This window comes from Acaryochloris marina MBIC11017 (assembly GCF_000018105.1).
In the GTDB taxonomy this organism is placed as follows: Bacteria; Cyanobacteriota; Cyanobacteriia; order Thermosynechococcales; family Thermosynechococcaceae; genus Acaryochloris; species Acaryochloris marina.
Window position 1 is genome coordinate 4,555,351 of record NC_009925.1, and the last position, 57,671, is coordinate 4,613,021.

A 57,671-nucleotide genomic window follows, 5' to 3' on the forward strand; every position below is an offset into this window, starting at 1 on the left:
TTTAAGGCGGTGCCTTGGCGACCATAGCGAAAATTAACCACATAAGCCTCGTCACTCACCTGGCACAGATCCACCTCATACACTTTTTCAGTACGACCCGCTTGATATACCAGGGTGGTTCGCTGAATCAGTTGCATGCAAATATTCCTAACGATTCAATCAACAAAGGGAGAGGAAGCAAAGGGATTAGAATAGTATTTATGTACTAATTCTAGGCTACCTTTATCCCAACAGCAAGTCCGTCCTTCTGGAACATTGCCAGGTCGGGGAATGGACAAACCATCCCCCTAGGTTTCCCAATGCCACGCTCTAGTCCAGCTTTTTAATCGAGCAATTAAGATTCTTGGGCAAACTCTTCAGGATCCGTATCCCAATTCACCCAGCGAATGGCTTCCCGTGCGGACTGAATACTGGGGGGAACCCGAGTGGCGTGAATATAGCCTGTGCTAGGACAGGTCATCTTCAATAAATAAATCGGTTCCACATCAATCGCGGGGGAAATGCGCAACAGTGTATATTCTCGCCATGTATTCAGGGCTTCGGCCTGCAATTCCTGACAAAGGCGGTCATAGCCAATCCCTTGAATCAACACCCGCCGCAGTTCGGCATTCTGTTCATGGATCAGCCAATCGGCCTTCCAGACATGGGGATGGACGGTGCCATATCGCTCTGGGATTTGCACGCCATGAAACTGATAACTACGATAGCCGTCCGCAAACTGGAGGGCTGCCCCCCCTTCGTAGTGAAAGCGCCCTTCGGGGTCCGCATGGCACTGTATAGGCCGATCGAACACGACACACATCTGCTCAAAAGGAAGGATTAAACCGCAATGCGTGGATAGCGATCGCAACTGTGTCCACGCTTCTGGCTCATGATCGCACTCTAGAACCTCAATGCAATAGTCCAAAAGAGCAGGATGTAAGACTTCAGAAGTTTGGGTTAAAGCCTGCCAGCCCATACCAACCAACCCCATGGTCGTGAGCATTTGCTGCATTCCCTGTTCCCAAGCCTGTACCTCAGGCTGTTGGCGAAAAGGGTGAATTACAGCATCTTCCAAGGCCTGTCCTACCGGCTCTCCCCATTGCCACAGGGTCTCTCCCACATGGACCAGCAAGTCTCCGCCAGGCTGACTTTGAATCGCTTGTCGCCACTCCGTTTGTTGCTGCTGCCACAGTTGGTCCCACAGACTGGGGGACCAACCTCCCCAGGGGGCCGTATCTTCTTCTACATGCTGGGTGTTCCACGCAAACAGCTCAGCCAAAGGGGTCCAGGTAATCAGACTCAAATTTTGGGATAGGGTTGCTAATTCGGCAACTTTTAGGCGTTCACTAATTTCTACCAGCAATTCCGCCCGCAGCTGAGATCGAACTTGGTGACTGAGCTGTTTGGCTAAAGGAAGGGTCAACAAAGGGACCCCCCACTGGTTGAGCAGTTGATCAATCCGGCGTTCTTGCAGGTAAGCCTGGGCTTCTAAAGGGCCAGAAAAAAATAGAATTTCAGGTTGCCGCTTCCCCATCAGAGCATAGCTGCGCTGAATGGTTTGCTCCACTTGCTGCGTTTCAATGGGCGTTGTGGCGCAGGAAACCGCTAGCCAACGCTGAAAGAACGCTTCAATTTGTGCATCTTGAATGGGCGTTAAGGTATCAATCGGCCACATAGTGCCAACCTTCTGGCTCATATTCCCGTTGAATACGAACCTGCCAAGTCCCTTGAGGGATGGAGAGGGCGTTATGTTCTTCGTGGGTGAGGGTGGCTTCCGGTGAGAGAACCCGCAAGTAAAGGGTGCCATCCTTTTCATACAGCTCGGCTTGTCCTTCACTGATGCGATGGCTGTGTCCCGTCACTTCACCTTCCGCCAACGTCAAATGGGGAAGTTGCCGACCTAAGCTAGGCGTGGTGTTGGACAAAGGTCTGAGGATTACATCACCTTGACGAATGGGTTGCATCTCTGTCATCTCTCTAATGTCTCCTCCATTGTGGCACATGCATTTAAGAGATCTTCAAGGCTCCATTTCTCCTTTATACGCAAGTGGTTTCGGGGTATATTCCACGGACGAACTTAGCTAAAATACCTGACCCGCATAGCATTCCACCGAAGCAGACTAAAATGGCTTCAGCCTTTAGCTTGACGTTCGATTAGGAGTGCAAATATCTCAAACTCAATCCTGTAAATGGATTCCAATATTCTTAACCCTTGAGCAGTTTGAGACATTTGTCTTGCCCCATTTACACATCGGCAGCCGAGGTCCCCAACCAGAGCTTTCTTGGCATACCATCTTCAACTATAGTCTGAAGTCCCTGCATACGGGATGTCAGTGAAAACAGCTGCCCATTGAAAATAGCCCACACTTTGTTGAGGCGCAATCTGGCAATTTTAAAGAGTTTGGCTAACCATACCTAACACTTTCTTGTTCGACACTTTCTTGCTCGGAGCACCTAAATTGCCCCATATCTCAGCTTTGGTTGTTTTAGACCAAATGAGAGGAGAAAAAAAATGTAAAAAGGAAAATTAGACAAGTGTAACGTGAGTATTTATGTTGAAGCCCACTTGATTGGTAAGAATAGCCAACGTATCACTGTAAGCCCCCCCCACAAACAGCTCACCTGTAGCTGCATTGAACGTAATATCACTGAGGCTCGTCACCCCAAAAGAAGCTTGGGAAATCTCGATAATATCTCCCTGGTTAGCGTTGAAGTCTGTAATGCGGTCAATTCCTCCTGTAGCAGCGAGCCCAGCAAAAGCGAAAGTATCCGCATCGGCTCCGCCAGTGAGGATATCGTTACCTGCTCCCCCCACAAGTCGGTCGTTTCCAGTTCCGCCAATTAAGATATCGTCAACGCTGTTAGAAAGCGATACTATGACTTGACTTTCTCCAAAACCGATCACATCGGCTTGACCATCTCCATTTACATCAGCTAATTGTCGAGGATAACGGTCGTCGCTTGTCCAGCCGCCTTTTGTATGGGTAAATACATCAGTGGCAGTAAAAGCAGTCCCAAAGGTGCCATCACTTTGTCCTAACGACACGACGACGGAGCGATAGCCAAAGCCAACAATGTCCGCGCGACCATCTCCATTCATATCGGCCAACTGTCGTGGGAAGCGGTCGTTGCTGGTCCAACCACCACCTGTATTTGAAAATAAATCGGTAGCCGTAAAAGCAGTCCCAAAGGTGCCATCACTTTGTCCTAACGACACGACGACGGAGCGATAGCCAAAGCCAACAATGTCCGCACGACCATCTCCATTCACATCGGCCAACTGTCGTGGGAGGCGGTCGTTGCTAGTCCAACCACCACCTACACTAGAAAATAAATCGGTAGCCGTAAATGCAGTGCCAAAGGTGCCATCACTTTGTCCTAACGACACGGCGACGGAGCGATAGCCAAAGCCAACAATGTCCGCGCGACCATCTCCATTCACATCGGCTAACTGTCGTGGGAAGCGGTCGTTGCTAGTCCAACCACCACCTGTATTTGAAAATAAATCGGTAGCCGTAAATGCAGTGCCAAAGGTGCCATCACTTTGTCCTAACGATACGATGACGGAGCGATAGCCAAAGCCAACAATGTCCGCACGACCATCTCCATTCACATCGGCTAACTGTCGTGGGAAGCGGTCGTTGCTAGTCCAACCACCACCTGTATTTGAAAATAAATCGGTAGCCGTAAATGCAGTGCCAAAGGTGCCATCACTTTGTCCTAACGACACGACGACGGAGCGATAGCCAAAGCCAACAATGTCTGCGCGACCATCTCCATTCACATCGGCCAGCTGTCTTGGGAAGCGATCGTTGCTGGTCCACCCCCCATTCGCAAGAGTAAAGGCAGTAGTAGCAGAAATTATTCTGCCGAAGGCTATAGCATCAGAGTTGATTGCTCCGTTACTTACTCCATCGATAAGAACATCATCACCTGCACCGCCTTCTAGGATATCTGCTCCCAGTCCACCGATGAGGGTGTCATTACCGTCATTACCGATGAGACTATCATTCCCCTCCCCTGCATCGATGTTTTCTGCTTGGCTGCTTCCAGAAATGGTATCGTTGCCACCGTTAGTCTTGATAAGAATTGGCGGACTCGTGATTAAACTGGTAGGGACGGTAATTGTGTTGGTTCCATCCCCTGTTGCACCAGCTATGGTGTGACCCAGTAGATTATTGGGGTCATGAATGGTGACATTGGTTCCATCTGAAGAAATTGACAAATTATCGTTGTCGGTAATGAAGGCATCGGTGATAATCAGATTGCCAGAGCTGTCTAAAGAGACCAACGTGTCATAAACGCCATTGATCGTGACGGTTGCAGTTTGTGGGGTATTGCCACCATTGCCATCAGAGACAACGTAACTGTATGTGATAACTTCACTTTCGCCTACTGCCAATGAGTTGTAGGCATTCGGGTTAACTTCTAGACGATTGCCATTGACCGTCACTCCAGATGCATCACCACTGGTTACGGTGAGGCTACTGACATTGATCGTGTCAGTCGTATCTGGATCTGAGGCTCTTGCTAGAAGGTCTACGTTGAAGGTGCCATCATCTTCAGTGGCTGTGGCTGTAACGGCGGAGGCTACGATAGGTGCATCATTGGCACCTGTAATAGTGACGGTTGCAGTTTGTGGGATATTGCCACCATTGCCATCAGAGACAACGTAGCTATAGACGATAACTTCACTTTCACCTACCGCTAGGGCATTGTAGGCACTGGGGTTAACTTCTAGACGATTGCCATTAACCGTCACCCCAGACGCATCACCACTGGTTACGGTCAAATTAATCGCATTGAGTGTGTCAGTCGTATCTGGATCTGAGGCTCCTGCTAGAAGGTCTACGTTGAAGGTGCCATCATCTTCAGTGGCTGTGGCTGTAACGGCGGAGGCTACGATAGGTGCATCATTGGCACCTGTAATAGTGACGGTTGCAGTTTGTGGGATATTGCCACCATTGCCATCAGAGACAACGTAGCTATAGACGATAACTTCACTTTCACCTACCGCTAGGGCATTGTAGGCACTGGGGTTAACTTCTAGACGATTGCCATTAACCGTCACCCCAGACGCATCACCACTGGTTACGGTCAAATTAATCGCATTGAGTGTGTCAGTCGTATCTGGATCTGAGGCTCCTGCTAGAAGGTCTACGTTGAAGGTGGCAGCATCTTCCGAGGCTGTGGCTGTGACAGCGGCTGCTACGACAGGTGCATCATTAGCACCTGTAATCGTGATGGTTGCAGTTTGTGGGGTATTGCCACCATTGCCATCCGAGACAACGTAGCTATAGACAATAACTTCGCTTTCGCCTACTGCCAGTGAGTTGTAGGCAGTGGGATTAATCTGAAGGCTGTTGCCATTGACCGTCACTCCAGATGCATTTCCACTGGTTACGGTGAGGCTACTGACATTGATCGTGTCAGTCGTATCTGGATCTGAGGTTCCTGCTAGAAGGTCTACGTTGAAGGTGGCAGCATCTTCAGAGGCTGTGGCTGTAACGGCGGAGGCTACGATAGGTGCATCATTGGCACCTGTAATAGTGACGGTTGCAGTTTGTGGGATATTGCCACCATTGCCATCAGAGACAACGTAGCTATAGACGATAACTTCACTTTCACCTACCGCTAGGGCATTGTAGGCACTGGGGTTAACTTCTAGACGATTGCCATTAACCGTCACCCCAGACGCATCACCACTGGTTACGGTCAAATTAATCGCATTGAGTGTGTCAGTCGTATCTGGATCTGAGGCTCCTGCTAGAAGGTCTACGTTGAAGGTGGCAGCATCTTCCGAGGCTGTGGCTGTGACAGCGGCTGCTACGACAGGCGCATCATTAGCACCTGTAATCGTGATGGTTGCAGTTTGTGGGGTATTGCCATCATTGCCATCCGAGACAACGTAGCTATAGACGATAACTTCGCTTTCGCCTACTGCTAGGGAGTTATAAGCACTGGGGTTCACCTGCAGACTGTTGCCATTGACCGTCACTCCAGACGCATCACCACTGGTAACAGTGAGGTTACTGACATTGATCGTGTCAGTCGTATCAGGATCTGTAGCGCCCGCTAAAAGGCTTACGTTGAAGGTGGCAGTATCTTCAGTGGCTGTGGCTGTGACAGCGGCTGCTACGACAGGTGCATCATTGGCACCTGTGATCGTGACCGTAGCGGTTTGAGGGACAGACCCCCCATTCCCATCAGTGATGTTGTAGCTATAGACGATAACTTCACTTTCGCCTTCTGCCAGTGAGTTGTAGGCAGTGGGATTAATCTGAAGGCTGTTGCCATTAACCGTCACCCCAGACGCATCACCACTGGTTACGGTCAAATTAATCGCATTGAGTGTGTCAGTCGTATCTGGATCGGTGGCTCCCTGTAGAAGGTCTACGTTGAAGGTGGCAGCATCTTCAGAGGCTGTGGCTGTGACAGCGGCTGCTACAACAGGTGCATCATTGACACCCGAGACAGTGACGGTGACGGTTGCTGAGGCACTGGTGGCATTGGACTCACCACTGTTATCAGTGGCAGTGTAGGTAAAGCTAACATCTCGCATTTCGCCCGCGGCCAAGTTTTGGAAGGCACTGCCGGGGTTAAAGGTGAAGGTACCATTGTTGTTGTTAACGACACTGCCTTCGCTGAGACTACTTGTGATGTTAAAGGTATGGGTATCAAGGGTGTTGGTATCACTAACACTGAATGCTCCGTTCACCGTTGCCCCATCTTCAGTAGCAGCGATGGCGACATTACTTGCCACAGGGGTGATGTTGGGGAATTGGAGGACGACATCGTTCCCATCACCACCGGTGTAGCTGAGTTGGAATTGCTGTCCGCCTACCGTGACCATCGCACCTTCAGTCAAACCGTTGAAGGTTCCCACCACGCTGTCACTGCCGTCGTTGTCAACCAACACTAATGTCTCGTTGCCATTCGGGGTGAAGCCCATGTCATCAATATTCAGAGTTGCACCGTTGAGATTCACCCCGCCGATGACCACTAGCTGGCCTTGATTAGTCCCTGGCGTTTCACCCATGATGTCAACGCCGAAGGTCGATCCACCATTCAGAGTGAATGATGGGGCCGTGACCGTGTATATTGTCGAGCCCAGCACCAAGTTAGCGGTGTTCACACTAGCAGTGGTAGTCACGTTCAGTGATTCCACGTTGGAGAAATTTAGGGTGGTGCCGTTGGCGGAGATGGTGCCATTGCCGAGCGTTACTGCTGAAGTCTGACCGTCAAAGTTGAGCGTGTTGCTGCCGGAACCACCGATAAAGTTCTCAAAACCTGCAAAGCTGCCCACTACGCTGGCAATGTTGCCACCGGCGCTATTTAGATTAAAGGTCAGATTGCTGGTGTAGGCACTGAGGTCCAACGTATTGTTGCCGGCCCCACCGTCTAAGGTCCCGCTGATGGTCGCGCCGTTGCTAAAGACAAAGTTGTCCGTTGAATTGCCACCAGTGATGTTTTCGATGTTGCCAAAGCTGATACCTGCGTAGGTGCCGGCATTGTTGCCATTAATCGCCCAGGTATTAGCCGTGTTCTGGCCAACTATCGTATTGCTACCGGCTCCCCCCTGCAAAGTCGTCGCATTATTAAAAGCCAGTGAACTATTGCCGCTAAAAGTGATGCCGCCATTAGTGATGCTACCTGCTTCGGTTCCGGTCACAGTGAAGGTGGTTGCTGTGTCGGAGCCTTGCAAAGTGTAGCCGTTTGTCGCATCACCAGTGATCGTGGTGGGATCGTTGAGGGTGAATCCACTTCCTAAAGTCACCGTCCCCGTGCTGTTGCTCGCACCGAAGGTGATGCTGGAAAATCCGTCAGTTAGGCGACTCAGTTCCGCCGCATCGATATTCAAAGTTCCTGCGCCGCCACCGATACCAATCGACTCGCTAGCCGTGACCTGCTGAATGACTAAGGCACCGCTGGATTGAATCGATCCACCCTGAATATTGATGCCATCGGTCGTCAAGGTAATCGCCCCACTGGCGGAAGCGCCACCCACAATCCCCCCCTGGACGTCAATACCGTCGCCATTCCCAGCGCCAACACCAGTAATATCGATCGCACCACTGCCGGTAGCCACAATCCCGACCGCGTCGTTTCTAAGCCTCACACCGTCAGCGTTGCCTGTGGTTCCCGTGCCGTTGATGGTGACCCTGCCATCAACCGTTGAGATTTGACCCGATACACCTGACGTACTATCTATCTCAACCCCAGGGTTGGAACCGCTACTACCGGTACCAATAATCGTAATATTGGCTGCATTGGCACCGGTCCCAGTGGAGGCAACTTCGCCATTCAAGATTTGCACCCCTGGGCTGTTACCACCGGCACCCCCCTGACCCGTGATGAGGATATCCCCCTCCACACTGGTTACTCTTCCGGTCGTACCTTCAATGCGGACACCGGAGTTGTCGCTGGAGCCTCCCCCACTGGTACCGTTAATCGTAATTGTGGCCGCGTTGGCACCAGTGCCTGTCGAGCTAACTTGGGCACTCTGCACCTTAACGCCGAAGTTGAGAAAACTGGTACTGTTGGGGCTACCTTGACCCGTGATTTGGATGTCGCCATCTACACTGGTGACCGAGTTTCGAATTTGGACACCGTCATTCAGAAGCGTGCCATCTCCAGCTGTTCCATTGATGGTAATGGTCCCTGCAGAGGCACCGCTGGCCGTCGATGATATACTGCCGAAGTTTTGGAAACCAGCGTGTTGGCCCGTCCCAGCATCGTCACCACCGAATCCGGTCAATGAGATATTGCCCGTTCCTGATGTGGTAATGAGACTCCCGCTGTTAGTGAAGAGGCCTGCAAAATTGCCAGCTGCGCCACCGCCGTTGTTGGCTAGCATGGTCAGGTTGCCGTTGACAACCGAGACCGTGACGTTATTATCGAGAACAATATTGGTACTGGATGTTACGTTGATCGGGTTTGAACCGGTCGCGGTCATGTCGCTGGAGATTGTAACGGTGGATGCTTCTACCTGAACCGGCTGTCCATCCAGCATCAGTGTGTAATGATCCACTTCTGCCCGTAGCCCCTGCAGTTCGGATGCGCTGAGTTCTTGACCGCGCACCAGATGTGAGAAAATATTCCCCTCATCCCCTAAGCTATCTACTGCATTAATCCGAGCATCCACCCCATGGCCAATCTCCTCTAAAAGCACTGCCACGATTTGATCCAATGTCCCTGTATTCAGAAAAGATTCCGATAGGTAAATGGTATCCGTGGCTGTGGCATAAGCCCCTAAGAGCCCCGCTAACTCTCCACTGGTGCGAATCTCAATCTTGGGCAGTTCAAAGTCTCCCGCCGACAATTGTGCCTGCAATTGAGTCGCAGCGGTCAGATCAATGCCATCTCCAAAGGCAACCGTAAGCTGTTCCAAAAAGTTCGCCTCTGCCGCAAAGCTGGCGAGTAGCTCTTTTGCAGCTACGATTGATGCATTTAAAACATCATTCGTATCCGAATTCCTAGCAAGGCTACTTTCCGGCTCGACAGTAGGTTCAACATTAAGGCTTGCAGGGTAAGTGGCAAGTGTTGAGGTTGTAAATGGGAGAAGAGTAGATAAACGTTGAGATAACGCCGGGGACAGCCCAGCGGAAAGATCCCAATTTCCCCCTAGGGCAGCATTGCCAGTCATACTTTTATTAGCAGTAACCGTTGCCCCTATCCGTTGCCTTAGTCGTTGGATAAATTGCTGTCCCAATTCCCCAGCAGCCACCTGACACCCATAAACAAAGACCGTTGCTCTTGCCCCTAACAGATCACGCCAGTTCTGAAGTTCAACCGCATACTGTCCTAGGTTTTCTAGGGTTAGCCAACCATTCCCCCACTGGATTTGTCCGGGTGCCCCGTGACTCACCAAATGCAATTCTGTAACGGGCACATCAGTCCGCAACGCTTGCGTAACTTGAGGGATACTCTCCCGCTTGGAGTCCAGTACGACTACTCTTGTTTCGGATACCACCCCATTGATTAGATGTTGGGGTTTTTCAATGGTCGGGTCAATGATGACAAGGCGCTGAGACGTCAAATCGTTTAAGGACGTGAGAACGGGGGATTGAGAGGGCATATTGTGGGCGATGTTTTGGATGTGCAGAAGCAAAATTCTACCCATAGCAAAAGGGACTCATGAACTGCCTTAGCCCGTTTTCAAGGGAGCTTTGGCAAGTCATCAGCCTACGAGTTGTTATGGTTCAAACGCTATTAAGAGCGGATACCGATCCAGTGTTTGAATATTGTTCAGCCCATCGTCATCAATGATGAAGAAGAGCTAGGGCTATGGCCGATGCTAGGTGAACAAGAATCCCCAAGCATTAGAGGGAATATACTTAGTATGGACAACTAGATATGTATATCTTTCACGGAGAGTATAATTTCTAATCAATTGAAAGATATACACTTACGGTGCTTAACTCATTTTTTGAGCAATCTGAAGTTCATTATTCCAGGATTTATCGAACTTTTCGACGCTTTGAAACCCATAGGTTTTTTGAAGATCTTTTTAAGAAGGCAGTCGCTTTACTTCATAAGAAAGAGCATTTAGACATCAGTCTTATCCGTGAAGCTGGCACAACAACTGTAGTCAAGACAGGCGATGATAATCTAGGATTCAATGGATATAAATACAAGACGAGAGGTAAGGTTGTTGCCTTCTGCGATCGCAATTGTAATGTGATCTTCCCCTTTGTGTCTGCCCCTGGCAACAGAAATGAGTCACCGCTGTTTAAGGCCGCACTTTCACAAGTAATGAGCACAGCCCGAATCCTACGCATAGACCTAGCTCAGACAATCATTAGTTTGGATGGCATGTACGATAGTCATGAGAATCGCAAGGCCATTTGTAATCGATGGATGGTGCTGAATATCCACAAAAATCTACGAGAGAAAAAGATACCCAAGCGAGGTCGAAAGTGTTTATTCGATTCGTCAATTTTCCAAGAGAGATTCAATGCCATTGAGCGGGCTTTTGCTTGAGAGAATAAATTCAAGCGCTTGTTGCTTCGATTTGAGTGGATTAGCAAGTTGCATTACGCCTTGAAAATCTTGGCTTACTTGATGATCAATCTTCAGAATTTTTGCCAGGGTTAGTCTCAACTTGAATGCCATAAATTCCAGATATCCCTGGTTTAGGGATTTAGCTTGTCCTGCTAAGAAAATAGAATTATGGAGAGAGTTCTCAGGATTGAGTAGTGAAATCGTCTATCTCTTCTTTATTTAGTTATTTATATTAGGGTTTATAGCCAAAATTTTTGGTCAGCTAGATAAAAACCTGAAACCAGTTGAGGGGGCAAGATATTCCTTTAGGTTTATTCATTTATCCCATCAAAAACTGGCATCACTCATCAGATGGATGCTTTCTGGGGTAATGGTTGACATTATTGAAGGTGTACTTTTGGCCCACAGTTAAGCAACAAACACCTGTTTAGGGCCAAACAGCTGAGCTTCTAGGTCTGCTCGGATAGGAGGAGAAACGTAGCAATCCCCAAACAAACATTCCACTAGGGTTTGTAAAACCCCATAGTATTCTTTGAGTTTTCCGTGGGTATCTAAGCCATTAAACCATTGAGGTTGAAATTCCCGATATTTCACCATCACCGCTTGTAGATCTTCTTGCCATTGTAGTCCCTGCTGTTGGTACCAAGCCTGCAAGGTTTCTACATTCGCTGATTCTTCTGGCAGCTGAACTTTCAGATCTTGCAAAGATTGCCAGAGGTGTGGATCTGCACAAATACTTTCATCAATCGCTAAGAACGTGGGCAGGAAGTTAAACGCTGGGTAATCTTGGGTGCCTTTCCGCTGCAAAGCCCTCACCGTTAAGAACAAGGCATAGTCAATGGCTAGATCAGCCGGTAAATTTTGGGTGAAGTTAGGGGCAATACAATTGGCCAAACTTGGATCGTCGCGGAGGATGAGGCTGATATAAAAGGCCGTAATCGGTAAGTGCTGGTCTGATGTCTCCAGGGTACTCACTTTCGTATGAATCTCCCCTAAAAAGTCCTGTACTTCAGGATGAGAACTCGACACATCGTTGAACGTGGTCAGGAGCTGCTGAACAAATGTATTGGCATTGGGCAACAAGCTCGCCGTCAGCAAAATCACTTCTCGCCATCGGGAATCGGTGATCTGAGTAGCGAGCTGACGGAGGGATTCATCGATGGTTTCAGGGGTGGCGATAATCTTCCGTGCCGTTAAATATTCTTGGAAGGTGAGATGGGAAAAGGAATAGACTTCCTTCGCCCGCTGGACTAAAAGGCCCGACTGTAGCTCAATACTCTTGAGAATGGCTGCACTGCGAGACCAGAGGGTCTCAAAATCCTGGGGCTCTGGAGCAATGGACTGGAGATATTCAGCAATTAAGTTGAGGACTTGTCGTTGCTCAAAGTAATAATTGCCCTCAGCAAACGTTGTGGCGGCAATCTGACAAAGTAATGTAATCGTTTCTGGTTTGGTTAGGGAGAATTCATCCGCTTCTCGCTTAATACCCCGAGCTTGATCCCATCGCTCTAGGAGAATTTCTAAACCGGCCTGATAGAGCTTGGCACGCTTGGTGGGGAAGGCCATGCGTTGTTGAAAGATGGAACAAATCAACCCTAACAACAACGGTGAAGCCGTTAAATTCTGGAGGGCTTGATTTTCCGGCTGTCGCAGCTGCTCTAGAAATTGGGCGGCCTGAGTTAGTCCCCCAGTTTTGGAGTTGCGGGCAGTGGCTACAAAATAGCGGCGGGCAAACACTTCCACCTGACTTTTCTGAAAGTCTGCCAATTCAATATAGTTAAAGCCCTGAAAATGGTAATGCTGGGCTTCAATCCGGCAGGTAATTAAGATTTGATTTTGGTAGTACTCTTCTGAGAATTGCTGAATTTGGGTCAAGATACTTTGGTTAAGGGAAGCCGGGACTTCATCCAAGCCATCCAAAAGTAAGAGCACTCGTCCTCGATCTAATAAGCCCTTGACTTGCTTAGTATCTAAACCACATCTCTGCCAAAGCTGATGGAGGTAAGTGAGTAAACTGCTATCGGCGGCATCTTGCGTTTGGGTCGCAAAAGTTCGCAAAGACAGAAACACAGGAATACATTCAGGTTTATAGCGGCCTTCATTACATTCCAAGGCCATGTGGCGCAGAAAAGTGGTTTTTCCAGCCCCGGGTTTACCTAGAATCACCACCTTATCCTGGTTCTGCAGGATATCGATGCTAGTCAGGGTAGAGCCGTAAAGGGGAACCTCTTCTTCATTGCTATAGGATTGCCGTTGCTGCAGGTCAGACACTTCTAGCCATTGTTGATGGCTAAGGTTAGACAGGAAGTTGACCCCCGTATAGACTTGGTTCAGTTGAACGGGCTGGGTGATATCCAGGGAGGATTGCAATGCTCCACACTGGGCTTGGATTTGGCCTCGCAGTTGCGATCGCACCTTCTGTACCCAGGTATCAACCGCTAGATCTGTTTGCTCTTCCGAAATCGTCGTACTGGGAATCGGCAACTGAGGCAAAATCGCGATTTCTTGCCATTCCAGATCGAGCTGAAAGCATAGATCTATAAAGATATGCCGCTCAATGGGGCGGCCCGTGAAAAACTTCCAGACAGACTGTCGGGTTTCCAAGCCAACTTGCTCAGCCAAATAGGCTTGAGTCCAGCCTGTTCGCTGAAAGGCTTGTTTTGCAATAACTTGACCCCGTTCTGAGGCATTGAGCGATCGCTTTGCCATCGATTTCGCTGCCTATTCTTTACCTATTACAACAATGCCCACGGGAGTGGGCTGAGGAGACAAACTGAATTCAAATTACCCCCAGTTCAGATGAAAATGCCTATAATTTTCGCCAATATTGTTAGCTGAATCCCTTTTCCGTTTTGCATTTACATCATGGGATGCATTTAAATATTCGACTCGACAATTTCCAACTCTTGATAAAGGGCTGATCCCTCAGGAGTCAGCACATTCTCAACATCAGGAATTTGATTCAACAAAGAAATCTCGTCGTTACAAGCTTCTTTGAGAATTTGTAGACAACAATCTCGGCGCGCACCAGGTTCTAACTTGGAGAGCATTTGAATCGCTAGATTAAGCTTAGGGATAGACTTTTCTAAGTCTTGTTGCAATTGCTCAATCACATGATCTTTGCCTTCTGTATTCGCCTGGATTTTGGAAATTTTTGCCTGTAAATCTTCTGCTCGTTCTCGTTCGCGCTTATATTGGCTTTGAACAATTTCTCGCTTAGAAAGCCGGGTATTCACCGCTTCTAACAATTCAGATCGGGAAAAGGGCTTAGTGAGATAATCATCAGCACCAGAGGTCATCCCTTGGCGGATCTCAGCCTTATCGGCCATCGCCGTCAAGAAGATGAAAGGAATCATGGCGGTATCTGAGTTTTCACTCAGGGTTTCCAGCACCTCATAGCCGTTGAGTTCTGGCATCATCACATCACAAATGATCAGTTCAGGTAGGTGCTCTTGAGCCCAAAGCGCTCCTAAGAAGCCATTCTCGGCTGTCACAACATCATGCTCTTCAGCATCCAGAAGTTCAGCGATATTGGCTCTCACTAACTCTTCATCTTCAATTACTAAGATCTTAGCCATCTTGCTCTACCCTTTGGTTAATTGGAAGTTGCACAGTAAAGGTTGTGCCGACCTTTTCTTGACTGGTAAGTGAGATTTCACCCCCATGCAAGTCAACGGAACGTTTGACGATGGCCAAACCTAATCCTGTCCCCGAAATATTGCCAACGTTGCTGGCTCGATTAAAGGAATTAAAAACGCGATCGCATTCCGATTGCGGAATACCTAAGCCATGATCTTGAACATTGAAAATGGCGTAATTATCTTCGAAGACCAAATCGAAATCTACTGTTCCCCCCTGGGGAGAGTATTTGATCGCATTGGACAGTAAATTAGTGAAAATATGACGCAGCAACTTTTCATCCATCCGCGTTTCTGCCGGTTGGTCTTGTAAACGGCAAACGATCTCATGGGTTTTGGTGGTAATCTGCAGCTCTTCCGCCAGCCCCTTACAAAACTCAGTCAGCTGCATGGGAATTGGCTTAAAAGCCAAGTTGCCAGATTCTGCTTTGCCCAGTAAGAGGACATCATTGAGCAAACCAGTCATATGTTCGACAGATTGCTGAATCTGATTCAAGTGCTTAAGCTTACGGGTGTCATCCCACTTATGGCCATAGTGCTCAAGCAGTTCTGCAGAGGAAAGGATTGTTGCCAAAGGGGTTCTAAATTCATGGGATGTCATCGCCACAAACCGAGACTTCAATTCGTTAAGCTCTCGCTCTTTGTTAAGCGCTGTCCGAATGTCGTCCTCATAACGTTTTCGCTCAGTAATATCCCGAATAACGGCCATGACCTCATTTTCAGCACTGACGGCAATCCGAGCTTCAAACATCAGGGGATTGCCGTCATGGTCCAGCTCATATTCAAACAGCTGCATCTCGTGACTTCCTAATGCATTTTTAATGCAGTTCATCAAGGAAGTTGCCGTGTCCTGGGGAAAGACCTGGTCCAGAGGTTTCCCTAAGAATTCTTCGGTGGGTAAGGGTAAGGTTGTATTCGGCGCATCCTTATAGTTCACAAAAATGCCGTCAGCACTAAATCGGAACATCCAGTCGGGCATCGCATTAATCAAAGCCCGATTTGTCGCCACGCTAGATTGCAACGCCGCTTCGGCACGCTGGCGTTCGACAATTTCGCTTCTCAGTTGTTCGTTACTTTGTTTAAGTTCTGCGGTTCGCTGTTGCACGCGCACCTCCAATTCGCTGTGGGCTTGCTGTAAGGCTGCTTCTACTTGTTTGCGGTCGCTAATATCACGACCCTCGAAAATGAGTAGGACGACATCTCCGTTGTCATCTCGGACAGGTTTTAGGGAAAAATCAATGGTCGCCACCACATCTCTTGCCCCTAGTACTGCCACTTCATAACGAATAAATTGGCCTCTGGCGGCTTCCAGGACTGCTGCTTTTAGTCTTTTTTGGGTGTCAGTGGATGTCGTCCACCAGCGCGCTAACCACACTGGCCGATCAATCACATCCTCTAATTGCAGGCCGCCAAAGTCCAAAGCAGTTTGATTCGCTTCTAGTAAAGTGCCATCGGGCTTTAATAGACCTGAGAACTGAAAGGTTTGATTGAAAATGGCTCGAAAACGCCGTTCACTATCTTGAAGGGCCGCTTCCGTGAGTTTTCGCTCTGTAATATCAACGATATAGCTACGAATTAAATCGCTTTCTGCGATGAAGTGAACGGATTGTTCAAAAACTTGATTGCCAATCTCCACTTCGCGGACAAAAAATTTGTCATTGTCATTGCAAATTAAGGCCACCAACCCTGTCAAGATGGGATGCTTTGACTGCTCATCTCGTAGCTTAGGGAATTGTGCCTGAGCTGCCGGGTTCAAGTAGGTGATTCTGCCGGTTAGATTGACCTCAATAATAGGATTTGAAAAAAGTTCAGGAAAAGAGGCTAAGCGAACAATGGCCGCTTCGTTGGAGCTGGTGAGCATCTCATCCGCTGTCGTCAGCGTCTGCATCGGATTATGAAGATTGGACAAAAATCCTGTCACATCTTCAGAGGCACAAGATTCAAGATAATGGACATCCGAAATATTATTCGTCATGTAATATCTGGCCCGAACGTCATGGCCAAAGATGACTTCATCTCCATGCTTCAAGTCATGAGATGTGCAAGCTTGTCCATTTACAGTTAGACCGTTTTTGCTTCGTTTACCCTGGAGATTGCCATCAATCAGGCGAAACATATGGCTGTCTGTATCGGGCATGGTCACCCGCATCAACAGGGCGTGTTGCCGAGATGAGGATGGGGAATGAATGACAATGGAATTACTAAGATCTCGACCGATGGAACAAGTTGAATCCATTAAGGGAATCGTTCGCTTTCCCTGTTCATCTTCAACCACTAAAAAGTGCTGAACTTTTGTAGAAGGACTTGTCAAAACCATTGAATTTAATTCACGTTGCACGCACTCTCATTTCTAATATGCCCATCACTCAGGTGAACTAAAGCAAGAGGAAATTATTCCTGAAAATTAAGCTATTCGAGTTAGATAAATTTTTCTATATTCTAAATAATCTTGCTTGTTTTTTAAACACAAAAATAATTTAATTTTCTGTAAATCTAGGTGTTAAATGAACTGTTTTGCAGATTTTTAAGCTAAGAAAATAATGATTTTTTTGAATTAAGGCTGTTTAAACTATGTTGAGATTAGTCTTTTTGTATCTTGTGTATTATAAAATCTGTCTTTGTTAATCCTCTCTGGTATTGAATTTCAGCTCAATTCTGTGCTCAAAATAGAAAAAGATAAACCCGTCAGTATTATAAAAATATAGATTTACCGCAAAATTTGATTTTATGGAATAGTTTATTGACGAGAAATATAAATATTATAAAAATAATCTTTCTCTTGTGCTGTAAAAAATAAACTAGAAAAGTATGCGGCTCTTAAACAAGAAAATATTTTCTATTTAGACTGACTATAAATAATTTTCCTCTAGCTGATATTCTTGAGCATTTATTATATTTATTTCAAGCAAAATAAAGACGCTGAAATCTGTGACTTTACATCCTTAAAAGAAAAATCTAGTAGATGGAGATTTTATTTAATTATTCTTCAAGAAAAAGGTGAATAGATTAATAGAAATGTGTATGTCTCCATGAGAAAGCTACCATCAACTCTACGTTGCGAACAGCGTGGATATGAGCGAGCGGTCTCTAGCTGCTTCCTGACGCAATGGATATAAAGATCTCCGGGCAATAAGAGGTGCTTCGAGCATAGGCCTGTTTATTTAGTGTGACGTATTGAGGTTTGCGATCGCATCCCCAATCCTGTCTAATTTGTAGAACTTAGGTGTGACTTTACATCCGCTCCAGCACTTCAATCCCCAATAGGGATAGCCCCAACTTCAGCGTGCGGGCCGTGAGATCAGACAATACCAGACGAGAGGTTCGGGCCGGTTCTTCTGCATTGAGGACCGGACATTGATCATAAAACTGATTGAACTTTTGGCTCAGCTCGAATAGATACTGGCACAGTCGGTTGGGTAATAGGTCTGCAGCTACTTCAGATAAGATGTCCTGCATTTGCAACAGGTGTTTTGCTAAAGCCAACTCAGAAGGCTCAGCAATGATGAGGGAAACATCATCTAACTGGGAAAAATCAATCTTTCCTTTGCGACTAATCCCCTGTACTCGAACATAGGCATAGAGCATGTAGGGAGCCGTGTTTCCCTGTAGAGCGAGCATTTTGTCATAGCTAAACACATAATTGCTCGTTCGGTTTTGACTGAGATCAGCATACTTTACTGCTCCCAATCCGATGACCTGGGCAGCATTGGCAATAAAATCTGGGGACTCAGTTCGATCTTCTTCAGCAAGTCGAGTTTCGATATCCGTTTGAGCGCGAGTAACGGCTTCATCTAATAGATCTCGTAAGCGAATCGTTTTGCCTGACCGAGTTTTTAATTTCTTACCGTCTTCGCCCTGAACCAACCCGAAGGGCATATGTACCACTTGAATGGTTTCAGGCATCCACTGGGCTCGCCGAGCGACTTGAAAAACCTGGGCAAAATGATTGGCCTGCCCTGCATCCGTGATATAGATCAATCGTTGTGCTGACTCGGCAGTGATCCGGTGGCGTAGAGCCGCTAAATCTGTGGTGGCATAGTTAAATCCACCGTCAGACTTTTGGACAATCAACGGTTGCGGATCCCCTTGTTTATTGGTGAAGCCTTCCAAAAAGACGCATTGTGCCCCTTGATCTGTTTCTAGAAGCCCTGCTTTATCCAAGTCTGTCAGAACGTCAGCTAGAAAGGGATTATAAAAAGACTCTCCTCGCTCCGTCAGCTCAATATCCAAATCTCGATAAATCTTCTCGAACTCACGCCGTGATTGATCGCAGAGGAGTTGCCAAGCTTGAGTGGCTTCTGAATCGCCTTGCTGCAGCTTGACGACTGCATTCCGGGACTGCACCTGAAAGTCTTCATCTTCATCAAAGCGCTGCTTGGCTTTTTTATAAAACGCGACTAAGTCCCCTAAATCTAGAGCATCCGAGGTGGTTAACGCTGCGGGGTGCACCTCAGACAGGTAAGTAATCAGCATGCCAAACTGGGTGCCCCAATCTCCGACATGATTGAGCCGCAGCACATCATTCCCTTGAAATTCGAGAATCCGGGCAATACAGTCGCCGATAATCGTAGACCGCAAATGGCCCACATGCATTTCTTTGGCGATATTGGGGCTAGAAAAATCAACAATCACCCGCTGTGGATCAGCAATCGGCTCAATCCCTAAGCGAGGATCGGCTTGCATTTGCTGAAGTTGCTCTGCCAAAAAGGTGGGCTTGAGGGTTAAGTTGATAAATCCTGGCCCAGCAATGGTAGGCGGTTCGCACAGATCATCGACCTCTAAATGTTGGAGAATCTGATCTGCAATTCCACGAGGAGATTGCCCCAAAGGCTTTGCCAAAGCTAGGGAGACATTCGATTGGTAGTCACCAAACTTGGGATTACTGGCGACGCCAACAACCGGAACAGAAATCACTAACTCAGCTCCAAAGGCAGCGTTTAACGCTCGATCAAATCGAGTCTCTAAGGTTTTGAGGATGGACTTCATGAGCTTAACTGCGTTTTTTCCTAGCGGCACGCTGTTCGCGCTCGCGTCGTCTGCGATCACGCCACTCTGAGACAGTGAGATACACAATGCCGCCGGAGACGATTACTAACATACCTAAAGCCGCTAAGGCCAAGATATTGGTAATTGAGAAGTCCACAATATTTAGCGAATGACGAATCGGTTAACAAAGGCAAATTACATGCCGTGGCGGCCCCATACCACCATGGCGATGGAGTATGTGAAGAGAGTAAGAACTGAAACCCAACCCAAGGTCAAGATATCCATTATGCTGTTTGTGAACCAATTACGACGTTTAGCTATTCTATCCTGAAACCCCGTCACCACCGCAAGCATCTGCATCTCACTCGCATCTAATTTGATCTTCTCCCAACTATGCCCGCTACTCTTTCCCAACAAATTCAGCAGTTCTATGACACCTCTTCAGGCTTGTGGGAGCAAGTTTGGGGCGAGCATATGCACCATGGCTACTACGGCCCCACCGGCCAGCAAGCCAAACCCCGCCGCCAAGCCCAAATTGATCTGATCGAAGAACTCCTGGCCTGGGGAGAGGTTCAACAGCCCCAAAAGATTCTAGATGTGGGCTGTGGCATTGGTGGTAGTTCCCTTTACTTGGCTCAAAAATATAAGGCCCAGGTCACCGGAATTACCCTCAGCCCTGTCCAGGCCGATCGGGCTCAAGCTCGCGCTAGGGAAGCTGAGCTATCCGCCCAATCAGACTTTAGAGTGGCCGATGCCCAACACATGCCCTTTCCAGATGCGTCCTTTGATCTCGTTTGGTCCTTGGAAAGTGGCGAACATATGCCCGATAAGACCCAATTCTTGCAGGAATGTTGTCGAGTGCTTAAACCAGGGGGACTCCTGTTAGTCGCCACTTGGTGCCATCGCCCCACCCCACCCGCCCTAAGCTGGGGCGAACAGCGACTGCTCAACGATATTTATCGCGTCTATTATTTGCCCTACGTGATTTCCTTGCCCGGCTATGCAGACATTGCTCAGACTCTCCCCTTATCTGGACTACAGACTGCAGATTGGTCCACCGCCGTTGCCCCCTTTTGGGATGAAGTGATTACATCTGCCCTGGACCTCCAGGTCCTAATCGGCATCCTAAAAGCGGGACTGCAAACCTTACAAGGGGCCTTGGCCCTGAGCTTTATGTCCCGAGGCTATCGGCAAGGTCTGATTCGCTATGGACTATTAAAGGGAACGAAAACGTGACCTCCAGCGTTAACGCCAGCCCCATCCAACAGTGGCTGCAGGCTTTATGGAAGTTCTCGCGCCCCCATACGATTATCGGCACTAGCCTCAGCGTCATCGGTTTGGCCTTGATTGCTCTGTCTACCCAATATCGTGGCAGCGCTTTATTAACCGATCTCCCCATGCCCACCTCAGTCTTTTATCTGCAGTTTTTGCGCTGGCTCGGTGCTGCCCTTGTACCGAGCTTAGGAGCTAATGTCTATATCGTCGGCCTCAATCAACTCACCGATATCGATATTGATCGCATCAATAAACCTCAGCTTCCCTTAGCGTCCGGCGAGTTCTCCCCCCGGCAAGGTCGATGGATTGTGGCGAGTGCTGGACTGTTGGCCCTAGGACTCTCTGCGATCCAAGGCTATCGATTACTCTGGACGGTTGGGCTGAGTATGCTGATGGGTACGGTCTATTCCATTCCCCCCATTCGTCTCAAACGGTTTCCCTTTTGGGCCGCCCTCTGTATTTTTGGTGTGCGAGGAGTTGTAGTTAATGTCGGATTTTTTCTCCACTTTCGTCATTTACTAGGCGGAAGTGGGGCCATCCCGTTGAAAGTATGGGTATTGACGGGATTTGTGATTTTGTTTGCCTTTGCGATCGCAATCTTCAAAGACATTCCCGATCGGGAAGGGGACTTGAAATTTGACATCCACACCTTAACCGTACGCCTCGGCGGCGAATGGGTCTTCAAGCTATCTTGCTGGGTTCTGAGTATGGCCTACTTAGGGATTGTCGGCATGGCCCTCTGGGGATTACCCCAGACGCATCAAGGTCTATTGCTATCCACTCATCTGGGGCTGCTCTTCCTGTTTTGGTACCGCAGTCAGCGGGTCAACCTTCAGCATCACCAGCAGGTCACCCAGTTCTATCAGTGGATTTGGAAGCTCTTCTTTTTGGAATATGTGATATTTCCGGTTGCCTGCCTGTGGCGATAATCCAACTAGATCCAGCCATTCAAATCAAGATGATGGATTAGCAGCGCCCTTTCTTGCCCCGCTTACCGTTAGGGTAAACCGTCAACCAGTTGGTCTGGGCAAACGATAATTGAGACTCACTCAATTTGGCACCCGATAAATCTGCCCCACAGAGATTAGCTCCCCGTAAATTGGCATGGCTAAGATAGGCATCACTCAGATTAGCGCCTCGCAAATCTGCATTGGCCAAATCAGCATGGCTCATATAGGCTTGCATCAAATTCGCGTTGCGTAAATTCGCCCCGGTAAAGTTAGCTCGACCAAAGTTCGCATTGATCAGGATGGCATCCCGCAAATCCGTATTTTGGAACTTCCCTTCATGGAAGTTGGCGCTCGGCAGTTGAAACTTACGGAGATTTAGATTGCGTAAATCTTGTCCACTAAAGTCTCGCTGACCCCGTCCATAGGCATGTTGGACTGCATTAGGGGTTAAGCGTGCTTTCTTCGGACCCCGCGAACTCAGGCTAGAAGAAGAGTCCAACCCCGTATAGCTGGAACGAGGGGTTGAAAGTTGTCCTGAAACTTTAGAAAGGGCACCTGAAAGCGGGGATTGGGCACGGGAGTTATACCGCCGAATTCCAGATGCAGCTCGAGAAGACGGTGAGTTGGAACGAGGTCTTGTAGGCGAATAGGACCGTGACGATGATGAAGAACGGCGGGGAGGTTGAGAGGCAGAAATTCCAGAAGACGGGCCAGATGCATTCTTCGCTAGAGCCTGGAGTACCTCTTTAGCAGACCGATAGCGATCCCGAAGGGAGATCTCCAACATCTTGCCCAGGATCTCTTGTAGCTCAGGACCAACCCGCACATGCTCTCGCCAGCTTAACTCGCCTGACACGGGGTTATAGCTTAAGTCTTTGGGAGATTTCCCCGTTAACAAGTAAATGCAAGTCACCCCTAGGCTATATACGTCACTGGCATAGACCGGGCGCATGGCCATCTGTTCGGGTGGGGCAAAGCCAGGGGTACCAACAGCAAAAGAGGTCAGGGTACTGTTTTCATCCGGGTTTGCAATCGCCGTCTGACTCACTTGGTCTTTAACAGCACCAAAGTCAATCACAACTAGCTTGTCATCAATTTCTCGACGAATAATGTTGGCAGGCTTAAGGTCACGATGAATGACTTCTACACTGTGCAAGTGCTCCATCAAGGGTAGAACTTCTTCTAGCACGTTATAGACCATCGATTCGTCAAACGGACCAGATCGCCGAACCTCTTGTTGCAAGGTTGCGCCTTTGACATACTCTTGAACCAGGAAAAATTCCTGACCGAGTTCAAAATAATCTAATAGTCTCGGTAATTGAGGATGATTACCGATTTTACCGAGAGTTTCAGCTTCTCGTTGAAACAGTTCTCGGGACATTTCCAAAATGTGGGGAGCGGTGACGACTGGACGAAGCTGCTTAATCACGCAGGTGGGTTTTCCAGGTAACCCTTCATCTTCAGCCAAAAATGTCGTTGCAAACCCTCCTCGGCCCAAAATTCGAGTCGAACGATAGCGATCACGTAATACCAGGTTACTACCACAAGCCTGACAAACCATTTGCCGTGGTGCGTTACTGGGATTCGTACAAGCTGGATTTAAGCAATAGCTCATTCAGCGTCTCTCAGGTGATTGTGAATCAGGTGTGCTTTTAGAAGGTGCAAACTCTCCTATAGTCATTCTGCCCGCTTTTGTTCCTCGTGGGAGCATGCCCTGCTAATTCGATAAACAAGGTCAGGATAACAACGATAGTTGTCAACACTAGAGATAGATAGTTTTTGATGCTGAAAGGTTTTTTCTACCTATGAAAGTTATAGAGCATACCCCTGCTTTGCTAGTCTTGCAAGAACGGCTACTTGGAATTCGACTCTTTGGGGGAGCCACTGCTCTATTAGGCTTTATGATTTTCATCATATTTGAATTCCCCTTCGACCTATTTGGCTGTTTCTGTATTGCGATCGCAGCCCTGATCAGCACATTAAGCCCCCTTGAAATCTGCACCTTCGATAAATCAGATAATGTCGTAGTTCTGGAAAAACGCCGCTGGTTCAGCTCTCAAATTCGACGATATTGTATGACCCAGATTGAAACCATTCATGTCGAAGAAAAGGCTTGGTTGGGGACCAATTTTTATCAAGTCAGGCTGAACTTTGTGTCAGGCCATCGCTCCACACTTACCCAGTTTGCAACCACCGATCGAATTGCCCAGCATAGCCTAGCAGAACGCATCCGCGACTTTCTAGAAGTTGGATGTTTAACCACCATCTCCTAAATCTAAATCCATAGGAAAACTTTGCTTGCTCCAGGTGTTGAGTTAGTGAAGTTACTCTATTGTGGATAACAGATATGGGCTCGTCCTTCCCCCTCTAAATGCGAGTAAAGAATGAGCGATTACCATAGACTTTCTCAGGGTTTGGTGTTGCTCAAAAACTCGAATTGCTGGAAAGCAAAAGTATTCGGGATTAATTGGCTAGGCGATTTTTAATGTGATCGCTAAGTCGTAGTGCTAATGCTCCCAATGTTAGGGATGGATTGGCAGTGGGAATATAGGGAAAAACTGAGACATCTGCAATATAAAGATTGTCATAGCTATGACTTTTGAGATTCTCATCCACTACCCCTTGGGTTGGATCGGCACTGATCCTTAAAGTGCCGCCTGCGTGATTTACCGTGCCGCCATGGGCAGCAACTCCCATGCCCTCATTGGGATTATGAGGAATCTCTAAAGCTGTGAGAATCCGGTTGCGGAACTGACGAGCTTGGTCAATGAATGTATCGCTCAGTGTTAGGTTTGCCACCCGAATTGCTGCCTTTTGACTTGGCCCTTGGGATTCGACGCTATTACTGTCTATGAGCTCCTTAGAAAAGCCGAACTTCATCGTGATTTCAGTCCGGCGGTTTTCTGGCGGTTGACGCTGCCAGAGATCATCATCTGCTCGGCGCACGTGCCAATACCAAGGGTTGATCAACAGCTCAGCATAGAACGGATAGTGATCTGCTCGTGCATCTCCGGCCCATAGCAGGACCTTGGCATGATTTAAATCTCCTGCAAAAGAATTGCTCTCAGGTATCAGATAGTTACTAGAGAACAGATAGGGATGATCAGTTAACCCTACACCAGCCTTACCAGACTGATCGTTAAGATTGCTTTGCAAAAAGATTTTAGGACTTTCAATCGATCCAGCGGCCAAGACAATCACCTTGCCACGATAGATTCGTTCCTGATGGCCAACAAGGTCTTGGCAAACGACCTCACTGACACGCCCAGGATTATTGGGATCAGGACGGATATGGGTGACTAGGTGGTTGAGATTTACAGTTAGGTTGCGAGAGCCCACATCTGCCACAAATGCTTTCGAGTCAGATAGTAAATCTGCTGTTGAAAAAACCCCTGTTGATGCAAACAGAACGCTATTGGTCATCTCTTGCGCATTGAGATTTGGCTGGTGTCGAGATCGCGGCAAGTCTGTAATGTTCATATCAGGAAGCTTCTGCTTTAGATGAGTAACAACACGATCTTGAAAGTTGCCCAGCGTTTTACGTTTACGCATAAGGGTTTCTGCTCGGATATATCCGTCACTCCCCCCCTGTTGTTCATCCCGCAAAAAATTGCGAATGGCAGTTGGCCAATAGTTATATTCCCATTCCTGCATCCGCAAGATAATGCCGGACCAATACAGTGAGCGCCCTCCAAGGGCCATCTGGGCCCCAAAGAGGAAGTTGGTATTATCCTTGCGATCGTAGTGTCCCACTTGATGCTCAGAGACAATCTCATCCCAATCAGCATAGGCATTACCCACATGGGTTGGGGATTGTAGTCCGCCAATTTCAAGCACAAGGGTATCTAACCCTGCATCCGAAACGGCATCCGCCACAATGCCACCCCCCATTCCCGAGCCAATCACAATCACGTCATATTCTTTGATCGATTGACGGTTACCAGGGAATCGCCGCTGCTGCTGGAGGCTTTCGTGGGTGCGTAGGTTGTCATAACTATGGAGAAAGTGTAGTTCAGCATCTGAGGAAAAATGAATCACTCCCGCATTGGGATGCGTAATGGGATCATCGGTGAAGCGATGCTCACCACTGTTATTAACCGTGAGATCATGACCGTCCATCCAATATTGGCCATTAAGGAAAAACTTAAAACTTAAGCTAACAGGGTGGCTGGAACGCTCCAACTCAAAAATCCAGGCTCCAAAGGAATACACACCATAAATATCCTTAGTCCAGCCATCAATCCCATTGCGGAGTGTGACTAAATTACTAGGGGCATAGCGATCCGTAAGCAGCAGAATCTTAAATGTTTCTCCCCGCTGGATACCTGCAAACGTAACAGAGGTATCGGTACTCAGCAGTTGACGGGTCTCGGCCTCTGAAACTTCTTGAAAAGCATAGGTGGCGTCATCAAAAATAACGCTGCCGCTTACGTCAACTGACTCGCCGTTCTCAACGGTCGGATTATCAATAATCTGCATGGTGGGCTCCAGAAATACTGTCCGGTCTATCTTGACTTTCTAGATTTCTAAGATTGCAGAACCCGTTATGCTACTTTTCGCAAAACTTAATGCCACCAAGTCTAGATTTACACTTAATGGGCTGCCCTAAAATATTAAATGCCACAGACCATCGCTGCAGTCTTCCATATAACTCACTCACGAAGTGGAGCAATGCGAAGTTATAGAGAACGGATATCAATTTAAAAACTCCCCAGGTAGGATTCGAACCTACGACCAATCGATTAACAGTCGACCGCTCTACCACTGAGCTACTGAGGATAGCGAATCTCATACTAGCGATAAACGGATAACTTTGGCAAGGTTAATTTTCAGATTAAGAATCCGAAGGGCTAGATGGTCGGTTACGTAACCAGTCTTGACCTACTCGAATGGTTAAATCCGAGCCCAAGTCACCGGTGGAATTAGCTAGCAGTTGACTATCTTTGAGCAATGCCTGCAGATATTCGGCCGATTCAAGATCTCCCCATTGGGGGATAATTTGGGTTTTGGCAATGGATTCAGGCCAGTCTTCATCTGCATAATGGATATTGTAGAATCCTTGCTCCTGCAGATACTCAACCATTGTCAGATCCCCATCAGGATCATCTGTAGCATTTTGAACAACGATTCTGATGTCTTTAAATTGAGCCGGATCCCGAGTTGCAATCTCATATCCTTCTGGCGGAGGAACCTCGAAATAGGTTTGCATTACCCTGTCCATCCCAGCGAGGTCCATGAGCCAAAAACTAAATTCATACTCATCAGGACCACTGAAACGACCGGGTAGCAGAACCATCTGGAGCTGATCAGAATTCACTTGTAGTCCGAACTGCATCAAAGCCAGCATTTCTCCAACACTTAAATTAGAGTCAATATGCTTTTGCAAAACGGACAAAATTTGAGGCAGACGCGTCAACATCGCCGGATTAGCCATTTTCTTCTGCAATGCCTTTAGCAGAATTTGTTGCCGCTGGGCACGGCCAATATCGCCTAAATTATTATTTCGAAACCGAACAAAACCCTCAGCTTCCACGCCATTGAGTTTTTGTAGCCCAGGTTCTAAATCAATCTTCAGTTTTTGGGTTTGATCCTCATACTGCATCGCGAATGGGACATACACCTCAACCCCGTCGACAACATCTACAAGTTCTCTAAAAGCACCTGTACTCACCCGCACATAGCGATCAATTTGGACATCGTTTAAGGTTTTGCTGACGACTTCGGTGACTAAATCTGGCCCACCCCACCAATTGGCAGAATTAATTTTGGTAACCCCCACATCTGGAATGGACACACGGGTATCGCGGGGAATCGATAAAATGCTGACTCGATCATTACCTGGATTTAGGCGAACCAGCAGCATGGTGTCACTACGACTTTTGAACGGATCGCGTTCTTCACCTTCCTCAGGTTCTTCAAGATTAAGATCAACGCCCAAAACAATGATGTTAACGGGGCGAGAAATGCCGTAACGCAAACCGCCCTGGAGTAGTTCAGGCAAAGACACTGGGCCATCTGTGTCTCCGAGCAGACGGAAAGGCGTGACCAATGCCAGGGTTGCGCCCAAACCAGCCGAGAGGGTCATCGTGAAGGAAAACGTGACCCCCCAAGTTACCCATCTAAATAGCGTCCCAACACGGCTCGCCCTTACGGGCTTTGCAGTTATTTTTTGGTGTTTGTGAGAAGGTCTCGGCCCACTTGCAGCTCGATGCTTAGATTGGCGTTTCGTAGGAAATGCTCCTTTTTTTACGTTGGCACTCTTGAAGGTATTATCGGCCACGGTAATTTTGTGTGAAGGGTTAACAAAAGGCGACGATTCTAGGCTTTCGACGGTTCCCTTTGCACATAACGCTACGATTCTACACAATTAGATTGGAATGGCAAGGGGATTGGTTATATTGACTGACAGTTTACCCAAATTCTTCTTAGAACTTAAGGTTGTTAACTATGCAAGCCGTAATCATTGCTGGTGGAAAAGGAACAAGGCTATCCCCTCTAACATTACGTAGTCCTAAACCCATGCTGCCCCTTTTCGAGCGCCCTTTTCTCAGTTGGATGGTTGAGCGGTGTAAAGCAGTCGGATTAACCGATATTTTGATGAATATTCGGTACCAGGCTACTCAAATCCAAGAGTATTTCGGAGATGGCCAAAAGTTTGGCGTCAAGATTCGCTATGTCATTGAGAAAGAAGCCCTGGATACAGCAGGAGCGATGAAGCTAGCAGAGCCTTTTTATACGGGAGAGCCTTTGGTCGTCTTTAATGCGGATATTCTCACAAATCTGAATCTGCAGGCTTTGATGCAAGCCCATGAACAGACTCAAGCCCAAGCCACCATTGCTTTAGCCAGAGTTGCAGATCCCACCGCATTTGGCCTAGTCGAATTGACAGATATTACGGCCAGTGAGCACTCATCCACAGGTACCATCCAATCCTTCCGGGAGAAACCCACCCCCGAAGAAGCCGCAACATTAGGCATTGATACAGTTAACGCAGGAACCTATGTTCTCAATCCCGAGATTTTCGCGCAGTATCCAGCCGATCAGCCCCTCAGCTTTGAACGCACGGTTTTTCCCAATCTTTTATCAAACCAACAGAAAATTTCTGGGTTTGTCTGGGAGGGGTATTGGATGGATCTAGGAACACCGGCTAAATTCTACGGGGCTCACTTAGATATTTTGCAGGGAAAGATGCCGTTCCCTTTACCTGAAGCCATGGAAGAGCGTCAACCTCAAGTCTGGGTTGCAAATAATGCCATTATTGATCCTCAAGCGAAGATATCTGGACCTTGCTTTTTGGGTGAGAACGCTAAGCTTGGTCCCCAGGCAGAGATCTCTAGTGGGGTCATCTTAGGGGCTAGCGGGTTAATCGACCGCCCCTTGTCACCCGGTATCTATCCTCCAGGGACGGTCGCAGTATAGGGCGTTAGGTATGAGGTAGGATGACCGCTTTGATGGTTTTGCGATCTCGCATATCAGCAAACACCTGCCCTAGATGATTGAGGGGTTGGGTATCGTTCAGGAGTTGTTCAAACGGCAGCTCCTGACTGGCTAACAGGGCTAAGGATTCTCGAACAAATGTAGGGGTATTGTGGAAGACTCCTTTCAGGGTGAGTTCGCTGTAGTGCAATAAATCAGTATTGACGGTGATACTTGTATCCCGAGGACATCCCCCAAATAAATTGATAGTTGCCCCTGGTCGTCCGCAGGCGATAGCGGTTTCCCAAACACTAGGCACTCCTGTTGCTTCAATCACAACATCTGCCCCATAGTTCTCTGTCAGTCCCAACGTGGTCGCGGCTAGGTCTGTATGGTGGTGATTAAAAATATGGGTAGCGCCGAGTTCCTGTCCCAATTTCAATCGCTGATCGGACCCACCGAATAAAATGACCTCTGCACCACGATGGGCTAAAACGCCCACAAACATCAGGCCAATGGCTCCATCCCCAATCACAACCACTCTTTGGGCAGGACCATCCTTTTGTTCAGGCTTAAAACCTGAGCGGGCAATGCCATGCAAAACGCAGGCCAAGGGCTCAGTCAGAGAGGCGGTCGCCATGGATAAATGTTCTGGAATAGGGAGCAAGTTTTGCTCAACAATGGCGGCAGGAATTCTCAAATATTGGGCAAAGGTGCCGTTATTAAAGGTTAAATCCGTGCAAAGGGAATATTCCTGCCGCTGGCAAAAAAAGCAGTGTCCGCAGGGTGCTGAATTGTTGGCAACGACGCGATCGCCAAGGGACCAACCCTGAACCCCCGAGCCTATGGCTACAATCTGACCAGCTGCTTCATGGCCAAACAGAGTGGGTGGCTTCAGCATTTTGGCATGGCCCCCGCGTCGCCACACTTTCAAGTCCGTGCCACAGGTCGTCGCGACATCCACTTGAATCACCACTTCACCGGTTTCAGGGGCAGGGTCAGGAACCGTTTCTAGGCGGAGATCGGTCTGGCCATGTAATACCGCTGCTAGCACGTTAATTCAGTCCTCTATTCAGCTTCATCATCTTAACGGGAATCGCTGGAGTCATATAAAAGGCGGATAGGTTTTGCACTAGCTTATTCTGATTGAGATCAGAGTTGTATATCTAGCTGGCGTAGGGCAAAGGGTAAGAGAGCTAGACTGAAAATATGGCATCTTGGGCAATCATACAGAACGCTTCCTACATCCTTCTCATTCAAAGAAGTCGGCAAACGACCAGAGCTGATCAATGGTGTTTCCCGGGAGGTGGCATTAAAAAGAGCGAAACGCCAGAACAAGCATGTATTCGAGAAGCCTTGGAAGAGACACAACTTGCCATCAAAATTGTTGATACTGTGGCCAAGATTCGTGATGACTACTACTTCCTGTGCAAACTTGAGAATCCGCTTCAATCAGTTATCTTGAAACCCAATGAGTGCCAGAACTATGTTTGGGTTAATCCGACACATCTGATTGATCTGGGCATCATCATGAATCTGAAAGTTGTTGTGCCACTTTTACGTTCCATTGGATATGACGTTCATTTATCTAATGAATTAGAACGCTATATCGCATAAGCTACGGTTTATCGATAGTGATCAGGCATTTTTAGGTAACTGAGTTTCAAGGTGGTGTTTAAGAGTAAAAGATAGCCATACTAAAGACTCAACATTGTTTTATTGTAAAGACCCTCTCCCAATATCTGGGGATTCGTTAAGGTTTAAGGGGTAAACTTCTCAACATGTTGCTGTGCATCTCAGTCTAGAGGGGCCAGCAGCCTCCCAAATTACGTTTTCAACGTCAATTCAAGATCGGTATTTGTGATCTATGGATTTTGATCATATTCATTTTTATGTTCATGATTCCAAGCAATGCCAGCGTTGGTTTACTAACGTTTTAGGATTTCAATATCTTGGGAGCAATACTACGGCTGATCGGCAGATTGAAGTTGTCTCTTCTGGGGCGATTGTCTGTATATTTTCCAGCCCTCTAAACCGAACCAGCCCAGTTGCCCAGTATCTACAACAACACCCTCCTGGTGTCGTTGATTTGGCTTTCTTGGTCCCGGACGTTCAGGCTACGCTTACCTGCGCTGTCCAGTCAGGAGCAACCCTTTTACAACCTTTGACCGAAGAAAAAAACGACCAAGGAACGTTAACTTGGGGAAAAGTACGAGGGTGGGGAGCGTTAGAACATACCTTGGTAGAGCGAAGAGGGCAAACCTCCACTCTGCCATCCAGCATTTTTCCCATCTCAATTCATGGGCATGATGCCCATCAGAGTCTATTTACCCAGATTGATCATGGGGTTTTGAATGTGGGTAAGCATCAGCTGCAAGCTGCTGTGAGTTGGTATCAGCGCATATTTGGATTTAAAACTCACCGATATTTTGATATTCAAACGCGTCGTTCAGGTCTGCGCAGTGAAGTGTTGACCCATCCCCAAGGCCAAATCAAGTTTCCGATCAATGAACCCACCTCAGCGAATTCCCAAATCCAAGAATTTCTAGAGGTCAATCGGGGGGCAGGTATTCAACATATCGCATTGGGAACTTCTAATATTGTTGAAACGGTTACTCAGCTTAAGCATCGAGGGCTATCCATCCTAGATATTCCACCCAGCTACTATCAACGCTTACGACACCAGTTTGAGCAAGTCTATTCCCACCTCGATTGGCATGCCCTGGAAACACAACATATTCTGGCTGATTTTGAGGAAGATGCTGGAGCCGGAATTCTATTGCAAACCTTCACAAAGCCTATCTTTCCACAACCCACTTTTTTCTTTGAAATTATTGAGCGCCAACGGCAGGCCCAAGGGTTCGGACAACGAAACTTTTTGGCCCTTTTTCAAGCCATGGAGCGGGAACAACAGAAACGGGGAGTATTGCTATAGGCTCATCTCAGTTTGCTGCATCCTGCAAAAAATATGCATGAAACATCACCTCTGCAATCCCTTCCGTCTGACTATTATGCCCGGTGGACATTGCTCGATACACTGATACAACGCTGGTATCCGCATCAGCAAAAAGATTTACCGGGGTAATCACTCGACGAATTAAAGAGGGCACAGAATATTCGTGGCTTTCCCATCCCAAATGCCTTGTCGGATTGGTACTTTGCGAACGGGAAACGGCATGATGTCTGGTGCCATCAGGATCACTTTCTTCCGCCTGACCAACTCTACATACATAACAACGCATTGATCTTTTATGTAGAGAATCAGGGTGTCGTGAAATGGGGCATTCCAGAAGCCGAACTTAACGTCAACGATCCCTCTGTTGTAGTCGAATCTGTTGATGATTCCAATATATGGGTTCCACAAACGAACCATGTATCACTGTTTGCGATATATATGTTGGCTTACACATTGGCCTTTGCTGATGGCAATGCCTAGATCTACGGTTTTGCAGAATCACCGCTGCTCGCGTTAATCGCTAACACATTTCCAATGCTGGATTTCCCAAACAAGTGGTGGACGAAAACTCGTGTGTACGGCTACGAAGATTTGGTCATAGCAATTGACGGTTGTGATTTTGTTCACGCATGTGCAACCTCAACCATTGCACTCGAAACGTTTGTCCAACTCACTACGCTGGATAACTTTGATTGTTCTGCATCATCTGACAGCTAAATGCAGCACAAAATATTGGGTTGAACTGAGGTCTGCAAAAATACATGTATTGGACAACGCTGTTCTCCATTCACATTTGGCTAACCGGAACGTTGGCGAACTAGGTTGGCGGCCAATTGAATCGCAGCAATCATACTGGTGGGATCGGCAATCCCTTTTCCTGCGATATCAAAGGCTGTACCGTGGTCTGGAGATGTGCGGACAAAGGGTAAACCAATGGTGGTATTGACGGCCCGGTCAAAAGCCATCAGCTTAACGGGAATTAAGCCTTGGTCGTGATAGAGGGCTAAGTAGGCGTCGTAGGTGGTGGGTTGTGCTGTTTTATCGCGGGGACCATACCAAGCTTGCCCTGGTCCCACCCAAAGGGTGTCCGGGGGAATGGGGTCTGATAAGGTCAGATCAGGGTGTTGCGATCGCATCTCCCGTATCCACGGAATTAGCCAGTCGATTTCTTCGCGCCCCAACTGCCCTTGCTCACCGCTGTGAGGATTCAGACCTGAGATCGCAACCCTCGGATGCTCTATACCAAACTCATGCTGCAGGGTCTTCTTCAGCAGTCTCACCTTCATCGTCAACAACTCAGGAGAAAGCTGACGAGGGACCTCCGACAGTGGAATATGGGTGGTTGCCAATAAGGTCCGGAGTTGCCACCCGGTATAGGGGGAAGAACCCACAAAGAACATGCCATATTCTGAGGTTTGAGATCGCTCCGCCAAATATTCGGTTTGCCCAGGATAGTGATGACCGGCAGCCTTCCAAGCTGACTTAGCAATGGGGCCAGTGACGATGCCACCAAATCGTCCTTCCAGGGCACCTGTAATCGCAGTAGACAAACACTGAAAACTGGCTGCCCCCGTCGCTGCTGAAGGCTTTCCCCATGGAATAGGAGATAGTTTCAATCCTACCTCCAAAAAATCAAGATTCTTTGGATTTGCTAGGGTCTGATCTACATCCAAACCTGTCTGCTTTTGGAGATGTTCATAAACGGCCTCAAATAAAGACCGCTCCCCAATGACGCAAACATGAGCTACGTCTTTGAGAAGCGGAAAACTTAAAGCTTTGAGAATGACCTCAGGACCAATCCCTGCAGAATCGCCCATGGGAATGGCAAGCTGGGGTAGCGGATGAGAGTCAGCCATTGTGATTCATCATCCAAACATATGCATCGAGTGAAGAACAGTCCTTATGCAGGAGAGGTGACTTCTTCGGGTTCCGAAGCTGCTTCCTCAGCAGAAGCATCTGAATCGCCTTGCCCACCTTCTTGTTGAGCCATCATCTGCTGACGATACCGTTCTGCCATTTCTTCAGCTTTGTCATATACCAGCTGAGGATTCTTGACCATATCACCAGGTTCGGGCTCTAACTGCTTAGTAGAGAGGGATATACGACCTCGTTCAGCATCCAAGTCGATGATCATGACCTTCAGATCATCATTAACGTTGAAAACGCTATGAGGTGTGTCGATGTGGTCGTGAGAGATTTCGGAAATGTGAAGCAGGCCGCTGACGCCACCGATATCGATAAAGGCACCGTAGGGCTTGATACCACGAACAGTTCCAATCACCACTTCGCCCACTTCTAAGCGGTTCATCTTCCGCTCAACCAAGGCTCTCCGATGACTGAGAACCAGGCGGTTGCGTTCTTCATCGACTTCTAAGAACTTGAGCGGTAATTCTTCGCCGATTAAATCTTCTTTTGTTGCTCGGGTACTGATGTGAGAGCCGGGAATAAATCCGCGCAACCCTTCAATTCTGACTAGGGCACCCCCCCGGTTGGTCGCAAATACAGAAGAACGGACCGTTGCATCTTCTGTTTGCAATTGGCGAACCCGTTCCCAAGCGCGCATATACTCGATACGGCGAATGGATAAGGTGAGCTGCCCATCTTCATTCTCGTCTGCCAGAATGAAGAACTCACGGGTTTCGTTGGATTGCAACACCTCATCAGGGTTCTCAATCCGATTGATGGACATTTCCTGGATGGGAATGTAGGCAGCTGTCTTAGCGCCAATGTCAATCAAAGCCCCTCTGGGTTCCAGACTGAAGACTGTACCCGCCACGACGTCACCTGGATTGAAGTGATAATCATACTTGTCAAGTAACGCGGCGAAATCTTCGTGAGTAAAGCCAATGTCTGGCAGTGTGGTTTCCCGATTGACCATTCTCTAATGTTCCTAGGTTTTTTCTTACTAAAAGTGAATAATGACGCCTCCTTTGTCCGTAAGGACTCAAATAATAGGAGCGCTGGTCGATGCAAAGAGTCATCTTTTACATCTATCTAGATTTGGCACTAGATCTACCATCGTAGCGCAATATCCGAAACCTTAACTATATATTTTTTTGTTGGTGGTCTGACGATGAAGATGCTAACAGTTCAAGTTAATAACTGATATTAAATGACTGATATTCACTGGGGAGAAATCATAATGGTAGGCTGTGCCGTATCTTCGTAGGGTTCGTCCAGCACACTTGGCAAAGGACCGTCCCCAGACTCTTTAAGCTGATCAAGGGCCTCTACAAAATCTCGAATTCCCCGGAACTGTCGATAGACAGATGCAAACCTGACATAAGCTACTTCACTGAGGGATTGTAGCTTTGTCAAAACAGATTCACCGAGCTCTGTACTCGTCACCTCTCTCACAGCTTGCTGCTGAAGTTCCGCTTCAACATCATCCACCAAAGACTCTAACTGCAATGCAGTCAGTCCTGTTTTCTCACAAGCGGTTGCGACTCCCTTGAGCAACTTGGAACGATCAAAAAGCTCCCTATCCTGATTGCGTTTGATCACGGTGATCGGTACAAACTCAATCCGCTCATAGGTTGTAAATCGGCGATTACATTGCAGACATTCCCGACGGCGGCGCACACTCTGTCCCGCTTCTGCTGAGCGCGATTCTAAAACTCGGCTATCGGTATGCTGGCAAAAAGGGCATTGCATACTGGCTTGTTCAAAGGGGGTAACAGAGTAGTTCTAATTCCAGAAAAACGATTGTAAGATCGATGTTCCCAATCTGTAGCGTTTTTTAAATCACTGTGATTAGATACTGTGCCCATTCTACTGCCATTGTTATATCCGTAAATGGAATCAGAACAGGATTTTCATCACTTTGACGTTCCAGTACCAATTGGATGGTCTTACCTTTATCAGGGGGATTTTTCAAATCAATGCCTTGGCCGTCTATTTGGACCAAAACACTTGTAATGGTGTCGATTGAACAATGTTGAAGATTGATGGGGCCTTTCGAGGTTGGCTTGCCCCAAGTCAGAGTTTGGCCTTTCTGTCCCAACACCGTATAGATATCATATTTAGCCCGTTCAAAAGACTGGGCCCAAACCCGATAGGCTTCAACTTTTCGATATTCGATCCACCCAAAACTGGCTAATCCGATAAACACAAACAGCAATGCCAACCATACGAGCCCTTCTGTCATAACTGATGTTGTATTGGCATTTCATGACTGAGATGGGGAGAGAAGGAAAGGTGCTAAATGACAAGGTTGGAATGATGGAAGTACACAACACCTTTCCTATCGTCGGAGGACTATTTAATCAATCCAGACGGATTGATAGTAAGGGTCGCCAAAGAAGGGGACCACTCCAGTTGCAGGATAGTGATCATCACTAGGAGCAAAAATGCGCCCTACTGCCTCTGATAAATATTTGATCCCTTGGGCGAATAAATTCATAAGTTTCATACGTAGACTCCCATATACAAAATGAATGGGAACGAGCATTCCCATCCTTATTTGGATTAACGGTTGCAATCTCGTACTTTGATCATAACGTGAATGATTAGCAAAATTAATAAGTCTGACAACTCTAAATATATATTTTTATGCAAAACCTAAACAAACACTGAGATGAGTGAAGACTTACTCAAGTTTTATGAGGTGTGTGTCTCTTTTGTAACGAGGATTTGAAGAAAGTTCTTGACGTTCGAATGCTTTTCAAGGCATGATAATAGTCGCATTTGGGGCTATAGCTCAGTTGGTAGAGCACCTGCATGGCATGCAGGGGGTCAGCGGTTCGAATCCGCTTAGCTCCATTTTTTATATCGTTTTGTGTGGTTCCGTTAAGCTGGGCCTAACCGGTGTTTCTCATGCCTGCGGCAATCCCGTTAATGGTCAGCAAAGCGCCCCGCAAAAGGTCTTTCTCGCTAACATTTCCAGCGCCTAAGGCAACCCGATCTTGCCGCTGATGCTGTCTCAACCGTTTAAGCAGAGACACCTGCAGAAATCCTAAGGGGACAATCGTACCGTTCCGCAGATGGACCGAACGCTTCAGGTTAGGATCGCCATCCAAGAGCTGCTGATTCCCTGTAATCTTGGAGACCATCTCTCGGGTGAGATAATATTCCTGGGCAATTTGCTCGAACAAACGCTCAAACCGATCCACATCTTCAGAAGACGTCAATTCCTGAAGATAGTGATGAGCAATTTGCAGATCTACTTTGGCTAAGGTCATTTCTACCTTAGAAATCACCATCTTAAAGAACGGCCATTTGCCATAGAAATATTGCAGCAACGTCAGATGTTCAGCAGACTTCTCATCTAGAAAATCTTGGAGTGCGGTCCCTACTCCGTACCATGCAGGCAACAGAAATCGGCTTTGCGTCCAGCTAAACACCCAAGGAATGGCGCGTAACCCTTCTAAGGTCCGGCGATTATCGGCTCGTCGTCGAGCAGGTCGAGCCGCATGTTGTAATTGACTAATTTCATTGATGGGGGTGACTTCGTAGAAAAAGTCCACTAAGTCTTCTTGTTCATGAATCAGCGCTCGGTATCGTTTGCGCGATCGCGCCGATAAATCCTCCATAATTTCATGCCAGGGTTCAATACTGTCCATGGTGGAGCGCAATAAACTGGACTGAATAACAGCCGTAGAAATCGTTTCTAGGTTGTATAAAGCCAGCTCCGGCAAGGAATATTTTGAGGCAACCACCTCACCCTGCTCTGTAATTTTGATCCGACCATTGACGCTATAACCTGGCTGCGCCAAAATCGCTTCATAGGCAGGCCCGCCGCCTCGGCCCACGGACCCGCCCCGACCATGAAAAATCCGCAAAGACACCCCATAGGGTTCAGCAGTTTCCTGTAATCGTTGTTGGGCCTTATAGATCTCCCAATTACTGCTGAGGAAGCCAGAGTCCTTGTTGCTATCGGAATATCCCAGCATAATCTCTTGTAAGGAGAGAGGAGGGTTTGAAGACGGCTCCTGAGAGGCCTGGGCATCCACCAAATAATTGCGATAAAAGGTTAGATCAAATAGCTGGGTCATGACCCCCGGTGCTCGCTGTAAATCATCCACCGTTTCAAATAGAGGGATAACGTGCAGTGTTCCACTGGCCGTTGTGGGATCAAATAGGCCGGACTCCTTCGCTAACAGCAGCACCTCCAGCAAATCACTGGCATCATGACTCATGCTGATGATGTAGGTGCGGCAAATTTCGACCCCAAACTCTTCTTGCAGCCGGCGAATCATTCGGAACGTATTGATGAGCTCTTGGGTTTTGTCGGAGAAAGGCAGATCGTGGGGAATCAAGGGCCTGCGGGTCTGCAGTTCTTGGGTTAGCCACTCCAAGCGTTCGGACTCTGACAACTCGTTATAGGGTTTGGGCAGAATCTGCAGGTAATTAACAATTTCAGTGAGGGCATCTGAATGGCAGGAGCTTTCTTGTCGAATATCCAACTGAGTTAAGTTAAACCCAAAGATCTCCACTTGACCAATCAGGGTATCTAGCTCCTGACAATTGATGCCGGTTGCTTGCAGGTTCTCTTGAACCACTCGAAGTTCAGCCAAGAAGTTCTGAGCAGCAGGGTAATAGATCTGTTCATTCATCCCTTGGGGATGAATTGGATGGGAGAAATCAATCAGTTGCGCTTGCTGTTGATTGCGATCGCGGGTGTTTTCCAGACGCTTCAAAATATATGACAACTTGAATCGAAAGGGTTCTCCCAAGAACCGAATCGAGAGCCTGTCATACACCTCCGGCATTTGGAGTTGATCTTGACCCAGAGATTTCTCTAACCCTGGCGGCACTTCAGACCAATATTGGGACAAAGTCAGTAGGTTAATTAGCTTATTGACAGATTGAATATATTTCTCAAGGACCAAATTGCGTTGGTAACAGGAGGTTTGCCAAGTAATATCTGGCGTCACCGCTGGATTGCCATCGCGATCGGACCCAACCCAAGACCCAAACTTACAAAAGTTATAGCGAGGGGGTTGCAGCTTAGGAAAGGCTTGCTTCAGGTTTAGGGATAAACGGTGATAGAGCTGGGGAATCGCATCAAACAGGACTTCGCGGAAATAGTGCAGGCTATACTCTACTTCGTCTAACACGGTTGGTCTAAATTGATGAAGTTCATCGGTGCGCCACCAAAAACGGACTTCTTCTGTCAGTTGGGCCTGTAAGGCATCGACCTCCCAATTTGAGCGGGTATTATTGGCCAGCCCAGCCTCCGCCTCATCTAACTTGCCGAGAATTTTGGCAATCCGACGCTGCTTGGCCCGAATTGTCTGCCGTACAATTTCTGTCGGATGAGCCGTAAATACTAGCTGAATATCTAAGTTTTGAATAATATTTTGAATATGGCGGGGCGGAACATTTAACTGTTTCAGCTTAGGGAATAACCAGGTAAAGGTCCCTGCATTCGGTTCCCGCAGAATGGCATCAAAGATGCTGTGCTCAGGTAGCTCGGTCTGACCGTTCGCATGATTTTCAGCCCTCTCCGCGGATCCACCAACATTGGGCAGCGCCACTGGGGAGGATGTGATTGCCCCTCGGGTGCGCACAATACTTTCCTCTTGCTCATAATGTTGTTCCACAATATTGATGAGCTGAAAGTAGAGGGCAAAGGCTCTGGCGGCCCGAATGGCTTCATCTAGCTCTAGCTTTTCTACTACCTTAAGAACTTCCGTTTCCGGAACCGTTGGGGCTTGTCCTTCCGGGGAACACATCGATCGCAATTGCCGCAGTAAATCGACTAACTCCTGCCCGCATTCATCTCTGAGGACACCCTCCAGTAGGTCTTCAATAACTTTAATACGATGTAGAAGCAATGACTCTAACCGGTTGGGCTGCACTAATTGGGGATGGTTACGGTTGAGGGTAGAACGCATAGAGTATTAACTCAAATAAATAAGATCGATGGGATAGAAAAACTTGAAGACAATCCTCAAGCTTTTGGGAACTTCGCCATTAAAAGCATCAACCTCTGTTGAGAACGGGGTAACGTGACATCAAAATAACTCCATCACAATTCTAGGGGGTAAACCTCGATTTACTATCTTTCTCTAAAAGCTAATGCCCTTAGTAGGGTTAGGTTCCCTCTATCAGCCTTACTTGTTGGGGATACATCATGCTGGATAGATTGGGCTTAAGCCGCATTCATCAGCCAATGTCAGACTATCGGGCTGATTCATCTGCATATGGCTTTTCTGGGCTCTCTCAAGGCTATTTTGAGGATAGTGGCCAAGTAGTTAACACCCTAACGGGAGAAAAACTCACTCTATTCTGGCAAGTCTAAAAAAGGTAAGGCAACCCCTTGCAATAGGCTTTCGCTCCAAGTTCCAAGGGTCGTCAAACACCGAAATAGCTGTTGTTGCCCCAGCAAGGCAACGAGAATCGGCAAAATGGCCAGGCTGACTAAAAGCTCCAATTGCTCAGGCTTGAAGAGAATGGGGGGGACTTTAGAGAACGGATGAGTGGGGGAAAACATGATGAGACCTTTGATAGTGTTTTAACGAAGTGCCCAATCTTTGGCCCAAGCTAGGATTTTGGACACTCGATCGGGATGATGGGATTCACAATAGAGACGCAGAACAGGCTCTGTCCCACTAAATCGAACCAATAGCCAGCTCTGATCCGCCAAGCTAAACTTAAAACCATCGATGGATAAAACATCCACAACCTTTTGGTCTAAGACCTGGCTGAAAGGGGCTGTTTGCAATTGATCGATCAGCTTTTGTTTATCAGCTTCCGAAGATAAAGGTAGATCTATCCGATCATAAAAACTGGTAAACCCCGTTTGCGTTTGTAGCTGCTGATACAAGTGAGAGAGATCCTGCCCCGTTTGGGCTGCAGCTTCCAGCAAGTATAGGGCCGAGAGTAAGCCATCCCGTTCAGGAATATGGTTGCCATAGCCTATTCCACCCGATTCTTCGCCGCCAATGAGAACCGACTCTGCAGCCAACATATAGTCGGCAATGTACTTATAGCCAATGGGAGTTTCGTGGAGGGGCAGTTGATACAAGTCAGCCACTTGCGGGATCAATTCTGAGCCACTAATGGTTTTGATGACTTCTCCCTGGAACTTTCGGCGAGCGGCGAGGTGCTCAATCAAAATCGGAATCAAAATTTGAGAGCTAAGAAAATTGCCCTGACCATCCATCGCCGCGATGCGATCCCCATCCCCATCAAAGACAAAACCGACAATCGCTTCTTCTTGGGGGGCCTGTTGGCGATGGCTTTGAATGGCTTGAATCGATTTCCCTAGATATTTGGGAAGCGGTTCTGGGGCACCGCCTTCAAATAACGGATCGCGATCGCAATTCAGTTCTGTAATTTCAGCGGATAGTAGCCGTTGGAGCCCCGTCGCGGTGGCGCCATGCATAGTATCGACAAAAACCGTGAGCCGTTTTTGATGGATCGCTTGGTTAATCACCTCCATATCCACCTTCGATTGCAGAACCTGGCAATAATCGGGCCAGGGGTCGAAGGTGTCTAGGGTCCCGGCGGTGGCAGCTTTCACGGGGGCTGTTACCAGCCGATCTTGAATCGCTTGGGTGACGGCAGGCGGAACTGAGCCGCCAAAAGCTCCTTTGACTTTGAGACCAGAATAGATCCCAGGGTTATGACTGGCCGTAATCACTAGGGCTCCCAGGGCCTGACGGTGATAGGCCGCCCAACTAAATGCAGGGGTGGGCGCAAAGGTATCGGACAATAGCACATCAAATCCGGCTTGTTGAACCGTTTCGGCAGTCGCTTGGGCAAATTCTTCAGACAGGAATCTGCGATCGTATCCCACGATCACTAAATGCTTTTTGTCAGGGCTGCCGTAGGTCTTTTCTAGGATTTGGGCAGCGATGGGGGCGACATAGACCAATCGCTCGAAAGTAAAGTCTTTGGCAATAATGCCTCGCCAACCGTCGGTTCCAAATTTGATTGAAGATGCAAAATCGTTAGGCATAGGGAATCCGCTAGGATACTGTCTCTACATCCTACACACCAAAAGTTAACCCGTAATTACTAACAAAACTTAATCTTTAGTTTATGATTTGGAGTGATACGCAGTTTAGGGAGGTTTATTTTGACTCAACACCAAGACGCCATTGCGCCACACGGTGGTTCACTCATCAACAGGGTTGCTTCTGAAACCCAAAAACAAGACTTGCTGGCCAAGGGCGATAGCTTACCCCGTGTACAGCTAGATAAGCGAGCCACCTCAGATTTGGAAATGATTGCTATTGGTGGCTTCAGTCCCCTTTCAGGCTTTATGGGGCAGGCGGACTATGAACAGGTCGTCCATCACATGCATCTAGATAATGGGTTACCCTGGTCAATTCCAGTGACTTTATCCGTCGATGAAGGCGTCGCTGATTCCCTCAATGTGGGTGACTTGGTTCGTTTAGATGACCCAACAGGTGCTTTTGTGGGTGTGCTCGAACTGACTGAGAAATATACCTACGACAAAACTCAGGAGGCGGTTCAAGTCTACAAAACAGACGAGATGAAGCATCCCGGCGTTAAGGTGGTGTTTGAGCAGGGGGCAGTGAACCTTGCGGGGCCAGTCTGGCTCCTAGAACGACAAGCACATCCTCAATTTCCCTCCTATCAAATTGATCCGGCTGCTTCTCGCCAACTCTTCCGTGAACGGGGTTGGAACACCATTGTTGGCTTTCAAACCCGAAATCCCATTCACCGTGCCCATGAGTACATTCAAAAATGTGCGTTAGAAACCGTAGATGGATTATTCTTGCATCCCCTGGTGGGCGCAACTAAGAGTGATGATATTCCGGCAGATGTGCGGATGCGTTGCTACGAGATTATGATGGAGCATTATTTCCCGGAGGATCGGGTGATTCTGGCCATCAATCCTGCGGCTATGCGGTATGCCGGTCCTCGTGAGGCTATCTTCCATGCCCTAGTCCGTAAGAACTATGGCTGTACGCACTTTATTGTTGGTCGCGACCATGCGGGTGTGGGGGATTACTATGGCACCTATGATGCCCAACATATTTTCGATACTTTAGATGCACAAGCTCTGGGCATTACCCCCATGAAATTTGAGCACGCCTTTTATTGTAAGAAGACCCTATCCATGGCTACGACGAAGACGAGTCCCAGTGGGCCTGAGGATCGAGTCCATTTGTCTGGAACAAAGGTGAGAGAAATGTTGCGACGAGGAGAGCTACCCCCACCTGAGTTTTCTCGCCCTGAAGTGGCTTCTGAATTGGCAGCAGCAATGAAAGCTTAAGCCTTGCTTTCGCAATCGGCGATATAGTGAAAACAGGAACCCATTATCTAGTAGTGGGTTCTACCCTTTTGCCCATCCGTAGGCCCTCTCCATAGACATCACATCATGGCACTGACCCGACGCGCTTTATTGCGAAAAACTAGCTTAGTGCTAGCTGGCCTAGGTTTAAGTGATTTATCTCTATGGAAGTTTGCAAATCAATATCAACAGGTATTAGCGCAACCCACTTCCCGGAAGCTAGCCTTGCTGGTGGGCATTAATCAGTATCGAGATTTGGGTAAGCAAGCTAAGCTGAAGGGCTGTTTGACCGATTTAGAATTGCAGCGAGAGCTTTTAGTCCATCGGTTTGGTTTTCACCCCGATGATATTGTCATTCTCAAAAACAAACAGGCTACCTATAAAAATATTGAAACGGCGTTTACCACCCATTTAATTGAACAGTCTCGGCCTCAAGATTGTGTCATCTTTCATTTCAGTGGGTATGGATGCTTATTGAGCCCCTATGTCGACACAGCCTCAGAGGTAAAAACGCCTCTCCCGTCCCAAGTGTTGCTTCCTTTCGATAGCAATATTCAATCGTCTGACAATAGCCAACAAGCCCTTGAAAATGTTCTGTTGCAAGAGCAGTTAGCCCTTTGGTTTAGGTCTCTCAATACCCAACAAAGTCTCTGTGTGTTGGATGCGGGTTTCACCTATCCCGGCAAGGCCTTGTTGGGGAATTTGCGGGTGCGATCGCAACCTAGTATTCAGCAAAAAACAGATTTGCCGGACGATCGAGAGCAGCAAGAAAAATTACTCAACCAATCCCAGCGACGTCAATCCCCCTCTGAGCTCATTCTTTGGGCCTCTCAGCAAGCTCAAACGGCCGTTGAAGCTCAATGGCATGACTTCTCGTCAGGGCTATTCACCTATGCCTTAACCGAACATCTATGGCAATCCTCTCCCACTCAAAAATTTTCAGCCAGCTTTAATCGGATCGTGTCTGATGTTGAGCGTCAGGTTGGTCGAGTCCAACAGCCTAGCTTAAGTGGGCAGTCAGGCTCCAGTGTTTTGGCAGGGTTAGCTCTCGGGGCCAATGCCGATGGTGTGGTTACTGATGTTGAAGACAACGGGGAAGAAGTTACGGTTTGGCTTGGGGGCGTTTTACCCCAAATTGTGGAGTATTACGCAACCACGACTTGCTTTAAAGTCACATCGAAGGAAGGCAGCCTATCTAGTAGCCCAGCTGTCGCTGCTTCATCTGCTGGAAGCGAATCCGATCCTAACCCAGTTCCACAAGAACCCTTGATTCAATTGGAGTCTAGCCGAGGCTGTGTCGGGACTGGACGGTGTGAGCAAGAAGGCCAAATTAACTCAGGCCAGAAAATTCGAGAGGCCTTTCGAGTTATCTCCCGCTCCATCAATTTAAATGTTGCCCTAGGGTCACAACTGAATCGGATTGAACGGGTAGATGCCACTAGTGCATTTTCCGACATGCCCAATATCAATCCCGTTATTGCTGGTACTCAAAACGCGGACTTTTTGTTTACCCAAGCCTCTTCTTCCTCTCAAGTGATTGTTAATTCCGTACCGACGGACCTATCGGAAGAAGAAGAAGACCCTCCGGCTCCACCCCCCCAAACCCAATATGGACTCTTTTCCCAAGGTGGTGAGGAATTAGCAGATACCCGAGGAGAATCGGGGGAGGCCATTAAAACGGCGGTTAATCAACTACACGATACGTTGAAATTACTGCTGGCCCGCAAAACCCTCGATCTGACGGTTAACGATTTTTCGTCGAGAGTGGGGGCCATGGTGACTTTGGAATCTACCGATGATGAAAAGCCCCAGATCCTAGCCCAACAGTCTACGACCAGAGCGCCTTGGCTTCGAAAAGAAAACTCATCCTTATCTTCCTTTGAGAAGCAAGGGCAAGTTGTTCAGATTGCCAAAGGTCAACATATCCAATATCGGGTGTATAACTACAGTGATGCTCCTCTCTATTGGTTAGTATTGGGCGTTGATACTCGCACCCAATTCTTCTCAATTTATGCGCCGGAAGCGCTGCTAGATACGTCAACCAACCAAGACGCTATTGCCCCTAAAGACTCGCTCACAGTGCCATTCCCAACGAATGAATATGTCGTTCGTGGACCAGAAGGGATCGCAACAACCTACATCATTCTGAGCCGCACTCCGTTTGAGAAAGGATTAGAGGCCATCTCCAGCAAAATCCGCCCGTCTTCTAGTAATACATCTCCTGTCGTAGCCCGCTTGGTCAATCCACTAGAGGTGACCCAGCAAGTACTACAAGATTTGCATAACAGCAGCGTGCCAACAGCAGAGAAAATGGGGATTGCATCTGATAGTAACTGGGTTTGGGATGTCGAGCAGTGGGCAACGTTTCAGTTTACCCATGAGGTGATTTGAAAGCATGAGGAGTATGAGTGGTGAGGCCAGCTCACCGATTTTTTAAAGCAACTGGCCAGCAAGTTTAAAGAACAGCTTTAGCAGAAAAGAGTCCTTTTTCCGTACAAATCGCTTTCAAAGGTTGGTCCCAAGACTCTGTTGGCAGCTGTTCTAAAAGATCCCGTTCGAAGACAATACCAACCGTTGGGATACTGGCCCAGCCGGGAGAAGAGAGTAAGCGATCGTAATATCCTCCTCCATAGCCGAGGCGATACCCCTTGCGATCGCACGCCACTGCCGGGACCAAAATCAAATCCACCTCATCAGCCGATAACTCAGGACAATCTGGGTAAGGCTCCAAAATTCCATACTTACCCTTTTTCAGTATTTGGGGGTCTAGGGGGTTGCAGCGATGCCACATCAAATGTTGCCCCACGCAGCGAGAGAGCCCCCAGCCTCGATCTTGTCCTTGTAAAAACAACCAGCTCAAATCCGGTTCTTGTCGAAACGTCATATACGCCAAAACCGTCTGTGCCTGTTGCCAGAGGGACGAATCAAGTAGCTGTTGGCAGAGGGTCTGGCTAAAAAGACGCCATTGCTCCACAGGCATCGATTGACGCTGCGTCAACAATTGACGTCTCAAGGTATTTTTATCGAGTTGTGGATTAGAGCCAGAAGACTGCACTAAAACTGGGTTGCCACCAATAAGAACAAGCTATCCACTAACAGCGTACCCAATACAGATCCGGAAAAAGCCCACCAGCAAAGCTGATCTTTTTGCCCTGTCCAGGTATCTGGGGGCAGCAAGGGGCGAATACTAATCACACAGAGTCCAACCACCAAAACCATCGCCCAAAACCTTCCCCAAGGGGTTTGGGTATGCTCTAAAGCTTGGGGCAATAATGCCATTGCTTCCGTTTGATCCGTTTGAATCAAGACTCGCCAAGTGGGCATTAAATCCACCAGGAAGAAATACACATCCGTAACGGTGGAGCCAATCAAAGATCCAAGAAAGAACAAAGAGCCAATTTTAAAGCGGGAATTGAGTAATGCCCAAATGGCGACAGGTAAGCCAATGGCTTCCATGGGAACGTGCCATAATGGTTCTGCTCGAAACCATCCCCAATAAATAGAGCCAGAGAACCAGGCTAAAGCAAAGCCAAACAGCAAATCACCCCAGATATGCGTTTTGTCTTGGCGCATTAGCCCGTAACTTCCCAAAAGCCACCCTCCTGTAGCCACCAGACTTAGCCATGGCCAAGTCCTCACCAAAGGTGCCTGAATCAGCACAGGTAAGGACACCAAAAACATCGCTGCGCCAAATAGCAGCCAGCTCTGAAACGTCCCCATGCTTTGAATAGTTTGCCTGAGGGAGCTTTGAAAAGTTTGTTTCAAGGATTATTCTCCAGATTTTTCAAAGTTATAAAAATGCTAATAATTCAATATGATTGATTAGGCAATATTCGTTAATATTCGTTAATATTTTGCGTTTATTGAATCATCCTTGAGTTGGGGTGCAATCCAGATTAGTGTATCACGGGAAGGTCTGAGGGCTGTGCCTTCCACAACCTAGCTGTAACTAGCTCTCCTGCTTGAATTACTGCAAATTAACTACATATATCTCCTTAAATCTGATGCGTATTATTTTGCAAAGAGTTAATGAATCACGAGTCGAAGTTGCAGGTCAAATTATTGGCAGAATTGAAAAAGGCCTCAATTTATTAGTAGGAATTACCCCCTCGGATACAGACCAAGAAGTGGCTTGGATGGCTCGTAAATGCTTGGAACTGAGAATCTTTCCGGATCAGTCTGGAAAGCTGTCCCAGTCCGTCCAGGATATAGAGGGGGGATTATTAGTGATCAGCCAATTTACCTTGTATGGAGATTGTCGAAAAGGACGGCGACCTTCCTTTGATAAAGCGGCACCTGGTGCTATGGCAGAACAGATTTATGAGCAATTCGTGACCAAACTGAGAGCCAGCGGCTTACAGGTGGAAACGGGACAGTTTGGTGCCATGATGAACGTTTATATCGAAAATGATGGTCCTGTGACGTTAATCTTAGAACGAGAGGCTGAGAGCGAAAGATAGGAATAACCTTCTTGACTTTGATTTGAATTCTGGTTCGATGGCGCTCTCAAACCAACAGATACCAAAGATAGATACCGTTAGGGATTGCCATTTCTAGCAGAGTTGAGTCAAACTGCCTTTGTGTTGATCAATAGCGAGTCTCTCCAGAATTATGTGCGGTATTGTCGGTTATATTGGCCCTCAAACGGCCAGCGGAATTCTGCTTTCGGGTCTACAAAAACTGGAATATCGGGGGTACGATTCAGCGGGGATTGCTACGGTATCCGAGGCTCAACTCCAATGCATTCGGGCTAAAGGCAAACTGCACCATCTGCAAGAGAAGTTAGCCAGCTGGGAAAATTCGGCGGTTCTGGGCATTGGCCACACACGCTGGGCAACTCACGGCAAACCGGAAGAACATAACGCCCATCCCCACCGAGATGCTCGCGATCGTTTGGCAGTCGTGCAAAACGGCATTATCGAAAATTATCGGGAACTGCGAGAAGAACTGAAAGAACGGGGCTGTACGTTTCGCTCTGAAACTGATACGGAAGTTATTCCCCATTTAATCTCTGAAAAGCTGGACGGTCTAAAGGCAAAAGGAGAGCCTTCTCTGCTGGAAGCAGTTCGACAGGCCGTCAATCATTTAGAAGGGGCCTTTGCGATCGCAGTCGTGTCTGCCGATTTCCCGGATGAACTGATCGTAGCTCGTCAACAGGCTCCCTTAGTGGTCGGTTTTGGCGATGGCGAATATTTCTGTGCCTCTGATCCCCCCGCCTTGATTCACCACACCCGCACCGTCTTAACCCTAGAGAACCAAGAACTGGCTCGCCTGACCACTCAAGGGGTGGAGCTTTACCACTTTGAGGGAAACCGCGTGCGTCGTCCGCCCCGCACCCTGAACTGGAACCCCGTGATGGTGGAGAAACAGGGCTTTAAGCACTTTATGCTTAAGGAAATCTATGAGCAGCCTGGGGTGGTGCGAACATGCCTGGAAAAGTATGTAGATAGCACCTGGCAACCGGGGCAAGCCACCAGTCCCATTCGCCTCAATTTGGCCCCAGAGTTAACCGCGAACTTGGAAAATATCCAAATTATGGCCTGCGGGACGAGTTGGCACGCCAGCTTAGTCGGTAAGCATTTACTGGAGCAGTTAGCAGGTATCCCAACGGTGGTGCAGTACGCCTCTGAATTTCGGTACGCCCCTTCACCCATGACGGCCAATACCCTCACCATTGGCGTCACCCAGTCGGGGGAAACCGCTGATACACTTGCTGCCCTGGAAACGGAGCAGCAACGTCGTTCTCAGCAACCCGCTCATCTCCAGGCCCGCCTGTTGGGCATTACCAATCGCCCCGAAAGCTCTTTGGCCCGTTTAGTTCCTGCCATTATTGATACCCATGCTGGGATTGAGATTGGCGTGGCCGCCACCAAAACCTTTATGGCTCAACTGATGGCCTTTTACTTTTTGGCGATTGAGGTGGCTTATCAGCGTAAAACTGTTGCCCCTCAGCGCTTGGGGGAAATCATTGATGGTTTGCAACAGCTTCCCGCTCAGCTAGAGCAGGTGTTGGAAAGCCAGGAGCGGTATGTGGAAACCTTGGCCCATGATTTTGTCGAAACCCAGGACTTTATCTATATTGGTCGAGGTATCAATTTTCCCATTGCTCTGGAAGGGGCGCTGAAGCTGAAAGAGATTAGCTATATCCATGCGGAGGGATATCCGGCAGGGGAGATGAAGCATGGCCCCATCGCATTGCTGGATGCCAAGGTTCCTGTGGTGGCCATTGCAATGCCGGGAACGGTGTTTGAAAAGGTGCTCTCCAACGCCCAAGAAGCCCGAGCCCGAGATGCTCGCCTGATTGGGGTTACCCCAATGAATGAGCAGGAAGCCAAAGAGACCTTCGATACGTTGCTGCCTGTACCTGCAGTGGATGAGATTATTTCACCACTGCTAACGGTGGTGCCGTTGCAGTTGCTGTCCTACCATATTGCAGCTCTACGTGGACTGGATGTGGATCAGCCTCGTAATTTGGCGAAATCCGTGACGGTTGAGTAGACCCAAACCCTAGGACGCTGTGGGGCGAGTGTAGCGATGCTTCACTCCTATAGGGAAATAGGCCGGATCACCATTGGGCCGTAAATAAATCTGCGGCATTTGGTAATTCACTGGAACATAGTTTGCAAATTCACTGTTTAGCCTGCGAAGCTGATGTAAAACTGGTGCGGCTATCGCGTCTGTCCTGGCTGGACTAGCAGCCTCACCCGGTGCAAGTTCCACATCAATTACTAAATGGGAGTTCTGATCCGCATCGGTTTGTACCTGCATCACAAATTTGCCGGTGACCCAATCGCAAATCTCTGGTTGTTCCAAACCCACCGTTACATTTTCTGGATAGATATTGGCCCCAAAGAACGACACTGTGAAATGGGAGCGGCCAAATACATAGACAAACGGTAGGGGGCGAACCGGAGTGTGACCTTGCTGTTGTAAGGTTGAGATCGCATCAAATCCACGGGCTTTCAAAAACGCCAACATCTGGTCGTAGGGGATAATGCCGCCGCGATCGCAAATGTGATACCGAATAAGGGGAATTCCATTATCACCAGAGAATAATAGTGTTCCCTCGTCGGTGACCTCAAAATATCGACTCTTGGGATCATACTGAACCAGAGTGGGCAAGCGAGATTCCCCCAATAGCTCAGCAGCAATCGTGGGATGATCAGCTAAAAATCGTCGGATACAGATGCTTAATGGAGTTTCATTTCCCAATACACCTGCATCAGCAGTGCCATATAAAGAAGCCGAGTCAAAGCAGGGGCTTGTTGAACCCACCCGAGTCCCGACTAAATCTCGCCACGCTTCGCTAAATACTTCCCCTGCCATCACCCATTTGAGATGATATTGAGGCCATGGGATGCCCGCTGCCAGTCCCGTATCAATAACATCCTTAAGAAAGGGTGGATATCCCAACAGTACAACCTGGTCAAACATGGGGCCCAGAGTTTGCACCACCCGCAAAATTTCAGTTGTATTATTGCCAGGTGTAATCACTGTGAGGGGATAGCCTTTACTGGCTAAGTGGCGACAACAGTTGGCGGTGTACATCCCTCCCACCCAAGTCCCGAGGGCAAAGCAAACAACAGCAAGGGTCCGCTTTTGATCTGCAGCAAAGCTATCCACAAAAATTTGTTCAAAACGGGTCGAGATTTGATACTCATCCGAGATGAAACGTGGCCAAAAGGTTGGTTCTCCCGTCGATCCAGAAGACACTGCGATCATGTCACAGGTCTCCAACTTGCCATCACGACAGAGATGAGGCAGGGGAAACTGCCGTAAATAATTGTCTTTGGTCGTTAAAGGTAGGGTAGCAAAGTCTTCTAACGTCTGAATTTGCTTAGGGTCGACGCCCTGTTGCTGAAGGAAGTCGTGGTAAGCCGGAACGGTCTGGGCAACCCGGTGAAACAGGGATAGGACATGTGCTGATGTCGAAGCAGATGAATCAATCAGTTCCTCTAAGGGCGTATCAAGGAACGTCTGTAAAGCCTTAAGAGTATGTTGGAGAGGGCCTGTCATAGGGGAAAATGAGCGTACTCCCCTTATCTTGGCAAACCACTCGCTTTTGAGTCGATATTATTGGGACTGAAATTGTAACTCTTGAGATGCTGGGTCAGATGGCACCAAGGTATCGGCAAAGGAAGGGATATGAATAAAGGCATGCTGATTGCGCCCAGCATCCTTCGCTTGTAATAAGGCTTGCGTGGCTTTCTCCACTAACTTAGTCATGGGTGTATCATGAGCTGGTCGTACAAACCCAACCCCAATACTGACGGTGACATATTCACTAATGGGGGAGTAAATATGTTTGATCTTCAAAGCTTCTATGGATTCGATACAGCGCTGAGCAAGGGGTTCCGCATTTGCGGTATTCGGTAGCAGTAGTGCAAAGGTTTCCCCTTCAAATCTGGCCACTAGGTCTGCAGGACGCTTGAGCAGAGATTCCAGTTGAGACGCGATTTTTTTTAGGCACTCATCGCCAGCGACAAACCCATATCCCTCATTAAACTGTCGGAAAAAATCTAGATTGATCAGAAATAACGTCATGGGGGTTTGCTCACGGATCGCCCGCTTCCACTCTTTATCCAAACAATCGTTAAAGTGTCGGCGATTGGCAATATGGGTTAATTCATCTGTGGTAGAGATTAGAGAGAGTTTTTTGTTCGCTTCTTCTAATTCCTTCGTGCGATCGCGGACAACGGTCTCCACAAGCTTTGACTGCCGAAGGATAAAGAATACATAGGCTTCAGTCAGAACCGTAAAAACTAAACCCACCCAGAACACTGCCCAGGGCAGGCCACTTCGCTTCTCGTTGAAATAAACATTAGAAGGGATAGCCGCAATCGTCCATTGCTGCCCAGCAATCGATTTGAGATCAGAACGATATTCATGTTCAGGCATCGGCTGACCTAATCTCGATTGCCGCACATAGGGAATATCTTCTGGATTGGATGTATCCATCAGTTGCAGGTTAATTGCATCTATCGCCCCAGGCTGAATCGCCCCATTAACTAAATCACTGATCCGAAAGACCCCCAACACCAAACCTTCCAACCGTTGGCGTCTGCTATCTAATGTGTTGGGCTGGTCTTGATAGACCGGAATAAAGGTGATGAAGCCTTTTTGCTCTTCTTGTTCTTGGACCAAGGTCAAATTACTGGTGGATTGAACCATTCCCGTATCGGTGGCTAAGGTGATGGCCCGTTTACGAGTCGCATCAGAAGCCAAATCAAATCCTAAAGCCAATTCATTACCGGCAAAAGGTTCTAAAAATGATACCGGGTAGTATTCTGCTCGTTTTTGAGCACGAACCATCTTGCCTTGGCTAACCTGTTGGGTAATTTCAAAAGCAGGATAGTTTTGTTGTCGCTGTTTGATAAATGTTGCCCGATCCGCATGTTTAACCTTAGGCACCCATTCCAGGGCTTGAATATCTTTATGACGAGCTAAGAGATTGTGCGTGAATTGCTGGAACTCTTTGGGTGTGACCTGCTCAGAACTATCAAACAGCAGCTTGAGGCTATTAATAGCTTCCAGTTTGGCATCAATTTTGGCTTCTAAGCGGTGGACCTGCTCATTGATATCCTGCTGAAAATCTTTTTGAATAGCTTGAGTTTCTAGGGAATAGAACTTTAATGCTAATAACGCTGATAGACCAATTCCCAATACTCCTGTGGGAATAGAAATTAACGCTATTTTTCTGTTCAAAATGAATATCCCCCTCTGGATTACTTACGAAAACAGGCCAATCAAGCTATGTTCGTTATCTATCCTGTTTTATTGAGTAAGTAATAATTGTCATTCTGTATAGAAATAGAAACTCACCCACTGGCGACAAAATTTATGCCAATAAATAAATGCTGTTCTACATCTATTTTGCCCACTTGACAGCGGCAATTGTAACAATCACTTTATGCTTCACTGACGAAATAAATCCTTATTCTTTGATAGCTAAAATCCTTAATTCACCTGCCATATTGCGTCTTAGCAAAAGGAGTAAAGAATTAAAGCTGGTAAAACTAGAAGAAGTTTTCTTGAAACAGTTTTTGTTATGAAAAAGTTATACAAAAGCCTAGATCTTCACATAAAAATCATTTCGATAAGTCTTAAAGATCTAACGAAAAAATAAAAAAACAGAATTCCAAAAAAAATGCAAGAATATCTGATCGTCTGAACGATATAAGCCTTAAAGCATATCTCATATAGCTATCAACAAGGATAAATTTTTTACACCGACCTAACATCTTGTTATTGAAGCGGTATCCAGCATTCTATTGCTTCCTAGGTGATAAGCAAAAAGATCAGATCCATTTGAGAATTTCACTCATCGCCTGACCAATAGGTGCTTGATAGAAGTCCTATTCATATCTCCCCAGTACCTTGCGGTCTAAAAGATCCACCCCTCCAGCTTCTAAATCTCCAGCAAAGGTATTGAGGAGGCAAAAGGAAGGCTATGCACTGCGATTTGCTCATTGGCAAATTCCAAGAATTCTATTCCTAGCAGTGTTTGGGTTCCACCTGCCCCAATTACCTGGAACTGTTCAGGGCCACCACGGAACGTAAAGTCACTCATCAACGCTTGATATTGGACAACATCATTCCCCAGTCCCCCAATCAACGAATCTTGACCGGGACCACCAACAAAGACATCATCCCCCGCACCGCCCGCTAACCAATCATCGCCATTTCCGCCTACTAACTTGTCGGCACCATTCCCCCCAAACAACCAGTCATGCCCCTCTCCGCCACGGAGAATATCATCTCCAGCATTCCCCCATAATCGGTCATTTCCCCTACCGCCAAGGAGATCGTCATCTCCTTGATTGCCCCATAGGGCATCAGCCCCCTCATCTCCAATCAGAATGTCACTCCCCTCATTCCCCGATAGCCAATCGCCGCCCTCTCCACCGAATACTAAATCATCACCAGAACCGCCCCAGGCAACATCCCGACCCGCTCCACCATCTATCGTGTCATTACCGGTATTTCCAAATAGCCAATCCCGGCCTTGCCACCCTTCAATGCGATCGTCTCCCGAAAGACCAAAGAGAAAATCATTCCCTGCGAATCCATCGATATTGTCTGCCGCCTTTGTACCAAATAAGAAATCCCGTTGGGAAGTCCCTAGAATGTCATTCAAAGTAGGTTGAGGAATGTCCCCTATCAACGTATTGAAGATGGTTTCACCGATGATGGCATGGGCCTGTGTGGTGGGATGTAACGGATCCCAAAAGAAAAATCCAGGGGTATTGGGAAGCGCTTGCCCCGTAGCGACTAATGACAGGAGTGGGTCGGTGGTATTGGTAAATCCAAAGCGGGTAGGATTTTCAGCAATCGTTTCTCCCAGCCCAAATAAATCAACTTCAACCAGCTCCAAGCTCTGATTGCCAACCTTTTGCTCCAGGTTGTCTAAGGATAATCCCAGGCGTCCGTTAAATGCGATCGCAACTGTTCGTGCTTCTCGTTGAAATGCCGCGCTCGTAGGTAGTCGGCCTAGGTTTAGCATATTGGGTATCACGAATTTACTCGCTCCCGATGCCACCAGCGCTTCTACTCCAACCAGTAAGTTCTCAACCCCTTGTTCAATTAAGACCGCTCGATCGTCTGTATTCGTGCCGCCTAAGTTATCGAGAAAATTTGTTGGCCCTGCCCAGACAAAGAACAAGCTATTGGCAGAGTCGGTTCCTAATTGTCGATATGCATCAACTTGATCCAGTAGCCCCGGTAAATCTAAATTGAAGTCATCTTCATTCGAGTTGTTGCGACCTGTTCCAGCTCCAGTAAAAGAAAAATTATTCCCACCCAGTAATGACGGCGCTAGCGCTAAATTCAGATTTGATTCGGCATTATTGAGCCTATCTACTACATACTCAATTGCCACAGGTCCATTAGAAACCCGTCCCTCGAAGTAGGGAGGAGGAGGAATCTGACCAGCAGTGAACGTGAAGATATTTCCTGTGTCAGATAGACTATCCCCGAGGACATAGATATTCGTTAAATCTCCAAGGGTAATTCTCATCTTTATCCCTCCTACAGTTCTCTTAAAGCGCTAGAAATCTGCGCTAAGCAAAGCTTAAAAAGGCTGCAAAATTCATGCTGGAATATGAGTTATACCCCAGCATGAATTTTGCAGGTTACTAACTCTGCCCTCTAGTAGAGATTAATTTTATTTCTAACTTTTGGATAAAAATATTTATTTACAATCCAAAAATTATTCCGAACACTTTATTGCCTATTCCCTCAGAATTAGAACCAATCTTTTTGAACCCATAGGACTAATTTATTCAGTCGGGCAAATAGTCTACCGATATAAAAGAACGAACAAATTGGATATTGGATAGACTGAAATATTTCTCTGACAAAGCTAAAACTTCATTCTCTACCCAAGTTGCATTATAAGGATAGTACTCACCCAAAATAAAATCAGCCAGACAGTACTATCCGGCTAAAAGAGGCATATATAGCTGAAGACCAAGTATGAGCTTGAAGGTTGGCAGCCATTAGCAACCAACCGCAAAGGCATTATTTTGGTACTTCTGTGCAAGCTTTTGATGATGAGCCAATAAACAGAAACTCCAGGCTAATAGATGCCTAGCATAGAGTCTTTTATCCCATCTATCGATAAAAAAGAAATGCCTTTAAAGTTCTAGGCAATCGAAAACTATGCAAATATTTAGAAGGGATTTTTCGAAAGAATCTGCCACGCAAACGGGTGAGAATCAATTAGGTTGGAAGGCCAAAATCTTGTTTTTCATCAACCTCATTGGCATACGCTAAAGCCCAGAAGTTCTTTTAAATATACTCTAGACGGTTAAGAGATTAACTTTCTGGAAAGACTGAAATTTGAGTGAGAGCAGGCTGGTTAGTTTCGCCTTATGCTCTGTATTGCATTGGTCAATGCACTGTTGAATGGCCCCTTTGAAAGAGTGAAAATCCGAATAATACTTCGAGTAGAGACATTCCTTGCGCACAAAGCGCCAAAGCCGCTCAATCAAATTCAAATGGGGTGAATAGGAGGGCAAATAGACTAACTCAATATCGACGATCTCAGCAAAGTCAGTCACCAGCTGGCATTTTTGATATCGGGCATTGTCTAAAATGACGCTGATGGGTATGACTGGGTCGAGTAGTGCCAGCTTGGCTAGCAACAGACACATGCTATGAGAGTTGATGTAGGTGTGGTTGGTGATACTGGTGACTTCTTTGGTGACAGCGTTGAGTGCACCCAGAACATTGAATCGTTGACGGCCAGAAGGAGAAGGGATGAAGATCCGACGAAGGCACCAGAGAAACCCCAGATAAGCCCGGTGAACAAAATGAGCAGCATCCACAAAAAAGACAAGACGCTCTTGGCGTTGAGCTTCCTCTAATAAGGGTTCAAGGCGAGTTTGTCGAAACTGCTCTTGCTCCTCAATTTTCTCGGGCAGACTCGACTTTCCCGGCACATACCCCACTTTTCGAGAGCGACAACCAATGCGTTTGAGGAAGGCTTTGAATCTGGGTTGGAGAACGCTTAATACCTGTCAATTGTTCAATGACTGCTTGGGCTTCTGCACTGGTGCGGGGCGGGTGTTGCTCAAAATAGGCTCTCACACTATCGCTATGAGCGTTGAGTGAACTGGATTGACCTTTGTATTCCAGGGTTTTCAACCCTTCAATTCCGCCTTGTTGATACAGACGAAGGGTTTTAGCTAAGGTCGGACGACTAATCTGACAAAGCTGACAAATCTGGGCATGGGGAAGACCCTGACTTTTCAAGTAGAGCACTTCCATCCGTCGCTGCACCCGTGGGTGAGGGTGATGATAGCGTTCGTAATTGAGGTGTTGGATTTCCTCTGCGGTGAAATCAATTTTAATCATGCAAGTAGGGGAGTCGGTTGAGGGATACTCCCAGTCTGCCAAATCTCTCCACTACAATGTTAAGCCGCAAGTCGTACGCAGTATACTTTACCTAATCAGGCACATAAATCTGATAGTCATCTTGGCGCAGGGTTTTTACCCATTTCAAGCGTTTGGGTCGAATGGACATCCTGGCCGTGACACAAGCCATCACCAAAAACCAATGGCAAGTATACAGCGTCCCTCTTACGGTTTGTAAGAACATCACCAGCGGTGTTGGGGCAATTTGTTCAGCTTTACGAATACGGTCTAACCCATTCCACATGCCAACCAACGACAACAACATGGTGACACTCGTCATCGGCATTAGTAGTGGGAGCTGGTTGCGAGCGGTCGCCATCACCAAGTCAGGCACA

Annotated in this window: 41 protein-coding genes, 2 tRNA genes and 1 pseudogene (2 of these 44 only partly in view); 13 read left to right on the forward strand and 31 right to left on the reverse strand. The window is 47.6% G+C overall.

The annotated features are described in order from the left end of the window. From AM1_RS20525 to AM1_RS20540, 4 genes are all read right to left on the reverse strand, one after another. Positions 1-137, reverse strand: the start of a protein-coding gene (locus AM1_RS20525; protein ID WP_012164814.1) for a hypothetical protein. The gene continues 3,100 nt to the left of window position 1, outside the view; the window shows 137 of its 3,237 coding nt (coding positions 1-137); its start codon is at positions 135-137; its stop codon lies beyond the left edge, outside the window. A 197-nt stretch (positions 138-334) separates the two neighbouring features. After that, a complete protein-coding gene (locus AM1_RS20530) occupies positions 335-1,657 on the reverse strand; it encodes a DUF6745 domain-containing protein (RefSeq protein WP_012164816.1) in 1,323 nt (440 codons plus the stop codon). Further along, positions 1,644-1,946, reverse strand: a complete 303-nt coding sequence (locus AM1_RS20535; RefSeq protein ID WP_029315121.1) for a hypothetical protein — start codon at positions 1,944-1,946, stop codon at positions 1,644-1,646. Before AM1_RS20535 ends, AM1_RS20530 begins: the two co-directional genes overlap by 14 nt. A 563-nt stretch (positions 1,947-2,509) precedes the next feature. Further along, positions 2,510-10,060 (reverse strand): cadherin-like domain-containing protein, encoded by a 7,551-nt coding sequence (locus AM1_RS20540; protein WP_041660079.1) that lies wholly within the window; start codon positions 10,058-10,060, stop codon positions 2,510-2,512. Positions 10,061-10,395: 335 nt separating this feature from the next. On the opposite strand from AM1_RS20540, the gene AM1_RS42890 reads away from it, so the two are divergent. Then, the gene (locus AM1_RS42890) at positions 10,396-10,965 is read left to right on the forward strand and encodes a hypothetical protein (protein ID WP_041660080.1); all 570 of its coding nucleotides are present in this window, start codon (positions 10,396-10,398) and stop codon (positions 10,963-10,965) included. 429 nt (positions 10,966-11,394) lie between these two features. Here the strand turns inward: AM1_RS42890 and AM1_RS20550 are convergent, their stop codons facing one another. From AM1_RS20550 to petN, 6 genes are all read right to left on the reverse strand, one after another. Beyond that, complete coding sequence (locus AM1_RS20550; RefSeq protein ID WP_012164822.1) at positions 11,395-13,695, reverse strand: NACHT domain-containing protein; 2,301 nt, start codon at positions 13,693-13,695, stop codon at positions 11,395-11,397. Between the two features lie 167 nt (positions 13,696-13,862). Further along, the gene (locus tag AM1_RS20555; protein WP_010472042.1) at positions 13,863-14,564 is read right to left on the reverse strand and encodes a response regulator transcription factor; all 702 of its coding nucleotides are present in this window, start codon (positions 14,562-14,564) and stop codon (positions 13,863-13,865) included. After that, positions 14,557-16,941 (reverse strand): ATP-binding protein, encoded by a 2,385-nt coding sequence (locus AM1_RS20560; RefSeq protein ID WP_238549027.1) that lies wholly within the window; start codon positions 16,939-16,941, stop codon positions 14,557-14,559. Before AM1_RS20560 ends, AM1_RS20555 begins: the two co-directional genes overlap by 8 nt. Positions 16,942-17,855: 914 nt before the next feature. Beyond that, positions 17,856-19,610, reverse strand: a complete 1,755-nt coding sequence (gene argS, locus AM1_RS20565) for an arginine--tRNA ligase (RefSeq protein WP_012164824.1) — start codon at positions 19,608-19,610, stop codon at positions 17,856-17,858. A 4-nt stretch (positions 19,611-19,614) separates the two neighbouring features. Further along, a complete protein-coding gene (locus AM1_RS42240) occupies positions 19,615-19,767 on the reverse strand; it encodes a hypothetical protein (RefSeq protein WP_187152895.1) in 153 nt (50 codons plus the stop codon). Positions 19,768-19,805: 38 nt separating this feature from the next. Next, positions 19,806-19,895 (reverse strand): cytochrome b6-f complex subunit PetN, encoded by a 90-nt coding sequence (gene petN / locus AM1_RS20570; protein WP_010472049.1) that lies wholly within the window; start codon positions 19,893-19,895, stop codon positions 19,806-19,808. Between the two features lie 108 nt (positions 19,896-20,003). Here petN and AM1_RS20575 point away from each other — a divergent pair, with 108 nt between their 5' ends. Continuing rightward, a complete protein-coding gene (locus AM1_RS20575; RefSeq protein WP_012164826.1) occupies positions 20,004-20,846 on the forward strand; it encodes a methyltransferase domain-containing protein in 843 nt (280 codons plus the stop codon). Beyond that, a complete protein-coding gene (locus AM1_RS20580; protein ID WP_012164827.1) occupies positions 20,843-21,814 on the forward strand; it encodes a homogentisate phytyltransferase in 972 nt (323 codons plus the stop codon). The genes AM1_RS20575 and AM1_RS20580 overlap by 4 nt, the downstream gene beginning before the upstream one ends. A gap of 37 nt (positions 21,815-21,851) precedes the next feature. On the opposite strand, the gene AM1_RS20585 is transcribed toward AM1_RS20580, so the two are convergent. Next, positions 21,852-23,450, reverse strand: coding sequence for a serine/threonine-protein kinase (locus tag AM1_RS20585; protein ID WP_012164828.1), 1,599 nt, complete (start codon positions 23,448-23,450; stop codon positions 21,852-21,854). A gap of 190 nt (positions 23,451-23,640) precedes the next feature. Between AM1_RS20585 and AM1_RS20590 the strand changes: the two genes are divergently transcribed. Further along, a complete protein-coding gene (locus AM1_RS20590) occupies positions 23,641-24,108 on the forward strand; it encodes a hypothetical protein (RefSeq protein WP_012164829.1) in 468 nt (155 codons plus the stop codon). 190 nt (positions 24,109-24,298) lie between these two features. Here AM1_RS20590 and AM1_RS20595 read toward each other — a convergent pair whose 3' ends face one another. The 3 genes from AM1_RS20595 to AM1_RS20605 all read right to left on the reverse strand — a co-directional run bounded on the left by AM1_RS20595 (position 24,299) and on the right by AM1_RS20605 (position 27,920). After that, positions 24,299-26,314 carry a GMC oxidoreductase gene (locus AM1_RS20595; RefSeq protein WP_012164830.1) on the reverse strand — a complete coding sequence of 672 codons (2,016 nt, stop codon included), beginning with the start codon at positions 26,312-26,314 and terminating at the stop codon, positions 24,299-24,301. Between the two features lie 228 nt (positions 26,315-26,542). Beyond that, positions 26,543-26,614: transfer RNA gene (locus AM1_RS20600), tRNA-Asn, on the reverse strand. A 55-nt stretch (positions 26,615-26,669) separates the two neighbouring features. Beyond that, the gene (locus tag AM1_RS20605; protein WP_012164831.1) at positions 26,670-27,920 is read right to left on the reverse strand and encodes an LCP family protein; all 1,251 of its coding nucleotides are present in this window, start codon (positions 27,918-27,920) and stop codon (positions 26,670-26,672) included. 362 nt (positions 27,921-28,282) lie between these two features. On the opposite strand from AM1_RS20605, the gene AM1_RS20610 reads away from it, so the two are divergent. After that, positions 28,283-29,254: a sugar phosphate nucleotidyltransferase gene (locus AM1_RS20610; RefSeq protein ID WP_012164832.1), complete on the forward strand. Its 972-nt coding sequence runs from the start codon at positions 28,283-28,285 to the stop codon at positions 29,252-29,254. Positions 29,255-29,258: 4 nt separating this feature from the next. On the opposite strand, the gene AM1_RS20615 is transcribed toward AM1_RS20610, so the two are convergent. Next, a complete protein-coding gene (locus AM1_RS20615) occupies positions 29,259-30,305 on the reverse strand; it encodes a zinc-dependent alcohol dehydrogenase (RefSeq protein WP_012164833.1) in 1,047 nt (348 codons plus the stop codon). 155 nt (positions 30,306-30,460) lie between these two features. Between AM1_RS20615 and AM1_RS37685 the strand changes: the two genes are divergently transcribed. Together AM1_RS37685 and hppD are read left to right on the forward strand one after the other, a co-directional pair. After that, positions 30,461-30,868 carry an NUDIX hydrolase gene (locus AM1_RS37685; RefSeq protein ID WP_012164834.1) on the forward strand — a complete coding sequence of 136 codons (408 nt, stop codon included), beginning with the start codon at positions 30,461-30,463 and terminating at the stop codon, positions 30,866-30,868. Positions 30,869-31,118: 250 nt separating this feature from the next. Then, positions 31,119-32,186 carry a 4-hydroxyphenylpyruvate dioxygenase gene (hppD, locus tag AM1_RS20625; protein WP_012164835.1) on the forward strand — a complete coding sequence of 356 codons (1,068 nt, stop codon included), beginning with the start codon at positions 31,119-31,121 and terminating at the stop codon, positions 32,184-32,186. Between the two features lie 7 nt (positions 32,187-32,193). Here hppD and AM1_RS42245 read toward each other — a convergent pair whose 3' ends face one another. From AM1_RS42245 to AM1_RS42250, 6 genes are all read right to left on the reverse strand, one after another. Further along, complete coding sequence (locus AM1_RS42245; protein WP_012164836.1) at positions 32,194-32,361, reverse strand: hypothetical protein; 168 nt, start codon at positions 32,359-32,361, stop codon at positions 32,194-32,196. A 643-nt stretch (positions 32,362-33,004) separates the two neighbouring features. Further along, on the reverse strand, positions 33,005-34,063 hold the full coding sequence (gene pdxA, locus AM1_RS20635; protein WP_012164839.1) for a 4-hydroxythreonine-4-phosphate dehydrogenase PdxA: 1,059 nt from the start codon (positions 34,061-34,063) through the stop codon (positions 33,005-33,007). 44 nt (positions 34,064-34,107) lie between these two features. Next, the gene (locus AM1_RS20640; RefSeq protein ID WP_012164840.1) at positions 34,108-35,085 is read right to left on the reverse strand and encodes a 30S ribosomal protein S1; all 978 of its coding nucleotides are present in this window, start codon (positions 35,083-35,085) and stop codon (positions 34,108-34,110) included. A 245-nt stretch (positions 35,086-35,330) separates the two neighbouring features. After that, positions 35,331-35,861, reverse strand: a complete 531-nt coding sequence (nrdR, locus tag AM1_RS20645; protein WP_012164841.1) for a transcriptional regulator NrdR — start codon at positions 35,859-35,861, stop codon at positions 35,331-35,333. Positions 35,862-35,946: 85 nt separating this feature from the next. Next, positions 35,947-36,354: a hypothetical protein gene (locus AM1_RS20650; protein WP_012164842.1), complete on the reverse strand. Its 408-nt coding sequence runs from the start codon at positions 36,352-36,354 to the stop codon at positions 35,947-35,949. 114 nt (positions 36,355-36,468) lie between these two features. Next, positions 36,469-36,618 carry a hypothetical protein gene (locus AM1_RS42250; RefSeq protein WP_012164843.1) on the reverse strand — a complete coding sequence of 50 codons (150 nt, stop codon included), beginning with the start codon at positions 36,616-36,618 and terminating at the stop codon, positions 36,469-36,471. Between the two features lie 277 nt (positions 36,619-36,895). On the opposite strand from AM1_RS42250, the gene AM1_RS20655 reads away from it, so the two are divergent. Further along, a tRNA-Ala gene (locus tag AM1_RS20655) sits at positions 36,896-36,968 on the forward strand. A gap of 38 nt (positions 36,969-37,006) precedes the next feature. Here the strand turns inward: AM1_RS20655 and ppc are convergent. Beyond that, positions 37,007-40,045 (reverse strand): phosphoenolpyruvate carboxylase, encoded by a 3,039-nt coding sequence (gene ppc / locus AM1_RS20660; protein WP_012164844.1) that lies wholly within the window; start codon positions 40,043-40,045, stop codon positions 37,007-37,009. A 239-nt stretch (positions 40,046-40,284) separates the two neighbouring features. Between ppc and AM1_RS42255 the strand changes: the two genes are divergently transcribed. After that, positions 40,285-40,452, forward strand: a complete 168-nt coding sequence (locus AM1_RS42255; protein ID WP_012164845.1) for a hypothetical protein — start codon at positions 40,285-40,287, stop codon at positions 40,450-40,452. Here AM1_RS42255 and AM1_RS20665 read toward each other — a convergent pair. Then, the gene (locus tag AM1_RS20665) at positions 40,435-40,644 is read right to left on the reverse strand and encodes a hypothetical protein (protein WP_010472075.1); all 210 of its coding nucleotides are present in this window, start codon (positions 40,642-40,644) and stop codon (positions 40,435-40,437) included. The genes AM1_RS42255 and AM1_RS20665 overlap by 18 nt on opposite strands. Positions 40,645-40,665: 21 nt before the next feature. Beyond that, the gene (locus AM1_RS20670) at positions 40,666-42,114 is read right to left on the reverse strand and encodes a phosphoglucomutase/phosphomannomutase family protein (protein ID WP_012164846.1); all 1,449 of its coding nucleotides are present in this window, start codon (positions 42,112-42,114) and stop codon (positions 40,666-40,668) included. 120 nt (positions 42,115-42,234) lie between these two features. Here AM1_RS20670 and sat point away from each other — a divergent pair, with 120 nt between their 5' ends. Next, positions 42,235-43,401, forward strand: coding sequence for a sulfate adenylyltransferase (gene sat, locus AM1_RS20675; protein ID WP_012164847.1), 1,167 nt, complete (start codon positions 42,235-42,237; stop codon positions 43,399-43,401). A 105-nt stretch (positions 43,402-43,506) separates the two neighbouring features. After that, positions 43,507-45,810, forward strand: coding sequence for a caspase family protein (locus AM1_RS20680; RefSeq protein WP_012164848.1), 2,304 nt, complete (start codon positions 43,507-43,509; stop codon positions 45,808-45,810). Positions 45,811-45,874: 64 nt separating this feature from the next. On the opposite strand, the gene AM1_RS20685 is transcribed toward AM1_RS20680, so the two are convergent. Together AM1_RS20685 and AM1_RS20690 are read right to left on the reverse strand one after the other, a co-directional pair. Next, the gene (locus tag AM1_RS20685) at positions 45,875-46,474 is read right to left on the reverse strand and encodes a 5-formyltetrahydrofolate cyclo-ligase (protein WP_012164849.1); all 600 of its coding nucleotides are present in this window, start codon (positions 46,472-46,474) and stop codon (positions 45,875-45,877) included. Next, positions 46,474-47,184 (reverse strand): DUF3120 domain-containing protein, encoded by a 711-nt coding sequence (locus AM1_RS20690; RefSeq protein WP_012164850.1) that lies wholly within the window; start codon positions 47,182-47,184, stop codon positions 46,474-46,476. Before AM1_RS20690 ends, AM1_RS20685 begins: the two co-directional genes overlap by 1 nt. A 239-nt stretch (positions 47,185-47,423) precedes the next feature. Here AM1_RS20690 and dtd point away from each other — a divergent pair, with 239 nt between their 5' ends. Beyond that, positions 47,424-47,879: a D-aminoacyl-tRNA deacylase gene (gene dtd, locus AM1_RS20695; protein WP_012164851.1), complete on the forward strand. Its 456-nt coding sequence runs from the start codon at positions 47,424-47,426 to the stop codon at positions 47,877-47,879. A 151-nt stretch (positions 47,880-48,030) separates the two neighbouring features. Beyond that, positions 48,031-49,917, forward strand: coding sequence for a glutamine--fructose-6-phosphate transaminase (isomerizing) (glmS, locus tag AM1_RS20700; RefSeq protein ID WP_012164852.1), 1,887 nt, complete (start codon positions 48,031-48,033; stop codon positions 49,915-49,917). A gap of 9 nt (positions 49,918-49,926) precedes the next feature. Here the strand turns inward: glmS and AM1_RS20705 are convergent, their stop codons facing one another. From AM1_RS20705 to AM1_RS20735, 5 genes and pseudogenes are all read right to left on the reverse strand, one after another. Beyond that, positions 49,927-51,435 (reverse strand): phenylacetate--CoA ligase family protein, encoded by a 1,509-nt coding sequence (locus AM1_RS20705; protein WP_012164853.1) that lies wholly within the window; start codon positions 51,433-51,435, stop codon positions 49,927-49,929. 57 nt (positions 51,436-51,492) lie between these two features. Then, entirely contained in the window at positions 51,493-53,124 is a 1,632-nt protein-coding gene (locus tag AM1_RS20710; RefSeq protein ID WP_012164854.1) for a CHASE domain-containing protein, read from the reverse strand. Positions 53,125-53,827: 703 nt separating this feature from the next. Beyond that, positions 53,828-55,435 (reverse strand): SGNH/GDSL hydrolase family protein, encoded by a 1,608-nt coding sequence (locus AM1_RS20720; protein WP_012164855.1) that lies wholly within the window; start codon positions 55,433-55,435, stop codon positions 53,828-53,830. Between the two features lie 784 nt (positions 55,436-56,219). Further along, positions 56,220-57,276 (reverse strand): annotated as a pseudogene (locus AM1_RS39915) (IS630-like element ISAcma41 family transposase). Between the two features lie 91 nt (positions 57,277-57,367). Continuing rightward, positions 57,368-57,671, reverse strand: the end of a protein-coding gene (locus tag AM1_RS20735; RefSeq protein WP_238549028.1) for a glycosyltransferase. 1,079 nt of this gene lie beyond the right edge of the window; only the last 304 of its 1,383 coding nucleotides appear in the window; the start codon falls outside the window, past its right edge — the gene reads right to left on this strand; it ends in the stop codon at positions 57,368-57,370.

Excerpts from the sequence above, each read along its gene's own strand:
- AM1_RS20530 (WP_012164816.1), bottom strand. The coding sequence starts at position 1,657 with ATGTGGCCGATTGATACCTTAACGCCCATTCAAGATGCACAAATTGAA.
- AM1_RS20535 (WP_029315121.1), bottom strand. The coding sequence starts at position 1,946 with ATGCAACCCATTCGTCAAGGTGATGTAATCCTCAGACCTTTGTCCAAC.
- AM1_RS20540 (WP_041660079.1), bottom strand. The coding sequence starts at position 10,060 with ATGCCCTCTCAATCCCCCGTTCTCACGTCCTTAAACGATTTGACGTCT.
- AM1_RS20550 (WP_012164822.1), bottom strand. The coding sequence starts at position 13,695 with ATGGCAAAGCGATCGCTCAATGCCTCAGAACGGGGTCAAGTTATTGCA.
- AM1_RS20555 (WP_010472042.1), bottom strand. The coding sequence starts at position 14,564 with ATGGCTAAGATCTTAGTAATTGAAGATGAAGAGTTAGTGAGAGCCAAT.
- AM1_RS20560 (WP_238549027.1), bottom strand. The coding sequence starts at position 16,941 with ATGGTTTTGACAAGTCCTTCTACAAAAGTTCAGCACTTTTTAGTGGTT.
- argS (WP_012164824.1), bottom strand. The coding sequence starts at position 19,610 with ATGAAGTCCATCCTCAAAACCTTAGAGACTCGATTTGATCGAGCGTTA.
- petN (WP_010472049.1), bottom strand. The coding sequence starts at position 19,895 with ATGGATATCTTGACCTTGGGTTGGGTTTCAGTTCTTACTCTCTTCACA.
- AM1_RS20575 (WP_012164826.1), top strand. The coding sequence starts at position 20,004 with ATGCCCGCTACTCTTTCCCAACAAATTCAGCAGTTCTATGACACCTCT.
- AM1_RS20585 (WP_012164828.1), bottom strand. The coding sequence starts at position 23,450 with ATGAGCTATTGCTTAAATCCAGCTTGTACGAATCCCAGTAACGCACCA.
- AM1_RS20590 (WP_012164829.1), top strand. The coding sequence starts at position 23,641 with ATGAAAGTTATAGAGCATACCCCTGCTTTGCTAGTCTTGCAAGAACGG.
- AM1_RS20595 (WP_012164830.1), bottom strand. The coding sequence starts at position 26,314 with ATGCAGATTATTGATAATCCGACCGTTGAGAACGGCGAGTCAGTTGAC.
- AM1_RS20605 (WP_012164831.1), bottom strand. The coding sequence starts at position 27,920 with ATGACCCTCTCGGCTGGTTTGGGCGCAACCCTGGCATTGGTCACGCCT.
- AM1_RS20610 (WP_012164832.1), top strand. The coding sequence starts at position 28,283 with ATGCAAGCCGTAATCATTGCTGGTGGAAAAGGAACAAGGCTATCCCCT.
- AM1_RS37685 (WP_012164834.1), top strand. The coding sequence starts at position 30,461 with ATGGCATCTTGGGCAATCATACAGAACGCTTCCTACATCCTTCTCATT.
- hppD (WP_012164835.1), top strand. The coding sequence starts at position 31,119 with ATGGATTTTGATCATATTCATTTTTATGTTCATGATTCCAAGCAATGC.
- pdxA (WP_012164839.1), bottom strand. The coding sequence starts at position 34,063 with ATGGCTGACTCTCATCCGCTACCCCAGCTTGCCATTCCCATGGGCGAT.
- AM1_RS20640 (WP_012164840.1), bottom strand. The coding sequence starts at position 35,085 with ATGGTCAATCGGGAAACCACACTGCCAGACATTGGCTTTACTCACGAA.
- nrdR (WP_012164841.1), bottom strand. The coding sequence starts at position 35,861 with ATGCAATGCCCTTTTTGCCAGCATACCGATAGCCGAGTTTTAGAATCG.
- AM1_RS20650 (WP_012164842.1), bottom strand. The coding sequence starts at position 36,354 with ATGACAGAAGGGCTCGTATGGTTGGCATTGCTGTTTGTGTTTATCGGA.
- AM1_RS42250 (WP_012164843.1), bottom strand. The coding sequence starts at position 36,618 with ATGAAACTTATGAATTTATTCGCCCAAGGGATCAAATATTTATCAGAG.
- ppc (WP_012164844.1), bottom strand. The coding sequence starts at position 40,045 with ATGCGTTCTACCCTCAACCGTAACCATCCCCAATTAGTGCAGCCCAAC.
- AM1_RS42255 (WP_012164845.1), top strand. The coding sequence starts at position 40,285 with ATGCTGGATAGATTGGGCTTAAGCCGCATTCATCAGCCAATGTCAGAC.
- AM1_RS20665 (WP_010472075.1), bottom strand. The coding sequence starts at position 40,644 with ATGTTTTCCCCCACTCATCCGTTCTCTAAAGTCCCCCCCATTCTCTTC.
- AM1_RS20670 (WP_012164846.1), bottom strand. The coding sequence starts at position 42,114 with ATGCCTAACGATTTTGCATCTTCAATCAAATTTGGAACCGACGGTTGG.
- AM1_RS20680 (WP_012164848.1), top strand. The coding sequence starts at position 43,507 with ATGGCACTGACCCGACGCGCTTTATTGCGAAAAACTAGCTTAGTGCTA.
- dtd (WP_012164851.1), top strand. The coding sequence starts at position 47,424 with ATGCGTATTATTTTGCAAAGAGTTAATGAATCACGAGTCGAAGTTGCA.
- glmS (WP_012164852.1), top strand. The coding sequence starts at position 48,031 with ATGTGCGGTATTGTCGGTTATATTGGCCCTCAAACGGCCAGCGGAATT.
- AM1_RS20705 (WP_012164853.1), bottom strand. The coding sequence starts at position 51,435 with ATGACAGGCCCTCTCCAACATACTCTTAAGGCTTTACAGACGTTCCTT.
- AM1_RS20720 (WP_012164855.1), bottom strand. The coding sequence starts at position 55,435 with ATGAGAATTACCCTTGGAGATTTAACGAATATCTATGTCCTCGGGGAT.